Origin of the sequence: Streptomyces spiroverticillatus (genome assembly GCA_014650415.1) — a bacterium.
Classification (GTDB): domain Bacteria; phylum Actinomycetota; class Actinomycetes; order Streptomycetales; family Streptomycetaceae; genus Streptomyces; species Streptomyces spiroverticillatus.
Map to the genome: position 1 here is coordinate 1 of BMUX01000035.1, position 45,703 is coordinate 45,703.

At 73.1% G+C, this 45,703-nt stretch carries 44 protein-coding genes and 1 pseudogene; 23 read left to right on the plus strand and 22 right to left on the minus strand.

Annotation, left to right across the window (positions count from 1 at the left end):
• The 3 genes and pseudogenes from IE269_RS41085 to IE269_RS41095 all read left to right on the plus strand — a co-directional run.
• Window positions 1-141, plus strand: a pseudogene (locus IE269_RS41085) (electron transfer flavoprotein subunit alpha/FixB family protein); the annotation flags it as partial.
• A 162-nt stretch (window positions 142-303) separates the two neighbouring features.
• A complete protein-coding gene (locus tag IE269_RS41090) occupies window positions 304-1,602 on the plus strand; it encodes a DUF6986 family protein (RefSeq protein ID WP_189828471.1) in 1,299 nt (432 codons plus the stop codon).
• A 76-nt stretch (window positions 1,603-1,678) separates the two neighbouring features.
• Window positions 1,679-3,535, plus strand: coding sequence for a serine/threonine-protein kinase (locus IE269_RS41095; protein WP_189828472.1), 1,857 nt, complete (start codon window positions 1,679-1,681; stop codon window positions 3,533-3,535).
• A gap of 24 nt (window positions 3,536-3,559) precedes the next feature.
• Here IE269_RS41095 and IE269_RS41100 read toward each other — a convergent pair whose 3' ends face one another.
• The gene (locus IE269_RS41100; protein ID WP_189828509.1) at window positions 3,560-4,555 is read right to left on the minus strand and encodes a LacI family DNA-binding transcriptional regulator; all 996 of its coding nucleotides are present in this window, start codon (window positions 4,553-4,555) and stop codon (window positions 3,560-3,562) included.
• Window positions 4,556-4,848: 293 nt separating this feature from the next.
• On the opposite strand from IE269_RS41100, the gene IE269_RS41105 reads away from it, so the two are divergent.
• The 4 genes from IE269_RS41105 (at window position 4,849) to IE269_RS41120 (ending at window position 8,076) form a co-directional block, all read left to right on the plus strand.
• Window positions 4,849-5,790, plus strand: coding sequence for an ROK family protein (locus IE269_RS41105; RefSeq protein ID WP_189828473.1), 942 nt, complete (start codon window positions 4,849-4,851; stop codon window positions 5,788-5,790).
• Between the two features lie 147 nt (window positions 5,791-5,937).
• Window positions 5,938-6,705, plus strand: a complete 768-nt coding sequence (locus tag IE269_RS41110) for a hypothetical protein (RefSeq protein WP_189828474.1) — start codon at window positions 5,938-5,940, stop codon at window positions 6,703-6,705.
• Between the two features lie 53 nt (window positions 6,706-6,758).
• Window positions 6,759-7,295 carry a cupin domain-containing protein gene (locus tag IE269_RS41115; protein ID WP_189828475.1) on the plus strand — a complete coding sequence of 179 codons (537 nt, stop codon included), beginning with the start codon at window positions 6,759-6,761 and terminating at the stop codon, window positions 7,293-7,295.
• Window positions 7,288-8,076, plus strand: coding sequence for an SDR family NAD(P)-dependent oxidoreductase (locus IE269_RS41120; RefSeq protein ID WP_189828476.1), 789 nt, complete (start codon window positions 7,288-7,290; stop codon window positions 8,074-8,076). Before IE269_RS41115 ends, IE269_RS41120 begins: the two co-directional genes overlap by 8 nt.
• A gap of 37 nt (window positions 8,077-8,113) precedes the next feature.
• Here IE269_RS41120 and IE269_RS41125 read toward each other — a convergent pair whose 3' ends face one another.
• Window positions 8,114-8,296 (minus strand): hypothetical protein, encoded by a 183-nt coding sequence (locus IE269_RS41125; RefSeq protein ID WP_189828477.1) that lies wholly within the window; start codon window positions 8,294-8,296, stop codon window positions 8,114-8,116.
• Window positions 8,297-8,580: 284 nt separating this feature from the next.
• Here IE269_RS41125 and IE269_RS41130 point away from each other — a divergent pair, with 284 nt between their 5' ends.
• A complete protein-coding gene (locus IE269_RS41130; protein WP_189828478.1) occupies window positions 8,581-9,642 on the plus strand; it encodes an NUDIX hydrolase in 1,062 nt (353 codons plus the stop codon).
• A gap of 24 nt (window positions 9,643-9,666) precedes the next feature.
• Here the strand turns inward: IE269_RS41130 and IE269_RS41135 are convergent, their stop codons facing one another.
• Both IE269_RS41135 and IE269_RS41140 read right to left on the minus strand, forming a co-directional pair.
• Complete coding sequence (locus IE269_RS41135; RefSeq protein ID WP_189828479.1) at window positions 9,667-10,377, minus strand: MBL fold metallo-hydrolase; 711 nt, start codon at window positions 10,375-10,377, stop codon at window positions 9,667-9,669.
• A gap of 97 nt (window positions 10,378-10,474) precedes the next feature.
• Window positions 10,475-11,854, minus strand: coding sequence for a dipeptidase (locus IE269_RS41140; RefSeq protein ID WP_189828480.1), 1,380 nt, complete (start codon window positions 11,852-11,854; stop codon window positions 10,475-10,477).
• Between the two features lie 222 nt (window positions 11,855-12,076).
• On the opposite strand from IE269_RS41140, the gene IE269_RS41145 reads away from it, so the two are divergent.
• A complete protein-coding gene (locus IE269_RS41145) occupies window positions 12,077-13,381 on the plus strand; it encodes a geranylgeranyl reductase family protein (protein WP_189828481.1) in 1,305 nt (434 codons plus the stop codon).
• A 64-nt stretch (window positions 13,382-13,445) separates the two neighbouring features.
• On the opposite strand, the gene IE269_RS41150 is transcribed toward IE269_RS41145, so the two are convergent.
• Window positions 13,446-13,952, minus strand: coding sequence for a nitroreductase family deazaflavin-dependent oxidoreductase (locus tag IE269_RS41150; RefSeq protein WP_189828482.1), 507 nt, complete (start codon window positions 13,950-13,952; stop codon window positions 13,446-13,448).
• 189 nt (window positions 13,953-14,141) lie between these two features.
• Between IE269_RS41150 and IE269_RS41155 the strand changes: the two genes are divergently transcribed.
• From IE269_RS41155 to IE269_RS41165, 3 genes are all read left to right on the plus strand, one after another.
• The gene (locus IE269_RS41155) at window positions 14,142-14,837 is read left to right on the plus strand and encodes a TetR/AcrR family transcriptional regulator (protein WP_189828483.1); all 696 of its coding nucleotides are present in this window, start codon (window positions 14,142-14,144) and stop codon (window positions 14,835-14,837) included.
• Window positions 14,838-14,997: 160 nt separating this feature from the next.
• Window positions 14,998-16,197 (plus strand): sensor histidine kinase, encoded by a 1,200-nt coding sequence (locus IE269_RS41160; protein WP_189828484.1) that lies wholly within the window; start codon window positions 14,998-15,000, stop codon window positions 16,195-16,197.
• Complete coding sequence (locus IE269_RS41165; protein ID WP_189828485.1) at window positions 16,194-16,859, plus strand: response regulator transcription factor; 666 nt, start codon at window positions 16,194-16,196, stop codon at window positions 16,857-16,859. The genes IE269_RS41160 and IE269_RS41165 overlap by 4 nt, the downstream gene beginning before the upstream one ends.
• Here the strand turns inward: IE269_RS41165 and IE269_RS41170 are convergent.
• The 4 genes from IE269_RS41170 to IE269_RS41185 form a co-directional block, all read right to left on the minus strand.
• Window positions 16,820-17,101: a DUF6332 family protein gene (locus tag IE269_RS41170; RefSeq protein WP_189828486.1), complete on the minus strand. Its 282-nt coding sequence runs from the start codon at window positions 17,099-17,101 to the stop codon at window positions 16,820-16,822. The two genes, IE269_RS41165 and IE269_RS41170, sit on opposite strands and share 40 nt — an antisense overlap.
• A gap of 39 nt (window positions 17,102-17,140) precedes the next feature.
• A complete protein-coding gene (locus tag IE269_RS41175; RefSeq protein ID WP_189828487.1) occupies window positions 17,141-17,893 on the minus strand; it encodes a maleylpyruvate isomerase family mycothiol-dependent enzyme in 753 nt (250 codons plus the stop codon).
• Window positions 17,890-18,264: an SCO4225 family membrane protein gene (locus tag IE269_RS41180; RefSeq protein ID WP_189828488.1), complete on the minus strand. Its 375-nt coding sequence runs from the start codon at window positions 18,262-18,264 to the stop codon at window positions 17,890-17,892. Before IE269_RS41180 ends, IE269_RS41175 begins: the two co-directional genes overlap by 4 nt.
• Window positions 18,265-18,335: 71 nt before the next feature.
• Complete coding sequence (locus IE269_RS41185) at window positions 18,336-19,631, minus strand: MFS transporter (protein ID WP_189828489.1); 1,296 nt, start codon at window positions 19,629-19,631, stop codon at window positions 18,336-18,338.
• A 67-nt stretch (window positions 19,632-19,698) separates the two neighbouring features.
• On the opposite strand from IE269_RS41185, the gene IE269_RS41190 reads away from it, so the two are divergent.
• The 3 genes from IE269_RS41190 (at window position 19,699) to IE269_RS41200 (ending at window position 22,235) form a co-directional block, all read left to right on the plus strand.
• The gene (locus IE269_RS41190) at window positions 19,699-20,937 is read left to right on the plus strand and encodes an ROK family protein (protein ID WP_189828490.1); all 1,239 of its coding nucleotides are present in this window, start codon (window positions 19,699-19,701) and stop codon (window positions 20,935-20,937) included.
• Window positions 20,938-21,020: 83 nt separating this feature from the next.
• Entirely contained in the window at window positions 21,021-21,668 is a 648-nt protein-coding gene (locus IE269_RS41195) for a maleylpyruvate isomerase N-terminal domain-containing protein (protein WP_189828491.1), read from the plus strand.
• Between the two features lie 219 nt (window positions 21,669-21,887).
• A complete protein-coding gene (locus tag IE269_RS41200) occupies window positions 21,888-22,235 on the plus strand; it encodes an SHOCT domain-containing protein (RefSeq protein ID WP_189828492.1) in 348 nt (115 codons plus the stop codon).
• A 68-nt stretch (window positions 22,236-22,303) separates the two neighbouring features.
• Here the strand turns inward: IE269_RS41200 and IE269_RS41205 are convergent, their stop codons facing one another.
• Both IE269_RS41205 and IE269_RS41210 read right to left on the minus strand, forming a co-directional pair.
• On the minus strand, window positions 22,304-22,837 hold the full coding sequence (locus tag IE269_RS41205) for an ATP-binding protein (RefSeq protein WP_189828493.1): 534 nt from the start codon (window positions 22,835-22,837) through the stop codon (window positions 22,304-22,306).
• A 248-nt stretch (window positions 22,838-23,085) separates the two neighbouring features.
• Complete coding sequence (locus tag IE269_RS41210) at window positions 23,086-23,412, minus strand: hypothetical protein (protein WP_189828494.1); 327 nt, start codon at window positions 23,410-23,412, stop codon at window positions 23,086-23,088.
• A gap of 353 nt (window positions 23,413-23,765) precedes the next feature.
• On the opposite strand from IE269_RS41210, the gene cds1 reads away from it, so the two are divergent.
• Entirely contained in the window at window positions 23,766-24,932 is a 1,167-nt protein-coding gene (gene cds1, locus IE269_RS41215; RefSeq protein WP_229898606.1) for an L-cysteine desulfhydrase Cds1, read from the plus strand.
• Here the strand turns inward: cds1 and IE269_RS41220 are convergent.
• Window positions 24,929-25,405, minus strand: coding sequence for an SRPBCC family protein (locus IE269_RS41220; RefSeq protein WP_189828495.1), 477 nt, complete (start codon window positions 25,403-25,405; stop codon window positions 24,929-24,931). The two genes, cds1 and IE269_RS41220, sit on opposite strands and share 4 nt — an antisense overlap.
• A 61-nt stretch (window positions 25,406-25,466) precedes the next feature.
• A complete protein-coding gene (locus IE269_RS41225) occupies window positions 25,467-26,306 on the minus strand; it encodes a DeoR/GlpR family DNA-binding transcription regulator (RefSeq protein ID WP_189828496.1) in 840 nt (279 codons plus the stop codon).
• A 166-nt stretch (window positions 26,307-26,472) separates the two neighbouring features.
• Here IE269_RS41225 and IE269_RS41230 point away from each other — a divergent pair, with 166 nt between their 5' ends.
• Entirely contained in the window at window positions 26,473-28,914 is a 2,442-nt protein-coding gene (locus IE269_RS41230; RefSeq protein WP_438817679.1) for a hypothetical protein, read from the plus strand.
• Here the strand turns inward: IE269_RS41230 and IE269_RS41235 are convergent.
• From IE269_RS41235 to IE269_RS41250, 4 genes are all read right to left on the minus strand, one after another.
• Window positions 28,911-31,322, minus strand: coding sequence for a right-handed parallel beta-helix repeat-containing protein (locus IE269_RS41235; protein WP_189828497.1), 2,412 nt, complete (start codon window positions 31,320-31,322; stop codon window positions 28,911-28,913). The two genes, IE269_RS41230 and IE269_RS41235, sit on opposite strands and share 4 nt — an antisense overlap.
• A gap of 102 nt (window positions 31,323-31,424) precedes the next feature.
• Entirely contained in the window at window positions 31,425-32,048 is a 624-nt protein-coding gene (locus tag IE269_RS41240) for an Rv1733c family protein (RefSeq protein WP_189828498.1), read from the minus strand.
• A 143-nt stretch (window positions 32,049-32,191) separates the two neighbouring features.
• A complete protein-coding gene (locus IE269_RS41245; RefSeq protein ID WP_189828499.1) occupies window positions 32,192-33,022 on the minus strand; it encodes an MOSC domain-containing protein in 831 nt (276 codons plus the stop codon).
• 79 nt (window positions 33,023-33,101) lie between these two features.
• Window positions 33,102-33,668, minus strand: coding sequence for a DUF6643 family protein (locus IE269_RS41250; protein WP_189828500.1), 567 nt, complete (start codon window positions 33,666-33,668; stop codon window positions 33,102-33,104).
• A 173-nt stretch (window positions 33,669-33,841) separates the two neighbouring features.
• Between IE269_RS41250 and IE269_RS41255 the strand changes: the two genes are divergently transcribed.
• Window positions 33,842-35,215 carry a TerD family protein gene (locus IE269_RS41255; RefSeq protein ID WP_472941387.1) on the plus strand — a complete coding sequence of 458 codons (1,374 nt, stop codon included), beginning with the start codon at window positions 33,842-33,844 and terminating at the stop codon, window positions 35,213-35,215.
• 9 nt (window positions 35,216-35,224) lie between these two features.
• On the opposite strand, the gene IE269_RS41260 is transcribed toward IE269_RS41255, so the two are convergent.
• Window positions 35,225-36,418 (minus strand): glycosyltransferase, encoded by a 1,194-nt coding sequence (locus IE269_RS41260; protein WP_189828501.1) that lies wholly within the window; start codon window positions 36,416-36,418, stop codon window positions 35,225-35,227.
• A gap of 88 nt (window positions 36,419-36,506) precedes the next feature.
• On the opposite strand from IE269_RS41260, the gene IE269_RS41265 reads away from it, so the two are divergent.
• Window positions 36,507-37,334 (plus strand): glutamate racemase, encoded by an 828-nt coding sequence (locus IE269_RS41265; protein ID WP_189828502.1) that lies wholly within the window; start codon window positions 36,507-36,509, stop codon window positions 37,332-37,334.
• Window positions 37,312-37,875: a hypothetical protein gene (locus IE269_RS41270; protein WP_189828503.1), complete on the plus strand. Its 564-nt coding sequence runs from the start codon at window positions 37,312-37,314 to the stop codon at window positions 37,873-37,875. The genes IE269_RS41265 and IE269_RS41270 overlap by 23 nt, the downstream gene beginning before the upstream one ends.
• A gap of 119 nt (window positions 37,876-37,994) precedes the next feature.
• Here the strand turns inward: IE269_RS41270 and IE269_RS41275 are convergent, their stop codons facing one another.
• Window positions 37,995-39,014 carry an O-antigen ligase family protein gene (locus IE269_RS41275; protein ID WP_229898607.1) on the minus strand — a complete coding sequence of 340 codons (1,020 nt, stop codon included), beginning with the start codon at window positions 39,012-39,014 and terminating at the stop codon, window positions 37,995-37,997.
• Between the two features lie 215 nt (window positions 39,015-39,229).
• Here IE269_RS41275 and lnt point away from each other — a divergent pair, with 215 nt between their 5' ends.
• Entirely contained in the window at window positions 39,230-40,828 is a 1,599-nt protein-coding gene (gene lnt, locus IE269_RS41280) for an apolipoprotein N-acyltransferase (RefSeq protein WP_229898608.1), read from the plus strand.
• Between the two features lie 34 nt (window positions 40,829-40,862).
• On the plus strand, window positions 40,863-41,384 hold the full coding sequence (locus IE269_RS41285) for an NUDIX hydrolase (RefSeq protein ID WP_189828504.1): 522 nt from the start codon (window positions 40,863-40,865) through the stop codon (window positions 41,382-41,384).
• 60 nt (window positions 41,385-41,444) lie between these two features.
• Here IE269_RS41285 and IE269_RS41290 read toward each other — a convergent pair whose 3' ends face one another.
• The 3 genes from IE269_RS41290 to dhaK are packed head-to-tail and all read right to left on the minus strand — an operon-like array spanning window position 41,445 to window position 43,536.
• Window positions 41,445-41,852 (minus strand): PTS-dependent dihydroxyacetone kinase phosphotransferase subunit DhaM, encoded by a 408-nt coding sequence (locus IE269_RS41290; protein WP_189828505.1) that lies wholly within the window; start codon window positions 41,850-41,852, stop codon window positions 41,445-41,447.
• Window positions 41,849-42,511 (minus strand): dihydroxyacetone kinase subunit DhaL, encoded by a 663-nt coding sequence (dhaL, locus tag IE269_RS41295; protein ID WP_189828506.1) that lies wholly within the window; start codon window positions 42,509-42,511, stop codon window positions 41,849-41,851. Before dhaL ends, IE269_RS41290 begins: the two co-directional genes overlap by 4 nt.
• A 32-nt stretch (window positions 42,512-42,543) precedes the next feature.
• On the minus strand, window positions 42,544-43,536 hold the full coding sequence (gene dhaK, locus IE269_RS41300) for a dihydroxyacetone kinase subunit DhaK (protein WP_189828507.1): 993 nt from the start codon (window positions 43,534-43,536) through the stop codon (window positions 42,544-42,546).
• A gap of 359 nt (window positions 43,537-43,895) precedes the next feature.
• Between dhaK and IE269_RS41305 the strand changes: the two genes are divergently transcribed.
• On the plus strand, window positions 43,896-45,404 hold the full coding sequence (locus IE269_RS41305) for a tetratricopeptide repeat protein (RefSeq protein WP_189828508.1): 1,509 nt from the start codon (window positions 43,896-43,898) through the stop codon (window positions 45,402-45,404).
• The last annotated feature ends 299 nt before the right edge of the window (window positions 45,405-45,703 follow it).

The following is a 45,703-nucleotide window of genomic DNA, read 5'->3' on the forward strand; positions in this document are numbered from 1 at the left end:
ATGCAGACCTCGAAGACGATCGTGGCGATCAACAAGGACGCCGAGGCCCCGATCTTCGAGCTCGTCGACTACGGCGTGGTCGGTGACCTCTTCGAGGTCGTCCCCCAGCTCACCGCCGAGGTCGAAGCCCGCAAGGGCTGACCTGCAACTTTTGTACGACTCGGGGCCGCACGGCGACACACGCCGTGCGGCCCCGAGCCGTTGCGGTACGTGTGCCGGGCACCCATTGACTCCCGTCGTGAGCCGCATTAACTTCGCTATGCGGATTGTTGATTCCGTGAAGCGGAAACTTGGAGGGTTGGAATGGGTCAGCAGGAGAAGGTGGCAACGAGCCTCGCCGGTGCGGTCAGTGAGGGGATCAGCGCATCCCTCGCGTCCGTGGACGCGGAGCTTGAGCGCCGCTACCCCGGAGACCCCGGAACCCGGCAGCCCGTCCACACCGTGTACGTCCCCGGCAACCTCTACGACGCCGGAACCATCCGCTCCTGGGGCGAGACGGCGCTGAAGATGCTCGACGAGCACGCCCCGAACGCCGCCGCGTTCGCCGAGGTGCTCGGCCTCGACGCCTCCCTCGCCGACGCCGTGTACACCCGCGTGCGCGCCAAGCTGGAGCGCGAGCCGATCGAGGACCTCCGGGTCGACTTCGAGGACGGGTACACCGGCCCCGCCGCCGAGGAGGACGCCTACGCCGCCCGGGCCGCGCGCCTGGTGGCCGCCTCGTACAAGGACGGCACGGCCGCCCCGTACACCGGCATCCGCATGAAGTGCTTCGAGGCTCCGGTGCGCGAGCGGGCCATCCGCACCTTGGACGTCTTCCTCACCGGCCTGATGGAGAACGGCGGCCTGCCCGACGGTCTCGTCCTCACGCTGCCCAAGGTGACGTACTGCGAGCAGGTCACCGCGATGGTGCGACTGGTCGAGGCCTTCGAGAAGGCGCACGGTCTGCCGGAGGGCCGGATCGGCTTCGAGATCCAGATCGAGACCAGCCAGTCCATCCTCGGCGCCGACGGCACCGCCACCGTCGCCCGCATGATCGACGCCGCCGAGGGCCGCGCCACCGGCCTGCACTACGGCACCTTCGACTACAGCGCCTGCCTCGGCGTCAGCGCCGCCTACCAGGCCAGCGACCACCCGGCCGCCGACCACGCCAAGGCGATCATGCAGGTCGCCGCCGCCGGCACCGGCGTCCGCGTCTCGGACGGCTCCACCAACGTCCTGCCCGTCGGCTCCACCGAGAAGGTGCACGACGCCTGGCGGCTGCACTACGGCCTCACCCGCCGCGCCCTGGCCCGCGCCTACTTCCAGGGCTGGGACATGCACCCGGGGCACCTGCCGACCCGTTACGCGGCCGTCTTCACCTACTACCGCGAGGGCTTCGAGCAGGCCGCCGCGCGTCTTGCCGCGTACGCCAACCAGGTCACCGGCGGCGACGTCGCCGACGAGCCCGCGTCCGCCAAGGCGCTTGCCTCCTACCTGCTGCGCGGCATCCAGTGCGGTGCCCTCGACGCCGCCGAGGTCGCGAAGCTCAGCGGCCTGACCCAGGCCGACCTGGAGGGCTTCGCCGCACCGCGCCGCGGGGACCTCACGGCGTCCGCCCAGTAACCGCCCGATCGGCTGTCACTGCTGCCCCGTACTCTGTTCGCGACCACTCATTTGGGCGCAACGGAACGGGGCAGTGGTGGCTACGGGGGAGAACGAGCGGCTGGCCGGCCGCTACCGCGTGATCGAACAGCTCGGACGCGGCGGCATGGGCGTCGTCTGGCGAGCCGTCGACGAGGTGCTCGGCCGCGAGGTCGCCGTCAAGGAACTCCGTACGTACAACGACTCCTCGGCGCCCGAGCTCGCCGACCTGAAGGTCCGCATGCAGCGCGAGGCGCGGGCCGCCGCGCGCGTGCGGCACCCCGGGGTCGTCGCCGTCCACGACGTCACCGAGCACGAGGGCCGCCCCGTCATCGTGATGGAGCTGGTCGACGGCCCCTCCCTCGACGACGTGCTGTCCGAGCGCGGTCCCCTCGACCCCCGCGAGGCCGCGGGCATCGGCGCGAAGGTCCTGGAGTCCCTGGCCGCCGCCCACCGCGTCGGCGTCCTGCACCGCGACGTCAAGCCCGGCAACATCCTGCTGGAGCGCGGCGGGCGCGTCGTCCTCACCGACTTCGGCATCGCCGCCATGGAGGACCCGGGCGACGGCTCCACCACCCACCTCACCCGCAGCGGCGAACTGGTCGGCTCCCTCGACTACTTGGCGCCCGAGCGCGCCCAGGGCCAGGAGCCGGGGCCCGCTTCCGACGTGTGGGCGCTGGGTGCGACGCTGTACGCGGCAGTCGAGGGCGGCTCCCCGTTCCGCCGTACGTCCACGTGGTCCACGCTGACCGCGATCGTCGTGGAACCGCTGCCCGCACCCGTGCGCTCCGGTCCGCTCGCACCCGTACTGGAACGGCTGATGAGCAAGGACCCGGCGCAGCGCCCCGATGCCCAGGAGGCCGCCCGCCTGCTCGCCGCCGTCGCCGACGGCACGTCCGCGCCCCCGCAGGGCTTCGGCCCCGCCGCGCCCTACGGACACCAGGCGCAGGGCTTCGGTCCACCGACTCCGCAGGCGTACGGTGCGGTGCAACCTCCTGCCTATGGGACCGGGCCGAACTCCGCCTCCGTGCAGCCGCCCGCCTTCCAGGGCGCACCGGCACCCTCCGTCGGACAGCAGGGTTACGTTCCCGGGCCCGGCCCCTCCGTCGGCGACCCGGCGACGAAGCCGGCCCGAGGGCGGCGGGAGGAGCCGGGTGCGTCGTCGGGCGGCCGCCGCAAGGCCGTCGTCGCGGCAGGCGTGGCCGCGGTGCTGCTGGTCGGTGCGGGCGTGACGTACGCGGTGAACCAGCGGGACGGCGGCGACACCCGGGCGTCCGGCAGCCCGACGGCGACCGGGGCCGCATCCGGCGACAGCGCCCCGGGCGAGGACGGCGCGCTGCCGGCGGGAGCCCTGCCCACCGACGCCGACCTGAAGACCACGCCGCCCAAGTCCCCCGGCAAGGACAAGGGGAAGGGCAAGGACGGCGACAAGAAGACGCCCCCGCCTGCCAAGGACGGCAAGAAGCCGGACAAGGCCGACGGCGGCAAGACCTCCGGCGGCGGCAACGGCGGTGCGACGACCGGCGGTTCCGGCGGCGGCAAGCCCGGCGGCGGTTCCTCCGGCTCCGGCGGCTCCACGGGCGGGAACTCCGGCACCACCACCGGGGGCAACAACAACCCGCCGCCCCCGGCACCGGTGTGTCACGGCGTGGGCGGCGGAAAGTACAACTGCGACGTCTGGCGCACCTCGGACTCCATACGCGCGAACGGCGACCGCGCGGGCACGCTCAACGCGGGCACCAACTACTTCTACTGCCAGTCCAATCTGGGCCGCCGGACGACCTACGGCAAGTGGACGAACGTGTGGTGGGCCAAGACCGACGACGACAGCGGCAACACCAACGTGTACGTCAGCGTCGTCTACCTCAAGGGCGGCGACAACGACCAGCCGCTGCCCGGACTGCCCGCCTGCTGAACCGGTCTGGGCCCGCCCGCGCGGTCAACGGGCGTCCCACGGCGGGATCTCGCCCGAACCCCGGGCGACCAGCCGGGTTTCCAGCACCACGTGGGACGGTGCGCCGCCCGCCCCGTCGAGACGGCTGAACAGCAGGTCGGCGGCGGTGCGGCCGAGCGTCGCCGCGTCCTGGGCGACGACCGTGACCCCGGGCACCAGCAGGTCCGCCAGCTCGAAGTCGTCGAACCCGACCAGGGCAACGGGCCGTTCGCGCTCGGCCAGCACCCGTACGACCGTGACCGTCACCCGGTTGTTGCCGGTGAAGACCGCCGTGACCGGCTCGTGCTCCGCGTCCAGCATCGCCTCCGCCGCGGCCCGCACCCGTTTCGGCTCGGTGCTGCCCAGCGCCACCCACTCCTCGGCCACCGGAAGGCCCGCTTCCGCCATCGCCGCGTGGTAGCCGCGCAGTCGCTCGGTCGCGGTGTGGACGCGCGGCTGGTCGCCGATGAAGCCGATCCTGCGGTGCCCGTGCGCGATGAGGTGGGCGACCCCGGCGCGTGCGCCGCCGAAGCTGTCGGACCGTACGACATCGGCGTCGATCCGGCCCGCCGGGCGGTCCACGAACACGATCGCCACGCCCGCCGCCATCTCCGGCTCCAGATAGCGGTGGTCGTCCCCGGCCGGGATCACGATCAGCCCGTCGACCCGGCGCGCGCACAGAGCGAGCACCAACTCCTGCTCGCGGTCCGGGTCTTCGGCGCTGGAACCGTTGATGAGCAGGGCCCCGTGCGCGCGGGCGATCTCCTCCACGGCGCGGTTCAGCGGACCGTAGAACGGGTCGGCGAGATCCTCCAGGACCAGCCCGATGCTGGCGGTGCGGCCCTTGCGCAGGACGCGGGCGCTGTCGTTGCGGCGGAAACCGAGGGCGTCGATGGCCTCCTTGACGCGCCGTTCGGTGTCCGGGGTGACGCCCGGTTCGGCGTTGACGACGCGGGAGACCGTCTTGAGGCCGACGCCCGCGCGGGCGGCGACGTCCTTCATCGTCGGCCGGTTGCCGTAACGGCGTTGCGCGGGCACGGGGCGCGGGAGCCGCCCGGCGTCCTGGGACGGGGATGGGGACGGGGACTGGGACCTCCCTGCGGCGGAAGGCGGGGGAGCGGTGTCGGCCACGGTGCTCTGTCCTGTCGGTCGTCGGAACGCGGGTGGGGCGTACGGGTGCCCGCGTGAGGCACCGAGCATAGGGCCCCGCCATCTGGACAACGTTGTCAGCTAAATGGAGACTGGCCCAGTCGTTTGATCTTTCCTGTTCCTCTTCTTACTGGAGATGTTCGCCGATGTCCTTCGAGTTCACCGACCTCGTCGCCGCGCTCGACATCGGCGGAACCAAGATCGCGGGTGCGCTCGTGGACGACACCGGCCGCATCCACGTCAAGGCCCAGCGCCCGACCCCGGCGCAGGAGGACGCCGACGTGGTGATGGGAGCGGTGGAGGAGGTCCTCGCCGAGCTGCGGCAGTCGCCGCTGTGGGCCCGGGCGCGGGCGGTCGGCATCGGCAGCGCGGGACCGGTGGACGCCTCCGCCGGAACGGTCAGCCCCGTCAACGTCCTTGGCTGGCGCGGGTTTCCGCTCGTCGCCCGGGTCGGTGCGGTGGTCGACGGCCTTCCCGTACGACTCGTGGGCGACGGCGTCGCGATGACCGCGGCCGAGCACTGGCAGGGGGCGGCCCGGGGCTTCGACAACGCGCTGTGCCTGGTCGTCTCGACAGGGGTGGGCGGAGGCCTGGTCCTCAACGGTCAGCTGCACCCCGGCCCCACCGGCAACGCGGGCCACATCGGCCACATCAGCGTGGAGTTGGACGGCGACCTGTGCCCATGCGGCTCGCGAGGCTGCGTGGAACGCATCGCCAGCGGCCCCAACATCGCGCGCCGCGCCGCGGAACAGGGCTGGCGGCCCGGCCCCGACGGCGACACCACCGCCGCCGGAGTCGCCGCCGCGGCCGAGGCCGGGGATCCGGTCGCCGTCGCCTCGTTCGAGCGGGCGGCCCAGGCGCTGGCCGCGGGGATCGCGGCGACGGCGACGCTGGTCGAGGTGGAGATCGCGGTGATCGGCGGGGGAGTGGCCGGGGCGGGCCCGGTGCTCTTCGACCCGCTGCACAGGGCACTGGGCGACTACGCGAAGCTTTCGTTCGTACGGGGGTTGAGGGTGGTGCCCGCACGCATGGGGACGGAGGCGGGGCTGGTGGGGGCGGCGGGCGCGGTACTGCTGGGGGCGAGCTGAGGGCGACCCGCTCAACAAGCCGCGCGGCCCGCGTCCTTCACCGAAGGCGGTCCGCACGCCCGCGAGCCCGCCCTCGGCTCCACGAAGGGGTGACGGGGTCGCCGAACCGCCCCCGCGAGGTGCGTGGAGCACGCTTCAATGCCGCGCATGACGGTACTTCTGACGCTGGCCGCGGGCGGCGCGATCTACGGTATGTGCTGGCTGCTGTGGCAGTTGCGCCAGTCCCATGCCGACGGACGGGACGACATCAGCACGGTGTGCGGCTGGATCCGCGCGGTCGTCACCACGGTGGTCGTCGTCGGCACCGCCGTCGTCTACGGCGTGCGCGTCGGCAGCGGTGCCGAGGTGGTCAACGCCTTCAGCGCGAAATACATCATCGGCGGCGGCTGCGCGGTGCTGCTGCTGATCCTCATGACCGGCGTGGTCACGTACTTCTCGCCGTCCGACCAGCGGGCGCAGGTGCTGCGCAACCTGGTCCTGGGCGACGGCACGGGCGGACCGCTGGCCTTCCTCGGCCTGCTGGCCGCGGGCGTGGGCCTGATCGCCTGGTCCATGTCCATGATGGACACGATGGACAGGAACTGGGTCGGTTTCGTCGCCTTCCCCATCGTCCCGGGCTGGCTGGTCTTCCTCGTCGGCGGCGCGGTCGTCGGCCTCACCTCCATGTTCGGCGCCCACACGGTGCACCCCTCCCTGCCCGCGCTCGTCGGCCCCGGATTCGCGATTGCCGCACTGGTGGTGGACAAGGTCTCGGGAGCCCCCACCTTCGTCCAGGCGCCCGAGAACGTCGCCGACCTCCTCGGGTTCGCGGGCGTGACCGCCCTGGTGGTCCTCTCCGTCGTCGAGTACCTCCTGCTCAAGCGCGAGTACGGAGTGAGCCTCACCTCGGGGCCCGTCCCCGCGGGGCGTCACTGACCACCGGGGCCGGCGGCAGGCGTAGGCGGCTCGGTGGCGGGTACGTTCGGCGCGTGACCGACACCGCGGACCCGCTCGCCGAAGCACGTCGCCTCGCCGCCCTGCACCGGCTCCAACCGCTGCCCGTCGAGGGCGGGTTGTTCCGGCAGACCTGGGCCGGGGAGGCCGACGACACCGGTCGCCCCGCCGGTACGGCGATCATGGTGCTGCTCACCTCCGCCCCCGGCGACTTCTCCGCCCTGCACCGGCTGCCCACCGACGAGGTCTGGCACTTCTACCGGGGGGATCCGCTGGAGCTCCTGCTCCTCGCGCCCGACGGCGGCGGACAGCGGCTCCGCCTCGGGGACACGGACGGCACCGTGCAGTACGTGGTCGAGGCGGGGACCTGGATGGGTGCCCGGGTCGCACCGGGCGGGGCGTGGTCGCTGTTCGGGACGACCATGGCACCCGGTTTCCTCCCGACGGACTACGAGGGCGGCGACGCCAAGGAGCTCAGCGGTCAATACCCCGAACACGCCGAACTCGTACGGCAGTTGTTTCGCCCTGACGCCCCGCTGACCATGACCGAAGGTGACGACGACCATGCCTGAGACGCCCGCCCGCGACACCTCCCTCCCCGACCTCACCGGCCGCGTCGCCCTCGTCACCGGGGCCAGCGGGCTCGTCGGAGGCGGGATCGCGGAGCGGTTCGCCGCCGCAGGGGCGGCCGTCGTCGTCCACTTCCGGGAGGACGAGAAGGGCGCCCATGCCCTCGCCACCGGGATCGTGGAAAGGGGCGGCAAGGCCCTGCCCGTACAGGCGGATCTGACCCGGGAATCGGAGTGCGAGCGGCTCGTCGAGACGGCGGCCGACTGGCAGGGCGGGCTGGACGCGCTCGTCAACAACGCCGGGATCCAGCCGGTCCAGGGTCTTGCCGAGACGACCGCCGACGACTGGCGCAAGCTGTACGACGCCAACACCACCAGCGCCTTCTCCTGCACCCGCGCCGCCGCGCCCCTGCTCGCCGCCCGTGGCGGGGGCAGCATCACCCATATCGCTTCAATCGAGGGGACCATGGCGACCCCCGGACACGCGCACTACTGCGCGTCCAAGGCCGCGCTGATCATGTTCGCCCGGTCGGCCGCCCTGGAGTACGGACCGGACGCCGTCCGGGTCAACACCGTCTCGCCGGGGCTGATCGACCGCCCCGGACTCGCCGATGACTGGCCCGACGGCGTACGCCGCTGGACCGGGACCGCACCGCTCGGCCGCCTCGGCAGCCCCGCCGACATCGGCAACGCCTGCGTCTTCCTGGCGTCGGACGCCGCCGCCTGGATCAGCGGTACGAACCTGGTGGTGGACGGCGGCGTGAGCGCCGCCCCCACCTGGTAGCGGCGTCCAGAGCGCCGCCCCCACCTGGTGACGGCGTCTAGAGCGCCGCGGCCTCCGCCGGGGCCTGTCGCACCTCGACCACGAGGAAGCAGTCCGCGTCCAGGTCCATGACGACCTCCGCAGGACACCCCTCCGCGCGGCGGGCGTGCGCGTACTCCTCGGCGGGCCAGCTGCCGCGCGGGCCGCCGGCCGGAAAACGTCGCAAAACAGTGCGGTTCATGCCGCACCCCCTTCGTCCGTGCTCCTGCTGTACTTCTGTGCGCCCAACGAGACTCCGTCACCAGCGGTCACGGTCGCAGTCGTCCCGGGAGCGCCCCCGTTGTCTGCATCGACGCGCGTGGACCCGTGGAGCGTTGCCTCCAACAGGCCACAGGACGGCCACGGTTGTGTGCGCGAACCGTCGCGGTGCGTGGCCGCACCCGTGCAGGCCCCATGCCGCAGGACCCGGTATCCGTGGCAGGGTGTAGCGGGCAGTCCACTGGGGGCTACGGCAGAGGGGGAACCGTGATCGTCTGGATCAACGGTGCGTTCGGAGCGGGCAAGACGAGTACCGCACGCGAACTGATCGATCTGATCCCGAACAGCACCTTGTACGACCCGGAGGTGATCGGCTCCGGACTCCGTCACCTGCTGCCGCCCAAGCGGCTCGCCGAGGTGAGCGACTACCAGGACCTGCCGATCTGGCGGCGCATGGTCGTCGACACGGCCGCGGCCCTGCTCGCCGAGGTCGGCGGAGTGCTGGTCGTGCCGATGACGCTGCTGCGGCAGGAGTACCGGGACGAGATATTCGGCGGGCTCGCCTCCCGGCGGATACCCGTGCACCATGTGCTGCTCCAGGTCGAGGAAACGATCCTGCGCGAGCGGATCGCCGCCCGCGAGGAGCCCGGCCCGAGCGAGGCCGACACCGAGACGCGGGTGCGCCAGTGGGCGTACGACCACATCGAGCCCTACCGCGCCGCGCTCGGCTGGATCACCGGCGACGCCCACGTCGTGGACGGCAGCCGCAGAACTCCGTACGAGATCGCCGAGAGTGTCGCCGACGCGGTGCGGACCGGGGCGGCCCGGCCCTGCGAGATCGTCCAGACGCCGCCGCCGACCGCCGAGACCCTCGCGGCCGGGGTGCTCCTCTTCGACGCCGAGGACCGGGTGCTGCTGGTGGACCCGACGTACAAGCCCGGCTGGGAGTTCCCCGGCGGGGTCGTGGAGAGCGGCGAGCCGCCCGCCACGGCGGGACTGCGGGAGGTCGCCGAGGAGACGGGGATACGGCTGGAGCACATGCCCCGGCTGCTGGTCGTCGACTGGGAGCCGCCCCGGCCGCCCGCCTTCGGCGGCATCAGGATGCTGTTCGACGGCGGACGGCTGGCGGACGAGCAGGTCCGGCAGGTGACCCTGCCGGGGCCCGAGCTGCGCCAGTGGCGGTTCGTCACCGAGGAGGAGGCGGCCGGGCTGCTGCCCCCCGACCGGTACGAACGGCTGCGCTGGGCGTTGCGTGCCAGGGCCCAGCGCACCGTCCTCAACCTGGAGAACGGCGTCCCGGTGGGCGGGGAACCGGCCGCCGGGCACTGAGCGGCGGCACCGGCGCGGCCGGGGCTACTGCCCCGTCGACGCCTTGTCCGCCGCCGTGATCAGACGGGTCGTCGTGTCCTCGGTCACCGGGTCGCCGTGGCCGACGAGGACCACCGTCGGGGCCAGCGAGGCGAGGCGGCGCATGGTGGCCAGGGCCTGGTCCCGGTCCACGTTGAACACGCCCAGCATCACCTCGCCCACCGACGCGATGCAGTCGCCGGTGAACAGCACGCCGTGGTCCGGGAGATGGACCGCGAGGGAGCCGTCCGTGTGGCCCGGCGCGTGCACGATGCGTGCGCCGCCGCCGAAGTCGAGGACGTCGCCCTCCTCCAACTCCCGGTCCACCCGCGTCGCCGGGGCCTCCGGCACGGTCAACCCGTGCTCGTACAGCGGGAGTTCCCAGTCGAGGAGCACGGCCTCGGGGGTGGGGGCGACGCCGCGCACCACGGGGGCGTCCAGCCGGTGCGCCAGCACCTCGGCGCCGTGGCGCGCGGCCAACTCCTCGGCGCAGCCCACGTGGTCGCGGTGGCAGTGGGTGAGCACGATGCGGCGCAGGTCGCGCGGATCGGCGCCCAGGCTCCGTATCGCTTCCTCGATGTCGGCGGCGGCATCACGGTTGCCGGCGTCGACCAGGGTCAACTCGGTTCCGTCGGACGTCTCTTCGCGCCACAGGTATGCCTGGCCGATCGGGAAACGCAGCATGTGCAGTTGCGGAAGTATCTCTACGAGGTCCATGCGGCGAACGTACGAGGGCGCGTACGTCCGCCGCCATGGGACTTCGCTCAGCGCATAGTTCGCTCAGCGCTGATCAAGAAGGGGAACGCTTCGTGCGTCAGACCTTCTTGGACTCGGCGTAGTGGGTGAGGAAGAGGGCCTCCGCCACCGAGAGGCGCTCCAGCTCCTCGGGGGAGACGCTCTCGTTCACCGCGTGGATCTGCGCCTCCGGCTCGCTCAGGCCGATGAGGAGGATCTCCGCCTCCGGGTACAGCGCGGCGAGCGTGTTGCACAGCGGGATCGAGCCGCCCATGCCGGAGATCTGCATCTCCTCGTCCGGGTAGGCGAAACGCATCGCGTCCGCCATCGACGTGTACGCCGGGCTGGAGGTGTCCGCCTGGAACGGCTGGCCCTGACCGACCTGCTCGACCGTGACCTGCGCACCCCACGGGGCGTGCGCCTTCAGGTGCGCGGTCAGCAGCTTCGTCGCCTCGGCCGCGTCCTGGCCCGGCGGCACCCGCAGGCTGACCTGCGCCCGCGCGCTCGCCTGGAGCGACGGGGTGGCGCCGACGACCGGCGGGCAGTCGATGCCGATGACGGTGACGGCCGGGCGCGCCCAGATGCGGTCGGCGACCGTGCCGGAACCGATCAGTCCGACGCCCTCGCGGACCTTCGCGTCGGCACGGAACTCGTCCTCCGGGTACTGGAGACCCGACCAGGTGCCGTCCGCCGCGAGACCGTCGACCGTGGTCGAGCCGTCCGCGTCGCGCAGCGAGGCCAGCAGGTGGATCATCGCGGCGAGCGCGTCGGGGGCGGCGCCGCCGAACTGGCCCGAGTGCAGGTTGCCTTCGAGCGTGTCCAGCGTGACCCGCAGCATCGTCATGCCGCGCAGCGTCGCCGTCACGGTCGGCAGGCCGACGCGGAAGTTGCCGGTGTCGCCGATGACGATGGTGTCGGCGGCCAGCAGGTCCGGGTGCGCCTCCGCGTACCGCTCAAGACCGCCGGTGCCCTGCTCCTCCGAGCCCTCGGCGATGACCTTGACGTTGACCGGGACGCCGCCGTTCTCCTTCAGGGCGCGCAGCGCGAGCAGGTGCATGATGAACCCGCCCTTGCAGTCCGCCGCACCGCGCCCGTACCAGCGGCCGTTGCGCTCCGTCAGCTCGAACGGGGGCGACACCCACTTGTCCACGCCGAGCGGCGGCTGTACGTCGTAGTGCGCATACAGCAGTACGGTCGGCGCGCCCTCGGGGCCGGGCAGGAAGCCGTACACCGACTGGGTGCCGTCGGGCGTGTCGAGCAGGGCCACGTCCTGGAAGCCCTCGGCGCGCAGCGCGTCGGCGCACCAGTTCGCGGCGGCCTCGCACTCGCTCTTGGGGAACTGTGCGGGGTCCGCCACCGACTGGAAGGCCACCAGCTCGGCCAGCTCCGACTTGGCGCGGGGCATCTGCGCGGCGACGGACGCGGCGACGGGGGCGGCGATCGGGTGGGTGGCGGTCATGGGCACGCTCCTTGTGGGTGCGGACGGCGGTCGGTGGTTCGCGTACGACACGGGCAGCGCGCCCCGCGTCGGATTCATCGGGTGGTTCGGGCGCCCTTCCCGGACAGGTGTGTGTACGGGGAAGGCATGACCGATCCTCCCACAGCGGATCCGTCCTCCTCCGCGCCGTAGGATGCCGCAGGAAAGCATGGCCACGGGTCGGATCAGGAGCAGAAGCACATCGTGAGCAGCGAGAACGCAGACGCCGCAGCAGACGCCGGACACGAGCGGGACGAGGACGGCGGGCCCGTGTGGGACGTCGTGGTGGTCGGGGCGGGACCGGCCGGGGCCTCCGCCGCTCACGCCGCGGCGAGCGCCGGGCGTCGTGTCCTGCTGCTGGAGAAGGCCGAACTGCCCCGGTACAAGACGTGCGGCGGCGGCATCATCGGGCCCTCCCGCGACAGCCTGCCACCCGGGTTCGTGCTGCCGCTCCAGGACCGTATTTACGGAGTCACCTTCTCCCTGAACGGGAAGCTGACCCGCACCAGGAAGTCCCGGAAGATGCTGTTCGGGCTGGTCAACCGGCCGGAGTTCGACCAGGCGCTGGTCGAGTCCGCGCAGAAGGCCGGCGCGGTGCTCCGTACCGGAGTCACCGTCGCCCGGGTGGAGCAGCACGGTGCTGCGGTCCCCGACCGGCGCACGGCCGCCGTGGTGCTGGCCGACGGCGAGACCGTCCTCGCGCGGGCGGTCGTCGGCGCGGACGGCAGCGCCAGCCGGATAGGAGCACACGTCGGCGTCGAACTCGACCAGGTCGACCTCGGCCTGGAGGTCGAGATCCCGGTGCCCAGGACGGTCGCCGAGGACTGGGCGGGGCGGGTGCTCATCGACTGGGGCCCGATTCCCGGGAGTTACGGGTGGGTGTTCCCCAAGGGGGACACGCTGACGGTCGGCGTGATCGCCGCGAAGGGGGAGGGCGCCGCCACCAAGCAGTACCTGACCGACTTCATCGCCCGCCAGGGTCTCGCCGGGTTCGAACCCTCCGTGTCCTCGGGGCACTTGACGCGCTGCCGGGCGGCCGGGTCGCCGCTGTCGCGCGGGCGGGTGCTGGTGTGCGGGGACGCGGCGGGGCTGCTTGAGCCGTGGACCCGCGAGGGGATTTCCTTCGCGCTGCGGTCCGGGCGGCTGGCGGGGGAGTGGGCGGTGCGGATCGCCGAGGCGCAGGACGCGGTCGACGCGCGGCGCCAGGCCCTGAACTACGCCTTCGCCATCAAGGCGGGGCTCGGCGTCGAGATGGGCGTCGGCAAGCGGATGCTGACCCAGTTCGAACGTCACCCGGCGCTGCTGCACGCCGCGATCACCGGGCTGCGGCCCGCGTGGAAGGCCTTCGCGCGGATCACGCGGGGGCAGACGACCCTGGCCGAGCTGGTACGGATGCACCCGGCGGCGCAGTGGGCGCTGAACGCGGTGCACAAGGCGGAGGCGTCGCGGAAGCCCGACGAGGTCGAGGTGCCGAAGGACGGCGAGGCGCGGAAGGACGGCGAGGGCTGAGGCGCTCGCGCGTGCGGTGAGTGGTGAGTGATGTGGTGACCCGTCGGCCCCGTGGGGCGGCGGGTCACTGCGCGTCTGCGGGCGGGGTGGTGGTGCTGGTGGTGCTGGTCAGCGTGATGCGGAAGACCGGGTGCTTGGGGGCGGCGGCGAGGAGTTCCGCGTCGGTGGACTTGGCGTTGACGTCGCCGAAGAACCGGCCGACCTCCCAGCCCCACTTCTTGAGGTAGCTCCGCAGGATCACCGGCTTCTCGGCGTCGGGCAGCTCGGTGACGGTGAACTCCTGGGTGCGGCCGCCCACTTGGAGCCTGCCGCCACCGGCGGCGCGCATGTTGCGGACCCACTCGGAGTGGCCGCGGGCCGAGACCAGGTAGGGGCCGTTCTCGTACGGGAGCGGGTTGACCGGCACGCGCCGCCACTCGCCGCTCTTGCGGCCGAGGACGGAGAGCTCGGCGGTGCCCATGACGCTGAAGCCGCGGCGGGCGAGCCAGCCCATGGTCTTGTTGACGAGGGTGTCGAAGCGGGTGGGGCGGATGTAGTGGGGGTGGGGGGCGGGGGTGGACGCGGAGGTCATGGCGGGTCCTTTCGGTAAAGCGAGAGCGGTGCTCTCGTTTGTGAGCACCAGTCTGCGCGGATCGGTGCCCCAAGGCAAGAGCACTGCTCTCGTTTTTGTGCGCCGCTCTCTTTTTGGTGCGGTGGTCGTGTCGGTGAGCGGTGCTCTCGTTGTTGTGCAGTGCTCTCGCCCGGTGTCAGACTGTGTTCCATGAGTGCTACGCAAGGGGCCAGGGAACGGGCCAGGACCGAAATCACCGCCGCCATCAAGGAGGAGGCCCGCCGGCAGCTCGCCGTCGAGGGCGCGGCCAAGCTCTCCCTGCGCGCCGTCGCGCGCGAGCTGGGCATGGTCTCCTCCGCGCTTTACCGCTACTTCCCCAGCCGGGACGACCTGCTGACCGCGCTGATCACCGACGCGTACGACGCGGTGGGCGAGGCGGCCGAGAAGGCCGACGCCGAGGCGCCGGACGGGGCGGGACACCGGGAACGGTGGGTACAGGTGTGCCTGGCGGTGCGGGAGTGGGCGCTGGCGCATCCGCAGGAGTACGCGCTGCTGTACGGGTCGCCCGTGCCGGGGTACAGCGCGCCGCAGACGACCGCCGTCCCCGCCGCCCGGGCCGTCACCGTACTGATGGCGATCGCGCGGGACGCGCACGGGTCGCGGGGGCTGGCCGTGGAGCGGGTTCCGGTGGGACTGCGGGGTGAGGCGGAGCGGTTGGCGGCCGACATCGCGCCGGACTTTCCGCCGGCGGTGGCGATCGGGTTCGTGAAGGTGTGGGCGGAGCTGTTCGGACTGATCTCCTTCGAGGTGTTCGGGCACTTCCACCGGGTGGTGGAGGAGAGGGAGGCGTTCTTCGTGCATGCGGTGGAGGGGTTGGCGGGGGTGGCGGGCGTACTCGGGGAGTAGGGCGGGGGGTTTCTGTGCGGGTGGGTGGGGGCTGGTGTTCGTGCCGGGGGCGCTGCCCCCGGACCCCCGCGTTTCGCCTCGGTCGTACTCCTGGCGGAGTAGGGGCGTTCACCCCTTGCAGGCGACGCCTGGGGGCTTGCGGGCGTTTAGCGTGGGGCGCATGGAACCACGTGAGCGCTGGTGGCGGGGGGACCGGCCCGGGATCGGTGGGTTGGCCTGGCGGTCGACGGTGGTGATCGTGCTGGTCGTTCTCGTCGGGTCGCACTTCGCCCAGGCCGGGCAGCCGGACCGGCAGCCGCTCGATGCTCTGGCCCGGGTTCTGCTGGTCAGCGGGGGTGTGGTGCTGCTCTGGCGGCGGCGGTTGCCCGCAGTGGTCGCCTTCGTCGCCTGCGGGACCGTGCTGGCGTATCTGGCCGGTGGATATCCGTACGGGCCCGTCTTCTTGGTCGCCGCCGTGGCGTGCTTCGGGGCGGTCGTGCGGGGGCGGCGCGTGGCCGCCTGGTGCGCGCTCGGGACGCTCTGGGGCGGGCATCTGCTCATCGGGCACTGGCTGTACCGGTGGCTGCCGCCCGCCGGGGACGGGCCCGCGCCCTGGGGTGTCGAGACCGTCATCGCCGCCTGGTTCGCCGTGCTGCTCGCCGCCGCCGAGCTCGCCCGCGTCAAGCGGCAGCAGCACCGGCAGCTCCGGGCCGAGCGGGCGGCCGCGGAGAAGCGGCGGGCGGACGAGGAACGGCTGCGCATCGCGAGGGAGCTGCACGACGTCCTCGCACACAGCATTTCGGTGATCAATGTGCAGGCGAGCATGGGGCTCGCCCTCCTCGACACCGACCCCGAACAGGCCCGCACCGCCCTCAGCACCATCAAGTCCGCCAGCAAGGAGGCACTCGGCGAGGTCCGCCAGGTGCTGGACACCCTGCGCACCCCCGGTGACGCGCCCCGCACCCCCGCCCCCGGGCTCGACCGGCTGCCCGAACTCGTCGAGCAGGCCGCCGCGGCAGGGCTCACGGTGCGGACCAGCAGCAAGGGTGACGTGCCCCGGCGCGTTCCGCCCGGGGCCGACCTCGCCGCGTTCCGCATCGTGCAGGAGGCCCTCACCAACGTCGTCCGGCATTCCGGTTCCCGTACCGCGGACGTTCTGGTCACCTACGCGCCGGGCGCCCTCCGGCTCCGTATCGACGACGCGGGACCCGCGACGGGCGACGAGGCCGGCGGCAGCGGCAACGGGCTCGCAGGAATGCGGGAGCGCGCGGCAGCCCTCGGTGGCACGATCGAGGCCGGTCCGCTGACCGGCGGCGGCTTCCGCGTGGAGGCCGAGATTCCGCTCGGCCCAGGACCCGGCCCCGAAGGAGACCCCCGGTGATCCGTGTCCTGCTCGCCGACGACCAGGCCCTCGTACGGGCCGGATTCCGCGCCCTGCTCGGTGCCCAGCCCGGCATCGAGGTGGCGGGCGAGGCGAGCGACGGCGAAGAGGCGTGGGGGCTGGTCGGCGAACTGCGGCCCGACGTCGTCCTGATGGACATCCGCATGCCCCGCCTCGACGGGCTCGCCGCCACCCGGCGCATCACCGAGGACCCGGAACTGGCAGGCGTACACGTCGTCATGCTCACCACCTTCGAGCTCGACGAGTACGTCTTCGAAGCGATCCGCTCCGGCGCCTCCGGCTTCCTCGTCAAGGACGCCGAACCGGAGGAGCTGATCAGGGCGGTCCGCGCGGTGGTCGAGGGCGACGCGCTGCTGTCGCCCGGGGTGACCAGGCGGCTGATCGCCGAGTTCGCCGCCCGGTCGAAGGAGCCCGCGCACGCCTCCGCCCTCCAGGCGCTCACCGAACGCGAGCGCGAGGTGATGGCGCTGGTCGGCATGGGGCTGTCCAACGAGGAGATCGCCCGGCGGCTCGTCGTCAGCCCGCTCACCGCCAAGACCCACGTCAGCCGCACCATGGTCAAGCTGGGCGCCCGCGACCGCGCCCAACTGGTCGTGATGGCCTACGAGTCGGGGCTGGTGCGCCCCGGCTGGCTCGGCTGAGTGCCCGGCGCTCCCCGGTAGCCCCACAGCACGTACACGACCCGTACGACGAAGACGGTCACGGCCAGCCCCCCGGCCCCGGCCAGCACACCGCGCATCCAGGCCCCCGGCAGATCGAGCAGGAGATCCGCCGGGACGACCACCGCGACGAACGTCACCACGGCCAATACGAAGGCGCTGACCAGGGCATACCCGATCTCGATCGTGATGGCGTCCCTCTGTGCCCGCGTCCTGTTCCCCATGCCCGTGAGTCTTCCACGCGAAGGGCGGCCGGAAGCCTCTCAGTTCCAGGTGATCGCCGACGACTCCCGCCACAGCGCCGCCAGTTGGGGATCCCCGGTCAGCGTCACCGTGTCCACCGGCGCCCGGTTCCACAGCACCGCGTACAGCGCCCCGGCCGCACCGCTCAACTCGGTGTCGGCCGGGCCTTCGTCGTTCCGTACGGTACGGGGCGGGCCGTCGGGCGCCAGGTGTACGGTCCACACCGCGCCCGGCGGGCCGTCCGTCGGCCGTACCCGCAGCGTCCCGGGCCGCTCGGGCCGGACCCGGCTGCGGTCGCGCGCGTGGAAGGCGGCGAGCAGCTCGTCGATGCCGTCCGCCGCGAACTCCGGTGGTACGTCGCCCACTTCGCGGCCCGCGGCCGACGCCGCGTCCATCCGGTGCACGGCCGTCTCGTGCGCCTGCCGGCGCGCCCAGAACGCGAGCGGCGACGGTGCGGGCAGGAAGGTCCAGCACTCCAGGTCCGCCGGGGCTCCGCGCAGCGCCGCCACCAGCCCGGCATGCCCCTCGCGGAACCAGGACAGCAGCTCCGTGCCGTCCAAGTCCGGCTCGCCCGCGTCGTGTTGGTACTCCTTGTGGCCGTGCACCACGTACTGCGTCGCCCAGCGGTGCACCATCCCGGTGTGCCGCAGCAGGCCGCGCACACGCCAGCCCGGGCAGGTCGGCACCTCGGCCGAGGTGCCCGCCGCCTCGGCCGCGTCCGCCAACGACTGCCCCTCCCGGGCGAGGGACTCGATGTGGTCGTCGATCTTCATGCGGCCGATCCTGGCACGCTCCCCGACGGTGCGCGCCGTCCACCTCGCAACGGCCCCCCGCGCATCAGGCGGACGAACAGCCCGAGAGCGTACGACTGGACGAGTACGGACAGCACCAGCGACGGATAGAGGAAGGCGGCCGAGTCCGCCACCGCGCCGGCGAGCAGGTCGCCCCCAATCATGAACAGGAAGACCGTCGGCGCGGCGAGCAGGAACAGCCAGACCCCCGCCAGCGACGCGTCGTCGTGCGTGACGAAGAGCATGTCGACGGTCACGAACAGCGCGGCCACGGTCACCAGCGAGAGGTAGACCACGGAGGCGGGGTTGCGGAACGTGAGCTGTACGAGGCCGTGCGCGCGATGTTCCTTCATCTCGTCCCCCCGGACGGTTCGGCAGTGGACCCTCATCGTGCCCCCGAGGCCGCCGTTCCGCCTGAGTAGCCCTACTCAGGGTTGCCTATTCGGCCATCTGAGTGCGCGAGCGGATGTGCGACGGGATCTGCGACCGGATGCGCGACCGGATCTGCGGACCGCGCCAACAGCCCCAGGCCCGAGGCCCCGGCCGCCAGCACCGCCACCGTCGTCAGCGCGGTCGGCAGCGACAGCCAGTCGGCGAGGAACCCGATCGCGGGCGGGCCCAGCAGCATCCCGCCGTAGCCGAGCGTGGACGCGGCGGCGACCCCGCCGGGACCGGCCAGCTCGCCCGCCCGGGAGATCGCCACCGGGAAGATGTTCGCCAGGCCGAGGCCGGTCACCGTGAAGCCGAGCAGCGCGAGCCACAGCGTGGGCGCGAGCGAGCCGAGCAGCATGCCCACGGCGGCGGTCGCACCGCCCAGCGCCAGCGTCCTGGTCTGCCCGAGCCGCTCCAGCAGGGTGGTTCCGGAGAAGCGGCCGATCGTCATGGCCAGCGCGAAGAGCGAGTACCCGGCGGCCGCCGTGCCCGGGCGCGCGCCCAGGTCCTCCTGGAGGTGCAGCGGCCCCCAGTCGGCGATCGCGCCCTCGCCGTACGCGGTGCACAGCGCGATGATCCCGAAGAGCGCGACGACACGGCGCGATCCGGACGGGGCGGGCTTGTCCGTACGGTCCTCGGTGTCCGGCGTCACAGGCGCCACCGGCGTCAGCTTCTTCGACTCGCGCAGCAGCGTCGGCCCCGCCGTCACCGTCAGCAGCAGCCCCACCAGCGTCAGCAGCGACAGGTGCACCAGCGGCGACAGCCCGCCCGCCACCAGCCCGCCCAGCCCCGCGCCCACCATGCCGCCCAGGCTGAACGCCGCGTGGAAGCTCGGCATCACCGGGCGGCGCAGGGCGGCCACGAAGTCCACGGCCGCACTGTTCATGGCGACGCTGATGCCTCCGTACAGGGCGCCGAACACCAGCAGGACGAGCCCCAGCGCCAGCGGCGAATGCGTCAGCGGCGGCAGCGCGATGCTCAGCGAGAGCAGCACCGCGCATAACACCGTCACCCGGAAGCTGCCGAAGCGGCTGCACAGACGGCCGGTGAGCGTCATGGTGATCACCGCGCCCGCCGACACCCCGAGCAGGGCGAGACCGAGAGCGCTGGCCGAGGCGGAGGTCTGCTCCTTGATGGCCGGGATGCGGACCACCCACCCGGCGAAGATGAAGCCGTCGAGGGCGAAGAAGAGGGTCAGCGCGGTGCGGAGACGGGAGAGGGAGGGTGCGGCGGGGTTTCCGCCCGGGCCCCCCGATGCGGCCGTCCGGACTTTGTTTAGGTTCGGCACAAAGTCAGCATAGGGGGAGCCCCCCGAACGGGGCAAGGCGCTCCCGGGGCGTGGCAGACTCGCCTTCATGAACGCCGAGGGGACCAGGGTGACCAGCGCCAGAACGAAGTTGGACCGGGGACGGGGGGCGCTCGGACCCGCACTGGAACTCGTGCACACCGGCCGCGCCCCCACCCGCGCCGTCCTCACCGCCGAACTCGGCGTGACCCGCGCCACCGCCGGCGCGGTCGCCGCCGAACTCGAAGCGCTCGGCCTGATCCGCGTCGACTCCAACCCCGGTGCCGCCGCCGGATCGCAGGGCCGCCCCTCCCACCGGCTCACCGTCGACGACACCGGGCCCGTCGTGCTCGCCGCCCAGGTGCACTCCGACGGCTACCGCGCCGCCCTCGTCGGCCTCGGCGGCCGGATCGTGGCCACCGCCCCCGGCTGCCAGGACATCGACGCCGACCCCGTGCAGGCCATCGGTGCCGTCGTGGACGCGGGCGCCCGCCTGCTGGAGGAGTCCGGACGCCGCTGCGTCGGAGCCGGGCTCGCCGTCCCCTCCGCCGTCGCCGAGCCCGAGGGCACCGCCCTCAACCCCCTGCACCTCGCCTGGACCCCCGGCGCCCCGGTCCGCGAGATCTTCGCCGAACGGGTCGCCGCCGCCGGGATCGAGGGCCCCGCCTTCACCGGCAACGACGTCAACCTCGCGGCCCTGGCCGAACACCGGCACGGCGCCGGACGCGGCGCGAAGCACCTGCTCTGCGTGGCCACCGGACACCGCGGCGTCGGCGGCGCGCTGGTCCTCGACGGCCGTCTGCACAGCGGTAGTTCGGGCCTCGCCCTGGAGGTCGGCCACCTCACCGTCCGCCCCGACGGCCGCCCCTGCCACTGCGGCAGCCGGGGCTGTCTCGACGTCGAGACCGACCCCCTCGCCTTCCTCGCGGAGGCCGGACGCACCCCGGGGCCCGAGGTCTCGCTGCTCCAGCAGTCCCGCGACCTGCTCCGCGAGGAGTACGCGGACGTGGCGGTACGCACGGCCGCCGAGGCCCTCGTGGACCGGCTCGGCCTCGGCCTCGCCGGGCTCGTCAACATCCTCAACCCGGACCGGATCGTCCTCGGCGGCCTCCACCAGGCCCTCCTGGCCGCCGCCCCCGAGCGGCTGCGCGCGGTCGTCGCCGACCGCAGCCTGTGGGGCAGGAGCGGCAGCGTACCGATCCTGCCCAGCACGCTCGACCACAACTCCCTGGTCGGAGCGGCGGAGTTGGCGTGGCAGCCGGTCCTGGACGACCCGCTCTCGGTGCTGGCGGCCGGCGTCGGAAGCTGACGGCGGCCGGTGCCGGGAATTGACGGCGGCCGACGCCGGAAATTGACGGTGGCCGCCGGCGGCCCGCTTGGTACGGTCCGCGCATGACCCTCACCCCCGCCGACGCCCCCGGCACCCGGCTCACCCCCGCCGACATACGCCTGGCCGCCGACCTGAGCATCGCCGCCCTGCGCCCCGCCCTCGACGCCGACTGGAGCGTCCCGGCCGGAGCCCTGGAGTGGGACTGCTGGGAGACGGCCGAGCACCTGACCGACGACCTGTTCTCCTACGCGGTCAAGCTCGCCGCCGAGCGCACCGGATCCAACGTGCCCTACCGGCGGACCGCCGAGACCCCCGGCGCGCCCGAGAACGCGGTCCGCGTCGAGCGCACCGCGGGCGCCGAAGGCCTGCTGGACGCGTTCGACTCGGCCGCCGCACTCATGCACGCGGTGGTTTCGGTCAAGCCTCCCGAGGCCCGGGCGTACCACGTCTACGGAGACTCCGACCCCGAGGGCTTCACCGCCATGAGCGTCGTGGAGATCCTCGTGCACACCCACGACCTGACGACCGGCCTGGGCCTCGCGGCCTGGGAACCGCCCGCCGAACTGTGCGCCCGCGCCCTGGACCGCCTCTTCCCGCACGTCCCCGCGGGCACCGATCCCTGGCCCACCCTGCTGTGGGCCACCGGACGCGGCGACCTCGCGGGCCGCGAGCGTCTGGACGAGTGGCGCTGGTACGGCGCCCCGCGCTGACGGGAAGCACCGCGCAGCGCCGACGGGAAGCACCGCGCAGCGCCGACGGGAGGCACCACGCAGCGCCGACGGGAAGCACCGCGCCGCCCGACCGGAAGCACCGGCAGGTCCTCCTCGTACTCCCACGGAGGTACGCCGACGGCCGCTGCCCGTACGACGACCCGCACCCCCCGCCCGGCCCATCCTCGGAAGCACCACACAACCCGAGGAGCCGGAACCATGAACACCCTTGCGTACGACGGACCCCACCCCTGGATGCTGTTCTTCCCGCTGGTCTGGGCGGCCGTGGTCATCGGCGTCATCACCCTGCTGCGCCGCACCGTATGGCGGGGCAGGGGACGCGGACCCGGGCGCGGCGGACCCTGGCGGGGCGGCCCGTGGCAGGGCGGTCCCTGGCAGGCGGGCCAGCAGCGCGGGCACGGCGAGCAGTCGCCGATCACCGTGCTGGGGCGGCGCTTCGCCACCGGCGAGATCGACGAGGACGAGTACTGGCGCCGGCTGTCCGTGCTCAACGAGCAGTTCGGCGGCACCGAGGAGCCGCTCAGGGGGAAGGGCGGCATGGACTGAGCGGCCCTCGCGCGAAGAGCCGCGCCCGACCGGCCCGGGAAATCCGGGCCGGTTCCGGACGGTCCGGGTCAGCCGACTGCGGCGGACCGGGCCGTCCGGCTGTGCTTGTCGGGTTTGCTGCGCTCACGCTCCGGGCGCGGCGTCAGCGCCACCACGGTCGAGGTCTCGGGAGCCGTCTTCGGGACGGGTTCCACGGCGGGCTGCGGAGCGGCGGTGGGCAGTGCGAACCACACCGTCTTGCCCTCCTCGCCCTCCTGGCGCACGCCCCAGTCGTCGCTGACGGCCTCGATGAGCGCGAGCCCGCGCCCGCCGGTGTCGTACGGCTCCGCCGCGCACACCCTCGGCGGCCGGGGGTCGTGGTCGTGGACGGACACCGTGAGCCGGTCGAGGAGCAGCTCGATCTCCACGGTGCACGTCTTGTCGGGCTGGGCATGCCGATGGACGTTGGTCAGCAGCTCGGTCACACCGAGCGCCGCCGGGTCTATCAACGGGTCCAGATGCCAGTAGCGCAATTGCGCCGAAACGATCCTGCGGACTTGGCCGATGCGTGCCGGTGCAGCTTGGAGCTCCACCGTGCAGTGCCTGCTGGGCTGGCTGATCACTGCTGCGACTCCCCGGGGTGAGATCCGGAAGGCGGTCGAAGAGCTTCGGTGTCGAGGGTGCGGTTCGATCGGAGCGGCGGACTGGATCGCAGCGTCACCGCAGCAGCACCCTGCGTGAGATATCGCCAGGGTGGACCCGCGAGGGGCGCTGTGCAACTCGCGCCGCCCCTGCCGCGTACGGCGCTGCGTGCCGCATCACTCCTGCCGTGTACGGGCCTGCCGCGTACGGCACTGCCTGTCGCGTCGCCTCAGCCACGCGCGGCACCGCCCGTCGCGCCGCCCGCCGCGCCGCGCGGCGTCGTCGCGGAACGCAACGCGTCCCGCAACCGGCCGCCCGCCTCGGCCGAGGTGAGCCGGTACCGGATGCCGTTGAGCCGCGCCACCGTCCGGTCGCCGCCGGCGAACCACGGCCGGCCCGCGGTCACCGCGCCCAGCGGCGCGCTGTCGATCACCTGGCCGTCGCTTCTCAGCAGCGCCAGCACACCGTCCCGTACGACGACCTGCCCCGCCTTGGTGAGCGAGCGCGGCCACCGCTCGATCCGTACCCCCAGCACGCTGAAGTCGGGCTCCGCCATTGGCTGTTCGCCTCCTTCCCGTGGTCCTGCCGATGGATGGACGTCGTGATTCGCCCCCGTTCGTGCCCCCGCCGTCTGTGGGCAGTCTGCATGGGAGGGGGCGCGCACACCAGGGGGGTCAGGACACTGAATGAGGCATTCCACCTCTGCGCCCCCAGTGCGCCCCGACCCGTGACACAAGGGAGTGCTATGGCTGCCCAAAGTGAACGTTTGTGCAGGTGGGCGGCTTAAAGTGGCAAGTGGGAGATCGCTGTGCCGCCCGCCCATGCCGGAGGCACAGCAGCCCGACAGGGCCCCACAGAGCCGTACGGAACCGCACGGGACAGCACAGAGCAGCACAAGGAGTGGCGCGGATGAGCAGCAGCGACCCGGCAGGACGCGGCCTCGCCGCAGTGGCCGATGTACCCCCTGTCGCACAGGCGGCGGTGCCGACCGTGGACGTCGACCGCAGCGACCCGGAGTACCGGGCCTGGCTGAAGGAAGCGGTGCGCAAGGTGCAGGCGGACGCCAACCGGTCCGCCGACACCCACCTGCTGCGCTTCCCGCTGCCCGAGGAGTGGGGCATCGACCTCTATCTCAAGGACGAGTCGACGCACCCCACCGGCAGCCTCAAGCACCGCCTGGCCCGCTCGCTCTTCCTGTACGGGCTGTGCAACGGCTGGATCCGGCCGGGCCGCCCCGTCATCGAGGCCTCCAGCGGCTCCACCGCCGTCTCGGAGGCCTACTTCGCCGGGCTCATCGGGGTGCCGTTCATCGCCGTGATGCCGCGCACCACCAGCGCCGAGAAGTGCCGCCTGATCGAGTTCCACGGCGGCCAGTGCCACTTCGTGGACGACTCCCGCAAGATGTACGAGGAGTCCGCCCGCCTGGCGGCCGAGACCGGCGGCCACTACATGGACCAGTTCACCTACGCCGAGCGGGCCACCGACTGGCGCGGCAACAACAACATCGCCGAGTCGATCTACCAGCAGATGAAGCTGGAGCGCTACCCCGAGCCCAGCTGGATCGTCGCCACCGCCGGCACGGGCGGCACCTCGGCGACCATCGCCCGCTACGTGCACTACATGCAGTACGACACCTTCATCTGCGTCCCCGACCCGGAGAACTCCTGCTTCTTCGACGGCTGGAGCAACCACGACCCGGCCGCCACCAGCGACTGCGGCTCCCGCATCGAGGGCATCGGCCGCCCCCGCATGGAGCCCTCGTTCGTCACCGGCGCCGTCGACCGCATGATGAAGGTCCCGGACGCGGCGAGCGTGGCGGCCGTGCGCGCCCTGGACACGGCGCTGGGCCGCAAGGCGGGCGGCTCGACCGGCACCGGGCTGTGGAGCGCGCTGAAGATCGTCGCGGAGATGGTGGAGCAGGGGCGCAGGGGGAGCGTGGTGACGCTGATCTGCGACCCGGGCGACCGCTACCTCGACAAGTACTACTCCGACGCCTGGCTGGCCGAGCAGGGGCTGGACATCGCGCCCTACTCGGCGGCCATAGAGCAGTTCCTGCGTACGGGGATCTGGCCCTAACCCTTGTCGCGGGCCGCCAGGCGGCGGTCCAGCGTGCGCACCGCGTCGCGGAAGGAGCGCCCCACCCCGGGGCGCGCCGTCCGCAGCACCAGCCGCAGCGGGGCCGGGCCGTCGACGGCCATGGTCCACTGCACCCGGGTGCCCGCCCCGGCGGGCCGGATCCGCCACTCCTCCAGCATCGCGGTGAGGCCGGGGGCGTTGGTGAGGTCGATCCGGTACGCGTACCGCTCGCCCGGTTCGGCCGCGACGACGGTCTCCATGAACTTGGTGCCGCCCTTGAGGTGCACCTCGCGGCCCTCTGTCGTCGGCCGGGCGAACGTCACGGCCGTGAACCAGCGCGGCCACTGCGCCGTCTCCTCGGCCAGCGCCCGGTACACGTCCTCGGGCGCGGCCGCGACCTCTGCCGCGAAGACCAGGCGTACGGGCGCGGTCTCGGCGAAGTCGAGCCCGACGCCCCGCAGTTGACGGACCATGCGGCGTGCACCTCCGGTGATCGGCTGGAAAAGCGTACGCGCAAAGGTAGTTGATGCCGTGTCAGAAGTCCTCGGGGGAGTCCGCTTCGGTGGTCTCGCCCGCCACCACCAGCCCCGGCAGATGCTCCGCCAGCTCCTCGCGCGCCGCCGCCGACAGACCCCCGTCGGTCACGAACGCGTCCACCTGCTCCAGCGAGGCGAACGAACTCAGGCCCACCGTCCCCCACTTGGTGTGGTCCGCGACCACCACCACCCGGCGTGCCGAGTCCACCAGTCTGCGGTTGGTCTCCGCCTCCGCGATGTTCGGCGTGGACAGGCCCGCCTCGGCGGATATCCCGTGCACCCCGAGGAAGAGCACGTCGAAGTGGAGCGAGGCGATGGCGCGGTCCGCGACCGGACCGACCAACGAGTCCGAGGGAGTGCGCACCCCGCCGGTCAGCACCACCGTCGCCGCCCCCGGACTGTCGCCGCCCGCCTGCCGCGCCGCGTGGAACACGTCCGCCACCCGCACCGAGTTGGTCACCACCGTCAGGTCCGGCACGTCCAGCAGATGCCGGGCCAGCGCGTACGTCGTCGTGCCGCCCGACAGTGCCACCGCACTGCCCGGCGCCACCATCGCGGCCGCCGCCCGCGCGATGTCCTCCTTCGCGGACAGCTCCAGCGCCGACTTGGCCTCGAAGCCCGGCTCGTGCGTGCTCGCCTCCACCACCGGGACCGCGCCGCCGTGCACCTTCTCCACCACGCCCTGGCGGGCCAGTGCGTCGAGGTCGCGGCGGACCGTCATGTCGGAGACGTTCAGCCGCCGGGTCAGCTCGTTGACCCGTACTCCGCCGCGCCGGCGCACCTCGTCGAGGATGAGGGCGCGGCGCTGTTCGGCGAGCAGGTTCTGATTCTCGGTCACTGCGGGCCTCGGTCCTCTCCACAACGCTTCTGTCAGGGGCTGCTCATCCTCGCACGCGGCGCAACACGCCTCCACGGCTGGTTCGATGGGCGCGCGGGCGCGCACTTCGTGGGGGCGACTCGCGAAGAATGTGCGGTGGGGGTGGGCAGCGGGGGGCACGTCCGGGATGCTGAAAGCTCCCCCTCGCAGACGCAGGAGAGCGAGCCCCGCAGTGCCCCCAGTCCCCGCCGCTCCGGACGGCCGCAATCCGGAATCCCTCCCTCCGGAAGCCTCTGTTCCGGAAAGCGCACCGCCCGGCACCCCCGAGGGCATCGTCGCCTACCTCACCGCCCCCGCCCTCGAACTCCTCGTGCACGGCGTCGGCGGCGCCACCCCCGAGGAGATGCTCGGCGACCCGCGCACCACCCGCGTCACCGGCGACTCCACCGCCGCCGTGTTCCGCCGCACCGAGGACGTCGACGCCGAGGACCGCCCCCGGGACTATCGCGACAAACCCATCCCCGAGGCGTACGTCTGGTCCAACCTCACCTCCGGCAACGGCATCCGCGCCCTGTGGCTCCTCCTGCTGCCCTTCATGGTCGTCAACCTCGCCCACTGGATGCGCCCCACCACCGAGGGCAAGGCCCGCACCGTCCGCCTCTACGGCGTCCTCGTGCGCCTCGTCGCGCTCACCCTCACCCTCCTGCTCGTCGCCGCCGCCTGCGAGGTCGCCCTCGACCTCACCGCCTGGCAGTGCGCGGGCTCCACGTCCTGCTCCGGCAAGAAGTCCTGGCTGGGCTTCCTGTCCACCGCGCACGGCGGCTGGTGGAGCCAGCCGGGCCGCCGGATCGCCCTGGCGGCCCTGGTCCCCGTCGCACTCACCGCACTCCTCTGGTACCTCTCGCACCGCACCTGGAGCGCCTACGAGTCCCAGCAGCCGCTCCCCAACGCCGAGGAGTCCTCCGCCGGACCCGCCCTCGGCCGCCCCGGCTTCTGGTACGGACGCCGCCTGGTGGCCCGGCTGCGCGCCGCGCACACCGCCGCCGGGTTCCTCACCGTGGCCGGCGCCCTCACCGTCGCCACCGCCCGGTACGACCGCACCGCCGACAACACCCTTCTGGACGTGTGCGGTTGGGCCCTCCAAGGGGCCCTGCTCCTCGGCGGGGCCGTCGTCGTCTGGGTCGTCTGCCGACGCGGGCGCACCGAGTCCCGCTTCGACGCCGCCCTCGACAAGGCACTGGTCACCCTGCTGCCCGCCGCCTCCCTCGTCGGCCTCGCGCTCGCCGTCCTGTACGCGGGCTGGTCGCGGCCCGCGTGGACCTCGACCGGCCGGCTCGACGGAGGGGACCGGTCCTTCGGGCTGCTCACCCTCGCCCAACTCCTCCTGGTCCTCGCACTCGCCGTCGTCGCCGTGCTCCTCAACCGCCGCACACCCGTCGCCCGTACCGTCATGCGCGGACTCGGCGGACCCGCCGTCGCCATGCTGGCCTGCGCACTGGGCGGCGTCATGTCCGGCGGCGTCGCCCAGCGCGTCGCCGACTGGCTCGACGGCCCCGGCACCCCCGGCATGGCCACCGGACCCGACGTACCCGCCCTGGGCCCGCCCGTCCTGCTCACCTGGCAGGCCTCCGTCATCCCGCCGATCCTGCTCGTCCTGCTCCTGGTCGCCCTCCACTACGGCATCCGCACCTGGCGCGTCCGCAGCGCCCTGCGCCCCCGCGTCGAGGCCGACTACCCCAAGGAGAACCCCGACCCCGTACGCACCGGACGCATCGCCCTCGCCCGCGCCGCCGCCGACCTCACCGACCACGCACCCCGCATGGTCGCCGTCCTCTCCGGCGTGTCCCTCCTCCTCGGCGGCATCGCCCTCCTCGGCGCCTTCCTGTACGACGAGGTGCCCGGCCGCGCCGCCAAGGGCACCCCCTCGCCCGTCGAGGCCGTCGCGCACACCTCGCAGGCGCTCGGCTCCTGGCTGATCGGCTTCGGCGTCCTGCTCCTGGTCACCTGGGGCCGCCGCGCCTACCGCGACCCCAAGGCCCGGCGCACCATAGGCATCCTGTGGGACGTCGGCACCTTCTGGCCCCGCGCCGCCCACCCCTTCGCCCCGCCCTGCTACGCCGAACGCGCCGTCCCCGACCTGACCTGGCGCATGGCCACCTGGACCGAACGCACCCAGGGCCGCCTCGTCATCTCGGGTCACTCCCAGGGCAGCGTCCTGTCCGCCGCCGCCGTCTGGCAACTCCCGCAGCGCACCCGCCGCCGGGTCGCCCTGCTGACGTACGGCGCACCGCTGGAGCGGCTGTACGGACGCTGGTTCCCGGCCTACTTCGGCCCGTCCTGCCTGCGCGGACTGCACGACGAGGTCGACTGCTGGCGCAACCTCTGGCGGCACACCGACCCGATAGGAGGCCCGGTCCGCGTCGTCCCCGACGAGGACCGCCACCCCGTGGACCGCGACGCGCTCCTGGACCCGCTCGCCTACGGGCGCACCCCCGACCATCCGCTGCCCGCGCCGATCCTCGGCCACTCCGACTACCAGGCCGACCCCGCCTTCGCCGCCGAACGCGACAAACTCCTCGCCCGCCTGCCGGAACCGGCCGTGCCCCGGCAGAACACCCCCAAGGACTAGGTGAGTTCGGGCAGGTCGTCCGGGTAGAGCAGGGTCAGGTCGTCCGTGGACACCTCGGTGAACTGGGCGACCCGGCCCGCGTGCCGCTCCACCATCGACTCGAAAGTCTGTCTGGCGGTACGGCCGTTGCCGAACGCCGGGCCCTTCGGCAGCGCCGTGAAGTACTTCAGCAGTGCCTCCGGCGTGCCCGCCCCGAGCCGGTACTCGTGGTCGTCGGCCTGCTGCTCCACGATCCGCAGCAGCTCGTCCGGCTCGTAGTCGGAGAAGGTGATGGTCCGTGAGAAACGGGACGCCACACCGGGGTTGACGGTCAGGAAGCGCTCCATCTCCTCCGTGTAACCCGCCACGATCACCACCACCGCCTCCCGGTGGTCCTCCATCAGCTTCACCAGCGTGTCGATGGCTTCCTTGCCGAAGTCCCGGCCGGAGTCCTCGGGCGAGAGCGCGTACGCCTCGTCGATGAACAGCACCCCGCCGCGCGCCCTGTCGAACGCCTCCTGCGTACGGATCGCGGTGGACCCGATGTGCTCGCCGACCAGGTCCACCCGGGACACCTCGACCAGATGCCCGCGCTCCAGCACCCCCAGCGAGGCCAGGATCTCCCCGTACAGGCGGGCCACGGTCGTCTTGCCCGTGCCCGGGGAGCCGGTGAAGACCAGGTGGCGGCGGACGGACGCCGCCTTCAGGCCCGCCTCCTGGCGGCGGCGGCCGATCTCGATCATGTCGGTGAGCGCCCGCACCTCGCGCTTCACGCTGTCCAGGCCGACCAGCGCGTCCAGTTCACCGAGCACGTCCTGCGAGGAGCGTGCGCGCTCCGCGTCGGACGGGGCGGCCGGGGGAGGGGTTGCCGTCGGACGCTGCACCGGGATGGTGGAGAGCAGCCCGGGGGACTGGGTGGCGGTGAGCACGGCGGGCGGCGGTTCGGCCGCCGCGGCCTTGACGCCGCTCTCGTCGCTGGTGCAGTCCTCGACCAGCGGGCCGTCCTCGGCGAACTCGTAACCGCCGCGCGCACACCGCTCGGTGCGGCAGCGCGTCAGCGTCGTACGGCAGCCGTCCATGACGTGGAAGCCGTAGCCGTTGCTGCCCGCGACCCGGCAGTTGTGGAAGGTGCCGCGCCCCTCGGCGGAGACGTAAAAGCCCGATTCCGCAGGGGAGTTGACCGTCGTCCGCTCTATCCGCGGGTCCGCGCCCTTGGTGACGATGACGCCCGTCTGCACGGCGTCGATGGTGCAGCCCGCGAGGGTGCCGCCGCTGCCGTGGTCGCGGAACCAGGCGCCCGTGGACGCCTCCTTGATCCGGCAGTCGTCGAGCTGCGCGGTGGCGCCGTCGCTCACCGACACCGCCGTATTCCGCACCTGGAAGAGGTCGCTGTCGACGATGTCGGCGCGCGAGCCCCGGTCCAGGACGAACACCGCGTCCGGCACGTCGTGCACCCGGCAGGAGTCCAGGACGGCCGTCGCGCCGTCGCTCACCCACACCGCCGGGTAGTCGCCCGTACTGTCGTGGATCTCGCACCCGTTGGCGTCGACCCGGGTGCCCGGGTCCCACACCGAGAGGCCGTTGCGGCCGAAGCGGCGCACCGTCGTGCGCGACAGCGTCAGCACCGCACGCCCGCGCAGGTCGACCGCGTTCTCCGGGATGTCGTGGATGTCGCAGTCGGAGAGCGTCAGCACCGCGTCCGTGTCCAGCGTCACGCCGTCCGCCGTCGTGCGGTGCACCGCACACTCGGTGAGGTGGCCCGCACCGCGTGAAGTGACCTGTACGCCCGTGCCCTTGACCTCGTAGATCTCGCAGCCGATCGCCTCGACCCCGGAGCCCTCGCCGGTCACCGCGAGCCCCGAGCCCGACGTGTGATGGACCGAACACCGCTCCAGCCGGGGATGCGCCCCGCCACTGACCGAGACTCCGGCCTGCCCGGCGGCGACGACCTCGCAGTCCTCGAACAGACCGCCCGCGCCGTCCAGTACGCCGATCCCGACACCGCCCGGATTGTCCACCGTGCACCGGCGCACCGTCGGTCGGGCCGCGCCGCGCACCTCGATGCCGACGGCGGAGCGCGTCACGATGCGCAGCCCCTCGAACTCCGGAGTGCCGTCCTCCACCAACAGGGCGGGCGCCGCCGAGTCCTGACCCTCCAGACTCAGGTCCTGTACGACGGCGGAGGCGCGCACCGTCAGCGCCACGCCGTCTATCGGGGCGATCCGCACCGACCCGGCCGCACCCTCGGGCCCGCGCAGCGTCACCGCACGGCGCACCACGAGGTTCTCCCGGTACGTGCCGGGAGCGATGGTGAGGACGTCGCCGTCCCCCGCGGCCTCCAGGGCGGCGGCGAGAGAGTCGTACTCACCCGTGCGGCGCCGCCACCTGGAAGTGCCGGAGTGCGTCACCTGGACCGTGCCCTGTGCCATGGCGTGTGCGTGCCCCCACCTCGTACGTCCCGCTGCTCGCGCTGATCTCGCTGCACCACCGTAGCGCGCGGGGGAAGCGCAGTTGACCGGTCCGCCGGAGCGTCAGCCGCCCGTGCCGGTCCTGCCCCACTCGGGGCCGACCTTCGACCACGCCCGGTCGAGCCGCTCGTACCGCCGATGCATGAGCCGCCGTACGACCAGCAGCCGTACGCAGTGGGCGAGTCCACAGAGCACGGCGAACGTGCCGAATCCCGTCAGGGCCGCCTGCGCGACGGCCGTCGACGCGTCCACCGGGCGGTTCACGATCCGGCCCCGGTCGTCCGTCCACAGCGGGAAGGTGTCACCGGGCTGGGCGCTGCGGCGGATCGTGCTCGCCGGTCCGGAGTGCTTGCTGCCGTCGTACGCCGTCCAACTCGCCTGCACCGTGACCGGACCCGCGTACCCGGCGCCCACCTCCGCGTCGCCTGAGTGGCGCACCTCGCGCACCGGGCGCAGCACCACACCCGTCGTCTCGTGCCGCTCCCGCTGCTGCTGCACGACCTCCTGCTGGAGCGCGGAGTTGGCCCGCAGCCCCGTCACCAGACCCGTGGCGGGGGCGACGACCGCGATCAGCACCAGGGCGACCAGCGCCACCCAGGCCTCGGCGAGATCGGTGGGGCGGCACAGCGGACTGTGCCGCCAGCGCCACACCCCCGACGCCGTCCGCCGGCGGCGGGTGCGCGGCACCCGCTCCGCTCCCGCCCGGGGCCCTTGCGGCCCGTCCGCTGCTCGCACCGTTCCGATCCCCTTCCGCGTCCGTTCAACGCGCCCGCCGATTCAGCGAGTTCCCGGCGCGGGGCCCGCTCATTCGGCGAAATCGGGTCGGAACTCTATTCCCCTTCGACGGTCACCGGGTCCCCGATCCGCAGGATCCCGGGCGACTCGGGGACCACGTTCTGGCCGAAAATCAGGCTCTTGCCGAACTTCCGGTGCCTGGCCAGCGAGCGCAGCGGCTCCTTGCCGCGCTCGGCGGTGACCTGGTCGGTGGTGGTGACGACACAGCGCCCGCACGGCTTCGCCACCCGGAAGGACACCTCGCCGACCGTGATCCGCCGCCAGCCGTCCTCGGCCCACGGGGCGGTGCCCGCGAGCACCACGTTCGGCCGGAAACGGTTCATCGGCAGGGGGCCCTCGTCGGGCAGATCGCCTTGCGCGATCAGGGAGTTGAGGGCGTCCAGCGACGCCAGCGTGGTCACCAGGAGCGGGTAGCCGTCGGCGAAGCTCACCGTCTCGCCGGGCTTGGCGAAGCCCGGTTCGACGGGGCGTCGTACGGCCGGATCGTCCATGTGCACCAGGTGCGCCTCGACGCCCAGGTAGGCGCTCCACCACGCGTCCGCCGCCGAACCGGCGGGCACCGCCTCGTACTTGTCGCCGAAGAGGACCACCGGCACCGTGCGCACGGGATCCGGCACGGGCACGTCCAGAGGCTCCCGGCCCGGCGCGGACACCCGGACCCCGCCGCCCGGCAGCGGCTCCGAGGACGCCAGCGCCATGCGCGCGTGCTCGCGCTGGGTGATCGCCTTCCCCGAGGCGTCGGTCACCAGCCACCTGCGGTCCCCCGCGGGCCCCCACGGCTCGATCGCCATCTCGCGGGGAGCGCAGCCCCGGGTGGCCTTGACCGGATAGAAGTGCAGCGAGTGCACCGACACAGAGTTGCTCATGGGGCCATCCTGCCAGCAGGCTCGGACATCCGTCCGAGCCTGCTGCCGTGGCCTCCGGTACGCCGCTGCCGGGTGGGGGCTAGTAGCCCCGACCGCCCTGCTGGTACTGGCGGTTGTACGGGTCCTCGTACGGCGCGGCGGCCTGCGCGGGGCGCGGGGCCACCGGGCGCATCGCCTCGTACCCCGAGGGCGGGACCGGGCGCTGCGGCTGCTGCTGTTGCATCTGCGGCGCGACGGGGCGCTGTGGCTGCGGGCGCTGCATCTGCTGCGGCTGCTGGGCGTTCGGGTAGCCGCCGCGCTGCGGGCCCGCCTGCTGCGGGATGTACGGCGCGGGCGCGTTCTGCAGCTGCGGCATCGGGGCCTGCTGGAGGTGCGGCGCCTGCTGGTACGGGGCCGGAGCCTGCTGCTGCGCGGGCTGCGGGTATCCGTAGGAGGGCTGCGGGTGCGAGGGGGCGGCCGGCAGCGCGGGAAGCGCCGAGGGCAGGGCCGGCAGATAGCTGTTGCCGGTGTCGTACATGGCGGGCACCCGGATCGGGGCGATCTGGGGCGTACCGCGCTCCGCGACGAGAGAGTCGTAGATCGGGGTGTCCGGGAAGGACGGGGCGGAGTAGTAACCGCCGCCATAGGTGGAGCGGGGGGAGGTCATGGCACATAAGTTAAGCCCAAGATGTTCTGTATGGGGAGCCCGATAAGAGGGTTGTTTCGCGTGTTGTGGGTAGCCCTGGGTCACTAATCAGAGCGAACTTGGGAAAATCGGTCGTCTTGTAGCGTCTGGATCGTGTAAGGAACGGTTCATTTCGACTCGCGTTGGGGGCGAGCATGTCCATGCTTAAGGGAACCAATGTGCCGGTACCGGCACAGTCCGTGCGTGTCGAAGTGGGCCGCAGGTCCGGGCCGGGGGTGCCGGACGTCGACGCGTCGGCGCTGCTGCTCACCGGCGGCCGGGTGCGCTCCGACGCCGACTTCGTCTTCTACAACCAGCCCGCCCACGCCTCCGGCGCCGTCCGGTACGACGGGAAGCAGCCCGGCGCGGGCGGCACCGTCACGGACACCGTGTCGGTCGACTTCGGGCGCATGGAGAGCGCCGTGGAGACCGTGGTGCTCGCCGCCTCCGCCGACGGCGGCAGCTTCGGCCAGGTGCCGGGCCTGTACATCCGCGTCCTGGACACGGCGAGCGGCGCGGAGATCGCCCGCTTCGACAGCCAGGACGCCACCGTCGAGACGGCGTTCGTGCTCGGCGAGCTCTACCGGCGTCAGGGCGCCTGGAAGTTCCGGGCCGTCGGCCAGGGCTACAGCAGCGGCCTCGAAGGACTCGCCACGGACTACGGCATCACCGTCGACGAACCGCAGCAGGCGGCCCCGGCACCCGCCCCCGCACCCGCCGCGCCGGCCTGGCCCGCACCGGCCACGCCCACCTCCGCCCCGCAGGCCCCCGTCTGGCCGACCGCGCCCGGCTCCACGCCGCCGCCAGCCGCCCCGACGATGCCGTCCGCCCCGATGCCGTCCTACGCGACGCCGCCGCCCGCACCGGCCCCGGCACCCGCTCCCGCTCCCGTACGCCTGACCAAGGTCACGCTCACCAAGGCCTCCCCGACCGTCTCCCTCGCCAAGCAGGGCGGCACCGGCGGTGCCATGCGCGTCAACCTCAACTGGGAGTCCCGCAAGCAGTTCAAGGGCTGGGGCAGCAAGCTCGGCCGGGCCATGGCCCAGCACTCCGACCTCGACCTCGACCTGTGCGCCCTGTACGAACTCGCCGACGGCCGCAAGGGCGTCGTCCAGGCCCTGGGCAACGCCTTCGGCGCGCTCAACCAGCCGCCGTACATCCACCTCGACGGCGACGACCGCACCGGAGCGGTCTCCTCCGGCGAGAACCTCACCATCAACCTCGACCACAAGGACCGGCTCCGCCGCGTCCTCATCTTCGTCACCATCTACGAGGGCGCCCGCTCCTTCGCCGACCTGCACGCCACCGTCACGCTCACCCCGCAGAACGGCGCGCCGATCGACTTCTCCCTCGACGAGTGCACGGTGCCCTCCACGGTCGCCGCCCTCGCCCTGATCAGTTACGAGAACGGCGACCTGACCGTCCGCCGCGAGGCCCAGTACCTGGTGCCGCAGCGCGGGGTCAGCCCGCAGCGCACCGTCGACCAGGCCTACGGCTGGGGCATGAACTGGACCCCCGGCCGGAAGTAGAAGTCCCGTTCAGCGGTCCGGCGCGGTCTCGGGACGGGCGTACGTACGCCCCTTCCAGGCCGCGCCCCGGCCCCGGTGGTGCTGCACCGCCGAGTCCACCGTCATCAGCGTGTACAGCAGCGCCGTGAACGGCAGCAGCGGGGCCAGCGCGAACGTCTGCCGGTAGTAGCGCAGCATCGGCAGGTATGTCCCCGTCATCACCGCCCAGGCCGCAAGCCCCGCCCACCCGGCCGCCGTGTCGCCGGTCAGCAGTCCGGTGGCCAGGGCGTACGGCGGGGCGAGGTACACCAGGGCCAGGCCCAGGACCGTACCGAGCAACAGCAGCGGGTTGTGCCGCAGTTGGGCGTACGCGCTGCGCGAGACCATCCGCCACAGGTCGCCGAGCCCCGGATACGGGCGCACGCTGTCCACCCGCTCGGCCAGGCCCAGCCAGATCCGGCCGCCGCAGCGGCGCACCTCGCGGGCGAGGGACACGTCGTCGATGACCGCGCCCCGGATGGATTCGGGCACACGTGCGCGCAGGGCCGTCTCGGTGCGCAGCAGCACGCAACCGCCCGCGGCGGCCGCCGTGCCCCCCTTGTTGCGGTTGATCCACCGGAACGGATACAGCTGCGCGAAGAAGTACACGAAGGCGGGCACGATCAGCCGCTCCCAGGGGGTGATCACCCGCAGCCGGGCCATCTGGGACACCATGTCGAAGCCGCCCGCCCCGTGCTCGTCCGGCAGGGCCGCGGCCACCAGCTCCCGCAGGCTGTCCGGCTCGTGCGCGATGTCGGCGTCCGTGAGCAGCAGGTACTCCGGGCCGCTGTCCCGGGCGACCTCCATCCCGTACCGCACCGCCCACAGCTTGCCCGTCCACCCCGGTTCGGGCTCGCCCGGCGTGACCACGGTCAGCGGCAGCCCGCCCAGGCGCCCGGACAGGGCGCGGGCCAGTTTGCCGGTGCCGTCGCTGCTGCCGTCGTCCACCAGGATCACCTCGGCACCGCCCGGATAGTCCTGGGCCAGCAGCGACGGCAGGCTCTCGGGAAGCACCTCGGCCTCGTCCCGCGCGGGGACGACGACGGCGACGTACGGCCACCGTCCCTCCGCCGGGCGGGTGCGCGGCGGCAGGCGCTGGTCGGTGCGCCAGAAGAAGCCCCGGCACAGCAGCAGCCACAGCCAGACGGTCAGTGATCCCACGGCGATCCACGCGACGACGCTCACCCGTCGCAGTCTGCCGCAGGAGCGAAGGCTTCCGGGGGCGCGCGGAGGGCTCGCGGGGAGTTTCGGACCGGTCGTTTAAGGTGACTGGGTGAAGATCGCGCTCATGGATTCCGGGATCGGCCTGCTCGCGGCAGCCGCGGCGGTGCACCGCATGCGGCCTGACGCCGACCTCGTCGTCGCCTCCGACCCCGACGGAATGCCCTGGGGACCGCGCACACCCGACGACATCCGGGCGCACGCCCTGGCCGTCGCCCGCGCGGCGGCGGCGGAGCAGCCCGACGCGCTGATCATCGGCTGCAACACCGCGACCGTGCACGCGCTGCCCGCGATCCGCGCCGAACTCGAACCGGGGATTCCGGTCATCGGCACCGTCCCCGCGATCAAGCCCGCCGCGGCTTCGGGCGGTCCCTTCGCCATCTGGGCGACCCCCGCCACCACCGGAAGCCCCTACCAGCGGGGCCTGATCCGCGACTTCGCACAGGGCGTGGAGGTCACCGAGGTGCCCTGCCCCGGGCTCGCGGACGCGCTGGAGGTCGCCGACGAGGAGGCGATCGACCGTGCGGTGGCCGCCGCGGCGGCGCTCACCCCGCCCGATGTAAGGACCGTCGTCTTGGGGTGCACCCATTACGAACTCGTCGCCGACCGGATCCGGGCGGCGCTGCGGCGCTCGGGCGATGCGGCTCCGCTCACCCTCATGGGGTCGGCGGAGGCGGTCGCCGCACAGGCTCTTCGGCGGGCCGGCCTGGAGCCCGCGCCGGCCGCCGATCCGGCGTCCCACCTGACGGTTCTGCTGAGCGGACGGCGCTCCGGGAGCCTCACCGCACCGGCCCTCGCCTACACCGAGGGCCGACTGCTGGCTGCCATGACCGCGGAACGTGAGTACGCTGCTACGCATGAGGGACTTCCCCCGCGCTGACGACGCCGACGGTCTCCCGAGCGAGTCCGTCCCCACCGGCACCACCTGGCACGGCCGTGCGACCAACCGCGCCCAGTGGCTGCTCTCGGCCTCCGGAGCGGCGTTCCTGGCCCTCGGCATCGAGCTGGCCGTCGACTCCTCCTGGATGCACGGCATCGTGCCGCTGGCGATGTCGGTGGTCGGATGCGTAGCGGTCGGGCTGCTGGTGATCTTCGGGACGCTCGCCTTCGTGCACGTGGCGGTCAAGGTGGACGACCACGCGCTGGAGGTGCGGTGCGGGCACATAGGGCTGCCCCGCCGGCGCATTCCGCTGGCGCACGTGGTGGGGGCCGAACTGGATCCGCGCGTCACGCCCCGGCAGTGGGGCGGGTGGGGGTACCGGTGGCGGCCCGAGCAGGGCATGGCGGTGGTCGTCCGGCGGGGCGAGGCGGTCGTGCTGAGGCTCGGGGACGGGCGGACGTTCACCGTGACGGTGGACGATGCGGCGGGGGCGGTGCGGGAGATCCGGCGGCGGTGCGGGTTGGGGCCGGTGGGCCCCTGAGGGGTGGTTCGACTCCGTGCCGGTGACCGGCTCCGTGCGGGTGCCTCGTGACTGGTCGCTGGTCGCGCCCGCGCGGCGGAGCCGCAGATTCAACACAGCCCCGCGCCCCTGTAGGGCACCTATGGCGTACGGGCTGCGCGGGCCGAGGCCGCGCCTGCCAGGGCGGCGGCGCCTGCTGTCACCGGGGTGAAGCTCAGGGCGTTGCCGATGGCGGAGAGGGCGGCCAGGGCCGTGAGGGCGGCTGCCGCGGTCAGGGCGATCTCGGTGGAGCGGGGGGAGCGCCAGAGGCCGTGCAGGAGCCAGCCGAAAGTCGCGGCCAGCAGGGTCACGCCGACCACTCCCTGCTCCGCCACCTGCTGCCACACCGCCGAGTGCGGCTTGCCGTCCGCGTTGACCGTCTGCCGGGCGACCTGGCTCAGGCCGCCGAAGCGGTCCGGGCCCACGCCACGGACCGGGTTGTCCTTCGCCATGGTGAGGGCGTCCTGCCACAAATCGACCCGGTTCGGGGTCAGCTGACCCTCCAGGGCCGCCGTCAGCCCGTCGGGGAGCGCGTTCTCCGCGACCGCCCAGGAGGCCCCGACCACCAGCAGCGTCGCCACCGCCAGGCCCGCCAGACCCAGCAGCCGTCTGCGCATCCGTACCGCTGCCAGCGAGCACAGCAGCACCCCGAGCGACGCGGCGAACCCCGCCACCGAGCCCAGCGCCAGTGACACCCCCGCCACCCCGAGCGCCAGCAGCCGCAGCAGCACCCGCGCCACCCGGGCCCGCGCCGCCCCCGCCGCACAGCACGCCGCCCCCGCGGCCACCACCAGCAGTGCCGCCGCCGCACCCGTGTGCCCCGGCGCGGGCGAGGCGATCGCCCCCGGCACCCCGTCGCCGGGCGCCAACGCGATGCCCAGTGCACCCAGCGCGAGACCGGTGAACGCCAGCACCGGCAGCAGCGAACCCAGGATCCGGCCGCCCGCGTACCCGGCCGCCACCGCCAGCACCGCCAGCAGGACGCCCTCGGTGTGCGTGTCGCGGCCCGCCGCGCACACCAGCGACCAGGCGGCGCAGCCGCCCAGCACCGCGACGCCCACCGCCGAGGGCACACCGCCGCGCTCCCGCAGTTCCGGGTCCCGCTTCCCCAGCACGTTCATCCCGTCGACCCCCGTACCTGTGACGGGCCCCGCCCGCGGCGGCCGGAGCGGGCCGGTGCGGCAGGGACTGGCGCACACGGTAACGGGAGTGACGCCCCTTTGTGGACGTATCGCACAGGATCGTGCAGGAACGATGCTTCCCTTGCGGCGCAGAGCAGAAGGCCGGGGCGGGACCGCCCTGCTCACACGGGCGCGGCCACCGTAGACTCCGCCGGGTGAGCACCACCATCACCCCCGTAGCAGCCCCGCCGGACCCTGCCCCGGCCGCACCCCGCCGAGGAATGTGGCTGGTGCGTACCCTCGCGGCCGCCGTGTCAGGACTGCTCCTCTACGCGAGCTTCCCGCCCCGCCCCCTGTGGTGGCTGGCGCTGCCCGGCTTCGCCCTGCTCGGCTGGGCGCTGCACGGGCGCCGGCTGCGGGCCGGGTTCGGGCTCGGGCTGGTCGCCGGGCTCGGCTTCCTGCTGCCGCTGCTGTCCTGGACCGGCGAGGAGGTCGGCCCGGTCCCGTGGATCGCGCTGACCATCGCCGAGGCGGTGTTCGTCGGGTTCGTGGGGATGGGCATCGCGGGCACGTCGAAGCTGCCTGCCTGGCCCGTGTGGGCGGCCGGGCTGTGGGTCGTGGGGGAGGGGGCGCGGGCCCGCTTCCCGTTCGAGGGCTTCTCCTGGGGCAAGATCGCCTTCGGGCAGGCGGACGGGGTGTTCCTCTCGCTGGCCGGACTCGGCGGCACCCCGCTGGTGGGCTTCGCGGTCGCCCTGTGCGGCTTCGGCCTCTTCGAGGCGGTCCGGCAGGTCCTGACGTACCGGCGTACGAAGAAGATCCCGCGCGCCGGACTGGTGACGGCCGCGCTGGCCGTCCTCGTACCGCTGGTGGCGTCCCTGGCGACGCGTCCGCTGCTGGACGACTCCGCCGAGGACGGCACCGCGACCGCCGCCCTCATCCAGGGCAACGTGCCGCGCCTGGGCCTGGACTTCAACGACCAGCGCCGCGCGGTCCTCGACAACCACGCCCGCCGCACCGAGCAGCTCGCCGACGAGGTCGCCGCGGGCAAGAAGCCCAAGCCGGACTTCGTGGTCTGGCCGGAGAACTCCTCCGACCTCGACCCGTACCGCAACTACGACGCCCGAGGCGTCATCGACGAGGCCGTCAAGAAGATCGGCGTCCCGGTCGCCATCGGCGCGGTCCTCACCCCGGACAAGGGTCCGCTGCGCAACACCCTCATCCAGTGGGACCCCCAGCGCGGCCCCGTCGACACCTACGACAAGCGGCACATCCAGCCCTTCGGCGAGTACATGCCGATGCGCGACTTCGCCCGGAACTTCAGCAAGGACGTCGACCGGGTGCGCCGCGACTTCGGCCCCGGCAAGAAGGTCGGTGTCTTCGACATGGCGGGCACCAAGGTCGGCCTCGTCACCTGCTACGAAGCGGCCTTCGACGACGCCGTGCGCGACACCGTGGTGCACGGCGGCCAGGTCATCGCCGTACCCAGCAACAACGCCACCTTCGGGCGCAGCGAGATGACCTACCAGCAGCTCGCCATGAGCCGGGTGCGGGCCGCCGAGCACGGCCGCGCGGTCCTGGTGCCGGTCACCAGCGGCGTCAGCGCGGTCATCCAGCCGGACGGCAAGGTCGTCCAGCAGACCGGGATGTTCGTGCCGGACGCGCTGGTCGCAAAGGTGCCGCTGCGGTCCTCGCTGACCCCGGCGACCCGGATGGGCATCGGTCCGGAGATCTTCCTGGGTCTGCTCGGGGCGGCCGGCGTGGTGTGGGCGGTCACCCGGCGGGTGCGGGCGCGCCGAAGCGCGCAAGGGGCCTGAAGAGGCACTTTGTCCGGTCCCTTAGGGTCGGTGCATGGCTACTCCCGACTTCATCAAGAACATCCGCGAGACCGCGGGGCACCAGCTCCTGTACCTCCCCGGCGTGACCGCCGTCGTCTTCGACGAGCAGGGGCGGGTGCTGCTCGGGCGGCGCTCCGACAACGGGGAGTGGTCCGTCGTCGGCGGCATCCCCGAGCCGGGGGAGCAGCCCGCGGAGGCGGCGGTGCGCGAGGTGTACGAGGAGACCGGCGTCGAGTGCGTCGTCGAGCGGGTCGTGCTGGTGCAGACGCTGCGCGCGGTGCAGTACGGGAACGGCGACATCTGCCAGTTCATGGACGTGACCGTGGCCTGCCGGGCGACCGGCGGCGAGGCGCGGGTGAACGACGAGGAGTCGCTCGAGGTCGGGTGGTTCGAGGTGGACGCGCTGCCGGAGATGCGGGAGTTCGCGACCTTCCGGATCAAGCAGGCGCTGGCGGACGAGCCGACGTGGTTCGCGCAGCCGGGGGAGGCGCCGCTGGGGGTGGCGGGGGTGGGGGTCACGCCCGAAGGGCACTGAGTCCCGTGCGGGGGCGGGGGAACAACACCCCCGGCCCCCCCGCGACAGGTGCGTCCGTGCTCAGGTCTTCCGGTACGTGTAAGCCTCCGCGGCGGCCGCTTCGACGGCGTCCAGCGGAGCCCCCGTCGAGGCCGTGACCAGGGCGGCGATCGTGCCCTCCACGAAGGGGGCGTCCAGCAGGCGGGTGTTCGGAGGGAGTTCGTCCTCGTCGGCGAGCAGGGACTTCACGGTGAGGACCGCGCTGCCCAGGTCCACCAGGACGGCCACCCCCGCCCCCTCGTCCACCTCGTGGGCAGCTTGGGCGATGAGCTCCGCGTTCGTGCCCAGGCCGCCGTCCGGGTCGCCGCCCGCGGCCGCGACCGGGGCGGTCGGGCCGCCGCCCGTCAGGCCGCGGGCCAGGTCGGCGACGGCCGAGGCCACCGCCGCACTGTGGGAGACCAGGACCAGGCCCACCCTCGGGTCGCTCATCCGGCGGCCTCCGTGGCCTCGGCGACCTCCGCGATCTCTGCGAAGGTACGGAAGAGGAGTGCGGCCGACGTCGCCCCGGGGTCCTGGTGGCCGACGCTGCGCTCACCGAGATAGCTGGCCCGGCCCTTGCGCGCCCGCAGCGGCACCGTGGCGAGAGCACCGCTCTCGGCGGCGTCCCGGGCGGCCCGGAAGGCAGCCGCGGCGTCGTCCTTGGTGTCGTCCTTCTCCGCCGCGGTCTCCAGCGCCTCCACCGCCGGAATCAGCGCGTCCAGCATCGTCTTGTCGCCGGGAGCCGCACCGCCCAGCTGGGCGACGGCGTCCGTGCCCGCGCGCAGGGCGGCGGCGAGTTCCGCGACGGACACCTCGGGGGTCTCGCCGAGCGCCTTGCCCGTGCGGCGCAGGAGCGTTCCGTACAGCGGGCCCGAAGCACCGCCCACGGTGGAGATCAGCTTCCGGCCCGCGAACCCCAGTACCGCCCCGGGAGAGCCCGGCGGGTCCTCGCCCTGCGCGTCGACGACGGCCGCGAAGCCGCGCCGCAGGTTGCTGCCGTGGTCGGCGTCCCCGATGGCGGAGTCCAGCTCCGTCAGCCGGTCGGCCTCCCGGTCCACGGCGGCCGCCACGGCGACCGTCCACCGGTGGAAGAACGCGGAGTCCAGCATCAACACCCTTTCCGTACAGTCGTGTCGACGGTTCATCGGCCCCAGCGGAGGGCTGCCGTCTGCACCGGCGCGTCCCACCAGCGCAGCAGCTCCTCGTCGACCTGACACAGCGTCACCGAGCAGCCCGCCATGTCCAGGGACGTGACGTAGTTCCCGACGAGGGTACGGGCCACGGCCACCCCCCGCTCCGAAAGGGCGCGCTGCACCTCGGCGTTGAACCCGTACAGCTCCAACAGGGGTGTCGCACCCATGCCGTTCACCAGCGCCAGGACCGGCCCGGTCGGCCGCAGGTCCTCCAGGATCACGTCCACCGTGTAGTCGGCGATCTCCCGCGAGGTCATCATGGCGCGGCGCTCGCGGCCCGGCTCGCCGTGGATGCCGATGCCCAATTCGAGCTGACCCGGCGGGAGTTCGAAGGTCGGGCTGCCCTTTGCCGGGGTCGAGCACGGGCTCAGCGCCACGCCGAAGCTCCGCGAGGACTCGTTCACCCGGCGGGCCACCTCCGTGACCCGGTCCAGGGGCGCTCCCTCGTCCGCCGCCGCCCCGGCGATCTTCTCCACGAACAGCGTGGCGCCGGTGCCGCGCCGCCCCGCCGTGTAGAGGCTGTCGGTCACGGCGACGTCGTCGTTCACGAGCACCCGCTCGACCCGGATGCCCTCCTCCTCGGCCAGCTCGGCGGCCATGTCGAAGTTCAGGACGTCCCCGGTGTAGTTCTTGACGACGAAGAGGACGCCCTCCCCGGCGTCCACGGCCGCCGCAGCCCGCACCATCTGGTCCGGAACCGGCGACGTGAAGACCTCCCCCGGACAGGCCGCCGACAGCATCCCCGGCCCCACGAACCCCGCGTGCAACGGCTCGTGCCCGCTGCCGCCGCCGGACACCAGCCCCACCTTCCCGGCCACCGGCGCGTCCCGCCGTACGACGACCCGGTTCTCGACGTCGACCGCGAGCTCGGGATGCGCGGCGGCGATCCCGCGCAGCGCATCGCCGACGACGGTCTCGGGGACGTTGATCAGCATCCTCATGTGTACCTCCGGGAAGTGCGGGCGGGGCGGGCTGGTACTGACGCTGGCTCAATCCTGCCCCCAGGTCAACGGGACGGCGGCCGGTTGTGCGGGCAGGAGCCTGACCGCTGCCTGCCGGTCGGGCTGCGGATCGTACGCCTGCCACGGGGGCGTCGCCGGGCGACTCGGCCGTGCCCGCCTCGCCCGAGCGGTTCCTCCAGCCGGTACCGCCCGCCGACCCGCATGCCCTCGGTGGTCACCGCGCCCCGCTCCCGCGCGGCCCGGAGGGAGTGTTGTAGGGGACAACTTCCCTGTGGAACAAGCACATTCGGCCTCCCCGGGGGCAGACAGGAGGGTGCGCGGACGGCGACCATGAGCGCATGATCAGACGCCGGCGGCGGAAGCCGTCCGACCGGGGCCCCGCCGACGCCGCAGTGGGTGCCGGGGCCGCAGGTGTTGTTCCTCCCAGGAACGGCGGTGCGCGCGGCGACGGCAGCGGGGAGCCTGACGCAGGAGACGTCCTGCGCCATGAGCGTGTCCTCGCCACGACCCTGCGGAGCCTCGGCGAGGACCACCCCGACACCCTGGACGCCCGCCGCGCCCTCGCGAGCGCCTGCGAGAGAGCCGGTGACTCCGGCCGGGCCGTCGCTCTCCGCGAGGAGATCCTCGCGGCCTCCCTCCGCCTCCTCGGGGAGCGCCACTCCCGCACTCTCGCCGCGCGCGAAGGCCTCATTGACACCTGCGAGGTGGCCGGTGACTTCGACCGGGCCGTGTCCCTCAACGAGGCGAACGTCGAGGCCCTGCTCCGCTTCCGCGCCGAGGACCATCCCGACACCGTCACCGCCCGGCACAATCTCGCGCACGCCCATGAGCTGGCCGGTGCCCCGAAACGGGCCGTACCGCTGTACGAGCAGGCCCTCTCCGCCTCCCGGCGCGTCCTGGGCGAGGACCATCCCGACACCCTCACCACCCGGCGCGCCCTGATGCGCGCACTGCGCAGGACCGGCGCCCTGGGACGGGCCCTCCCCGTGGGCGAGCAGGCCCTCGCCCAGTGCCGTCGCGTGCTCGGCGAGGACCACCCGGACACCCTCGTCGCGCTGGAGGAACTCGCCGGCCTCCACGAGCTGTCGGGCAACCCCGCGCTCGCCGCGCCCCTCTACGCGGAGGCTCTGACCGCCCGCCGTCGCACCCTTCCCGCAGCCGACCCCCGGATCGCCGACCTCGTCGAGGCGCTCGCGCTCGCCCGCCTGAAGTCGTGGGACGCGGCCGCGGCGGTCCCCCTGTTCGAGGAAGTCCTGGCCGTCCGACGCCGGGACCACGGCACGGACGACACCCGTACCTGGGACGTCCGGCACGCCCTGGGGGCCGCCCTCCAGAGCGCGGGCCAGAACGCGCGGGCCGTCCCGCTGCTGCGCAGCGTGCTCGACCACCGGAGGCGCGAGCTGGGCCCGGAGCACGCCCTCACCCTGCTCACCCAGGGCATTCTGGCCGACGCGTACATCGGCGCGGGCAAGCGGTGGCGCGGCCACATGCTGCGCAGCCGGACATACGCCGTCCGCGCCGCAGCCCTGGGCGACGACCACCCCGACACCCTCGCCTCGATGCACGACGAGGCGTACTTCCTTCACCTGACGGGACGTCCGAAGGCCGCGATACCCCGGTTCGAGAAGGTGGTCGCGGCCCGCACCCGAGTGCTGGGTGAGGGCCACTCCGACACCCTGCAGGCCCGGATCAACCTCGCGATGGCCCACCGGGCGGCCGGGGACACGGGACGCGCCGACGCGCTGCTGGAGGAGACGCTCGCCCAGTGTCTGCGGCACCTCGACGAGAGCCATCCGCTGGTCGCCGTGGTCCGGCGCGAGCTGGCGTCCTCACCGGGCCGCGGCTGACGTACGTATCCGGCCACCCCGCCGGTCCCGAACCCGTAAGGGGCGCGTCAAGGCCCGTACGGGACGCGTCAAGAGCGGCGGTGCGGGCGTCAGGGGCGCGTTAACGCAGGTCAGAAGGGGGCTGAGAGGGGCTTTTCTCATCTCGGGGCGCACGGCGCAGGCCGTACGCCCCGGTCGTGAGACCTGCCTCTACTCACCCACTGCATTCAGGAGCTTGCGATGGCCGATTTGGCCTTCGTCGTCATCACGCTGGCGGTTTTCGCGTTGGTGGCTCTCGTTGCCCGGGGGGTGACGAAGCT

Bases quoted from the DNA above. Each gene is read 5' to 3' on its own strand.
- IE269_RS41155 (WP_189828483.1), top strand. From the start codon at position 14,142: ATGAGTGCTACGCAAGGGGCCAGGGAACGGGCCAGGACCGAAATCACC.
- IE269_RS41100 (WP_189828509.1), bottom strand. From the start codon at position 4,555: ATGAAGGACGTCGCCGCCCGCGCGGGCGTCGGCCTCAAGACGGTCTCC.
- IE269_RS41135 (WP_189828479.1), bottom strand. From the start codon at position 10,377: ATGGACCTCGTAGAGATACTTCCGCAACTGCACATGCTGCGTTTCCCG.
- IE269_RS41250 (WP_189828500.1), bottom strand. From the start codon at position 33,668: ATGACCTCCCCCCGCTCCACCTATGGCGGCGGTTACTACTCCGCCCCG.
- IE269_RS41305 (WP_189828508.1), top strand. From the start codon at position 43,896: ATGATCAGACGCCGGCGGCGGAAGCCGTCCGACCGGGGCCCCGCCGAC.
- IE269_RS41090 (WP_189828471.1), top strand. From the start codon at position 304: ATGGGTCAGCAGGAGAAGGTGGCAACGAGCCTCGCCGGTGCGGTCAGT.
- IE269_RS41230 (WP_438817679.1), top strand. From the start codon at position 26,473: ATGCTGAAAGCTCCCCCTCGCAGACGCAGGAGAGCGAGCCCCGCAGTG.
- IE269_RS41110 (WP_189828474.1), top strand. From the start codon at position 5,938: ATGACGGTACTTCTGACGCTGGCCGCGGGCGGCGCGATCTACGGTATG.
- IE269_RS41285 (WP_189828504.1), top strand. From the start codon at position 40,863: ATGGCTACTCCCGACTTCATCAAGAACATCCGCGAGACCGCGGGGCAC.
- IE269_RS41180 (WP_189828488.1), bottom strand. From the start codon at position 18,264: ATGAAGGAACATCGCGCGCACGGCCTCGTACAGCTCACGTTCCGCAAC.
- IE269_RS41200 (WP_189828492.1), top strand. From the start codon at position 21,888: ATGAACACCCTTGCGTACGACGGACCCCACCCCTGGATGCTGTTCTTC.
- IE269_RS41125 (WP_189828477.1), bottom strand. From the start codon at position 8,296: ATGAACCGCACTGTTTTGCGACGTTTTCCGGCCGGCGGCCCGCGCGGC.
- IE269_RS41150 (WP_189828482.1), bottom strand. From the start codon at position 13,952: ATGACCTCCGCGTCCACCCCCGCCCCCCACCCCCACTACATCCGCCCC.
- IE269_RS41270 (WP_189828503.1), top strand. From the start codon at position 37,312: ATGAGGGACTTCCCCCGCGCTGACGACGCCGACGGTCTCCCGAGCGAG.
- IE269_RS41275 (WP_229898607.1), bottom strand. From the start codon at position 39,014: ATGAACGTGCTGGGGAAGCGGGACCCGGAACTGCGGGAGCGCGGCGGT.
- IE269_RS41170 (WP_189828486.1), bottom strand. From the start codon at position 17,101: ATGGGGAACAGGACGCGGGCACAGAGGGACGCCATCACGATCGAGATC.
- dhaL (WP_189828506.1), bottom strand. From the start codon at position 42,511: ATGCTGGACTCCGCGTTCTTCCACCGGTGGACGGTCGCCGTGGCGGCC.
- IE269_RS41235 (WP_189828497.1), bottom strand. From the start codon at position 31,322: ATGGCACAGGGCACGGTCCAGGTGACGCACTCCGGCACTTCCAGGTGG.
- IE269_RS41255 (WP_472941387.1), top strand. From the start codon at position 33,842: ATGTCCATGCTTAAGGGAACCAATGTGCCGGTACCGGCACAGTCCGTG.
- IE269_RS41175 (WP_189828487.1), bottom strand. From the start codon at position 17,893: ATGAAGATCGACGACCACATCGAGTCCCTCGCCCGGGAGGGGCAGTCG.
- IE269_RS41105 (WP_189828473.1), top strand. From the start codon at position 4,849: ATGTCCTTCGAGTTCACCGACCTCGTCGCCGCGCTCGACATCGGCGGA.
- dhaK (WP_189828507.1), bottom strand. From the start codon at position 43,536: ATGAGGATGCTGATCAACGTCCCCGAGACCGTCGTCGGCGATGCGCTG.
- IE269_RS41220 (WP_189828495.1), bottom strand. From the start codon at position 25,405: ATGGTCCGTCAACTGCGGGGCGTCGGGCTCGACTTCGCCGAGACCGCG.
- cds1 (WP_229898606.1), top strand. From the start codon at position 23,766: ATGAGCAGCAGCGACCCGGCAGGACGCGGCCTCGCCGCAGTGGCCGAT.
- IE269_RS41195 (WP_189828491.1), top strand. From the start codon at position 21,021: ATGACCCTCACCCCCGCCGACGCCCCCGGCACCCGGCTCACCCCCGCC.
- IE269_RS41245 (WP_189828499.1), bottom strand. From the start codon at position 33,022: ATGAGCAACTCTGTGTCGGTGCACTCGCTGCACTTCTATCCGGTCAAG.
- IE269_RS41290 (WP_189828505.1), bottom strand. From the start codon at position 41,852: ATGAGCGACCCGAGGGTGGGCCTGGTCCTGGTCTCCCACAGTGCGGCG.
- IE269_RS41210 (WP_189828494.1), bottom strand. From the start codon at position 23,412: ATGGCGGAGCCCGACTTCAGCGTGCTGGGGGTACGGATCGAGCGGTGG.
- IE269_RS41160 (WP_189828484.1), top strand. From the start codon at position 14,998: ATGGAACCACGTGAGCGCTGGTGGCGGGGGGACCGGCCCGGGATCGGT.
- IE269_RS41190 (WP_189828490.1), top strand. From the start codon at position 19,699: ATGAACGCCGAGGGGACCAGGGTGACCAGCGCCAGAACGAAGTTGGAC.
- IE269_RS41140 (WP_189828480.1), bottom strand. From the start codon at position 11,854: ATGACCGCCACCCACCCGATCGCCGCCCCCGTCGCCGCGTCCGTCGCC.
- IE269_RS41120 (WP_189828476.1), top strand. From the start codon at position 7,288: ATGCCTGAGACGCCCGCCCGCGACACCTCCCTCCCCGACCTCACCGGC.